Annotated in this window: 58 protein-coding genes and 1 tRNA gene (2 of these 59 running past the window's edge); 25 read left to right on the forward strand and 34 right to left on the reverse strand. The window is 73.8% G+C overall.

Translation table 11 applies throughout. The features are described 5' to 3' along the window. Positions 1 to 1106: the 5' portion of a serine hydrolase domain-containing protein gene (locus tag OG550_RS17180; RefSeq protein ID WP_327678496.1), read on the reverse strand. The gene continues 280 nt to the left of window position 1, outside the view; only the first 1106 of its 1386 coding nucleotides appear in the window; its start codon is at positions 1104 to 1106; its stop codon lies off the left edge, out of view. Between the two features lie 448 nt (positions 1107 to 1554). Here OG550_RS17180 and nhaA point away from each other — a divergent pair, with 448 nt between their 5' ends. The 4 genes from nhaA to OG550_RS17200 all read left to right on the forward strand — a co-directional run bounded on the left by nhaA (position 1555) and on the right by OG550_RS17200 (position 5536). Next, entirely contained in the window at positions 1555 to 3180 is a 1626-nt protein-coding gene (nhaA, locus tag OG550_RS17185; protein ID WP_327678498.1) for a Na+/H+ antiporter NhaA, read from the forward strand. Positions 3181 to 3373: 193 nt separating this feature from the next. Beyond that, positions 3374 to 3850, forward strand: a complete 477-nt coding sequence (locus OG550_RS17190; RefSeq protein WP_327678500.1) for a phage holin family protein — start codon at positions 3374 to 3376, stop codon at positions 3848 to 3850. A gap of 213 nt (positions 3851 to 4063) precedes the next feature. Beyond that, positions 4064 to 5128, forward strand: a complete 1065-nt coding sequence (locus tag OG550_RS17195) for an alpha/beta fold hydrolase (protein WP_327678502.1) — start codon at positions 4064 to 4066, stop codon at positions 5126 to 5128. 195 nt (positions 5129 to 5323) lie between these two features. Further along, positions 5324 to 5536: a hypothetical protein gene (locus OG550_RS17200; RefSeq protein WP_327678504.1), complete on the forward strand. Its 213-nt coding sequence runs from the start codon at positions 5324 to 5326 to the stop codon at positions 5534 to 5536. 132 nt (positions 5537 to 5668) lie between these two features. Here the strand turns inward: OG550_RS17200 and OG550_RS17205 are convergent, their stop codons facing one another. The 3 genes from OG550_RS17205 to nth all read right to left on the reverse strand — a co-directional run bounded on the left by OG550_RS17205 (position 5669) and on the right by nth (position 8680). Next, positions 5669 to 6853, reverse strand: a complete 1185-nt coding sequence (locus OG550_RS17205; RefSeq protein WP_327678506.1) for a MarP family serine protease — start codon at positions 6851 to 6853, stop codon at positions 5669 to 5671. A gap of 196 nt (positions 6854 to 7049) precedes the next feature. Continuing rightward, positions 7050 to 7790 (reverse strand): NUDIX hydrolase, encoded by a 741-nt coding sequence (locus tag OG550_RS17210; protein WP_327678508.1) that lies wholly within the window; start codon positions 7788 to 7790, stop codon positions 7050 to 7052. Next, positions 7787 to 8680, reverse strand: coding sequence for an endonuclease III (gene nth, locus OG550_RS17215; protein WP_327678510.1), 894 nt, complete (start codon positions 8678 to 8680; stop codon positions 7787 to 7789). Before nth ends, OG550_RS17210 begins: the two co-directional genes overlap by 4 nt. A gap of 241 nt (positions 8681 to 8921) precedes the next feature. Here nth and OG550_RS17220 point away from each other — a divergent pair, with 241 nt between their 5' ends. The 3 genes from OG550_RS17220 (at position 8922) to OG550_RS17230 (ending at position 12329) form a co-directional block, all read left to right on the forward strand. Beyond that, on the forward strand, positions 8922 to 10151 hold the full coding sequence (locus OG550_RS17220; protein WP_327678512.1) for a sensor histidine kinase: 1230 nt from the start codon (positions 8922 to 8924) through the stop codon (positions 10149 to 10151). Then, on the forward strand, positions 10148 to 10921 hold the full coding sequence (locus OG550_RS17225) for a response regulator transcription factor (protein WP_327678514.1): 774 nt from the start codon (positions 10148 to 10150) through the stop codon (positions 10919 to 10921). The genes OG550_RS17220 and OG550_RS17225 overlap by 4 nt, the downstream gene beginning before the upstream one ends. 202 nt (positions 10922 to 11123) lie before the next feature. After that, positions 11124 to 12329 carry an alpha/beta hydrolase gene (locus OG550_RS17230; protein WP_327678516.1) on the forward strand — a complete coding sequence of 402 codons (1206 nt, stop codon included), beginning with the start codon at positions 11124 to 11126 and terminating at the stop codon, positions 12327 to 12329. Positions 12330 to 12455: 126 nt separating this feature from the next. Here the strand turns inward: OG550_RS17230 and OG550_RS17235 are convergent, their stop codons facing one another. Continuing rightward, positions 12456 to 13337 (reverse strand): isocitrate lyase/PEP mutase family protein, encoded by an 882-nt coding sequence (locus tag OG550_RS17235; RefSeq protein WP_327678518.1) that lies wholly within the window; start codon positions 13335 to 13337, stop codon positions 12456 to 12458. 126 nt (positions 13338 to 13463) lie between these two features. On the opposite strand from OG550_RS17235, the gene OG550_RS17240 reads away from it, so the two are divergent. Further along, complete coding sequence (locus OG550_RS17240; RefSeq protein WP_327678520.1) at positions 13464 to 14471, forward strand: ArsR/SmtB family transcription factor; 1008 nt, start codon at positions 13464 to 13466, stop codon at positions 14469 to 14471. 383 nt (positions 14472 to 14854) lie between these two features. Further along, the gene (locus tag OG550_RS17245; RefSeq protein WP_030392646.1) at positions 14855 to 15529 is read left to right on the forward strand and encodes a Crp/Fnr family transcriptional regulator; all 675 of its coding nucleotides are present in this window, start codon (positions 14855 to 14857) and stop codon (positions 15527 to 15529) included. 148 nt (positions 15530 to 15677) lie between these two features. Here the strand turns inward: OG550_RS17245 and OG550_RS17250 are convergent, their stop codons facing one another. The 4 genes from OG550_RS17250 to OG550_RS17265 all read right to left on the reverse strand — a co-directional run bounded on the left by OG550_RS17250 (position 15678) and on the right by OG550_RS17265 (position 18520). Next, complete coding sequence (locus tag OG550_RS17250; RefSeq protein WP_327678522.1) at positions 15678 to 16505, reverse strand: MBL fold metallo-hydrolase; 828 nt, start codon at positions 16503 to 16505, stop codon at positions 15678 to 15680. A 340-nt stretch (positions 16506 to 16845) separates the two neighbouring features. Continuing rightward, positions 16846 to 17802 (reverse strand): NUDIX hydrolase, encoded by a 957-nt coding sequence (locus tag OG550_RS17255; RefSeq protein ID WP_327678524.1) that lies wholly within the window; start codon positions 17800 to 17802, stop codon positions 16846 to 16848. A gap of 92 nt (positions 17803 to 17894) precedes the next feature. After that, a complete protein-coding gene (locus OG550_RS17260) occupies positions 17895 to 18365 on the reverse strand; it encodes a RidA family protein (RefSeq protein ID WP_327678526.1) in 471 nt (156 codons plus the stop codon). Beyond that, positions 18362 to 18520, reverse strand: a complete 159-nt coding sequence (locus OG550_RS17265; RefSeq protein WP_327678528.1) for a DUF4177 domain-containing protein — start codon at positions 18518 to 18520, stop codon at positions 18362 to 18364. The genes OG550_RS17260 and OG550_RS17265 overlap by 4 nt, the downstream gene beginning before the upstream one ends. Positions 18521 to 18709: 189 nt before the next feature. On the opposite strand from OG550_RS17265, the gene OG550_RS17270 reads away from it, so the two are divergent. Both OG550_RS17270 and OG550_RS17275 read left to right on the forward strand, forming a co-directional pair. Then, positions 18710 to 19780: an ArsA-related P-loop ATPase gene (locus OG550_RS17270; protein WP_327678530.1), complete on the forward strand. Its 1071-nt coding sequence runs from the start codon at positions 18710 to 18712 to the stop codon at positions 19778 to 19780. Next, complete coding sequence (locus OG550_RS17275) at positions 19777 to 20982, forward strand: ArsA family ATPase (RefSeq protein ID WP_327678532.1); 1206 nt, start codon at positions 19777 to 19779, stop codon at positions 20980 to 20982. Before OG550_RS17270 ends, OG550_RS17275 begins: the two co-directional genes overlap by 4 nt. A 303-nt stretch (positions 20983 to 21285) precedes the next feature. Here the strand turns inward: OG550_RS17275 and OG550_RS17280 are convergent, their stop codons facing one another. Continuing rightward, positions 21286 to 21609, reverse strand: a complete 324-nt coding sequence (locus tag OG550_RS17280; protein ID WP_327678535.1) for a WhiB family transcriptional regulator — start codon at positions 21607 to 21609, stop codon at positions 21286 to 21288. Positions 21610 to 22032: 423 nt separating this feature from the next. On the opposite strand from OG550_RS17280, the gene OG550_RS17285 reads away from it, so the two are divergent. Beyond that, positions 22033 to 24393 carry a transglycosylase domain-containing protein gene (locus tag OG550_RS17285; protein ID WP_327678537.1) on the forward strand — a complete coding sequence of 787 codons (2361 nt, stop codon included), beginning with the start codon at positions 22033 to 22035 and terminating at the stop codon, positions 24391 to 24393. Between the two features lie 150 nt (positions 24394 to 24543). Here the strand turns inward: OG550_RS17285 and OG550_RS17290 are convergent, their stop codons facing one another. Next, on the reverse strand, positions 24544 to 24999 hold the full coding sequence (locus OG550_RS17290; protein WP_327678539.1) for a GatB/YqeY domain-containing protein: 456 nt from the start codon (positions 24997 to 24999) through the stop codon (positions 24544 to 24546). A gap of 140 nt (positions 25000 to 25139) precedes the next feature. Here OG550_RS17290 and OG550_RS17295 point away from each other — a divergent pair, with 140 nt between their 5' ends. The 3 genes from OG550_RS17295 to OG550_RS17305 all read left to right on the forward strand — a co-directional run bounded on the left by OG550_RS17295 (position 25140) and on the right by OG550_RS17305 (position 27057). Then, positions 25140 to 25778: a CGNR zinc finger domain-containing protein gene (locus OG550_RS17295; RefSeq protein ID WP_327678541.1), complete on the forward strand. Its 639-nt coding sequence runs from the start codon at positions 25140 to 25142 to the stop codon at positions 25776 to 25778. A gap of 160 nt (positions 25779 to 25938) precedes the next feature. Next, positions 25939 to 26883, forward strand: coding sequence for a metallophosphoesterase (locus OG550_RS17300; RefSeq protein WP_327678543.1), 945 nt, complete (start codon positions 25939 to 25941; stop codon positions 26881 to 26883). Positions 26884 to 26983: 100 nt separating this feature from the next. Then, a tRNA-Pro gene (locus OG550_RS17305) sits at positions 26984 to 27057 on the forward strand. A gap of 120 nt (positions 27058 to 27177) precedes the next feature. Here the strand turns inward: OG550_RS17305 and OG550_RS17310 are convergent. From OG550_RS17310 to OG550_RS17395, 18 genes are all read right to left on the reverse strand, one after another. After that, complete coding sequence (locus tag OG550_RS17310) at positions 27178 to 28698, reverse strand: tyrosine-type recombinase/integrase (protein ID WP_327678545.1); 1521 nt, start codon at positions 28696 to 28698, stop codon at positions 27178 to 27180. 61 nt (positions 28699 to 28759) lie between these two features. Continuing rightward, entirely contained in the window at positions 28760 to 29098 is a 339-nt protein-coding gene (locus tag OG550_RS17315) for a DNA-binding protein (protein WP_327678547.1), read from the reverse strand. A gap of 172 nt (positions 29099 to 29270) precedes the next feature. Continuing rightward, positions 29271 to 30518, reverse strand: a complete 1248-nt coding sequence (locus OG550_RS17320; protein ID WP_327678549.1) for a DUF3631 domain-containing protein — start codon at positions 30516 to 30518, stop codon at positions 29271 to 29273. A 79-nt stretch (positions 30519 to 30597) separates the two neighbouring features. After that, positions 30598 to 31488: a bifunctional DNA primase/polymerase gene (locus OG550_RS17325; protein WP_327678551.1), complete on the reverse strand. Its 891-nt coding sequence runs from the start codon at positions 31486 to 31488 to the stop codon at positions 30598 to 30600. Positions 31489 to 31669: 181 nt separating this feature from the next. After that, entirely contained in the window at positions 31670 to 32644 is a 975-nt protein-coding gene (locus OG550_RS17330; RefSeq protein WP_327678553.1) for a DNA cytosine methyltransferase, read from the reverse strand. Further along, on the reverse strand, positions 32641 to 33237 hold the full coding sequence (locus OG550_RS17335; protein ID WP_327678555.1) for a hypothetical protein: 597 nt from the start codon (positions 33235 to 33237) through the stop codon (positions 32641 to 32643). The genes OG550_RS17330 and OG550_RS17335 overlap by 4 nt, the downstream gene beginning before the upstream one ends. Before the next feature lie 187 nt (positions 33238 to 33424). Then, positions 33425 to 33700: a hypothetical protein gene (locus OG550_RS17340; RefSeq protein WP_327678557.1), complete on the reverse strand. Its 276-nt coding sequence runs from the start codon at positions 33698 to 33700 to the stop codon at positions 33425 to 33427. A gap of 14 nt (positions 33701 to 33714) precedes the next feature. Next, complete coding sequence (locus OG550_RS17345; protein ID WP_327678559.1) at positions 33715 to 34146, reverse strand: hypothetical protein; 432 nt, start codon at positions 34144 to 34146, stop codon at positions 33715 to 33717. A gap of 34 nt (positions 34147 to 34180) precedes the next feature. Next, positions 34181 to 34372, reverse strand: coding sequence for a hypothetical protein (locus OG550_RS17350; RefSeq protein ID WP_327073852.1), 192 nt, complete (start codon positions 34370 to 34372; stop codon positions 34181 to 34183). 201 nt (positions 34373 to 34573) lie between these two features. Beyond that, a complete protein-coding gene (gene traB, locus OG550_RS17355) occupies positions 34574 to 36613 on the reverse strand; it encodes a plasmid transfer protein TraB (RefSeq protein ID WP_327678561.1) in 2040 nt (679 codons plus the stop codon). A gap of 132 nt (positions 36614 to 36745) precedes the next feature. Further along, entirely contained in the window at positions 36746 to 37393 is a 648-nt protein-coding gene (traA, locus tag OG550_RS17360) for a plasmid transfer protein TraA (protein WP_327678563.1), read from the reverse strand. A 22-nt stretch (positions 37394 to 37415) separates the two neighbouring features. Beyond that, positions 37416 to 37973: a hypothetical protein gene (locus tag OG550_RS17365; RefSeq protein WP_327678565.1), complete on the reverse strand. Its 558-nt coding sequence runs from the start codon at positions 37971 to 37973 to the stop codon at positions 37416 to 37418. Positions 37974 to 37991: 18 nt separating this feature from the next. Next, a complete protein-coding gene (locus tag OG550_RS17370) occupies positions 37992 to 38231 on the reverse strand; it encodes a hypothetical protein (RefSeq protein ID WP_327678567.1) in 240 nt (79 codons plus the stop codon). Between the two features lie 20 nt (positions 38232 to 38251). After that, positions 38252 to 38638: a RapZ C-terminal domain-containing protein gene (locus tag OG550_RS17375; RefSeq protein ID WP_327678569.1), complete on the reverse strand. Its 387-nt coding sequence runs from the start codon at positions 38636 to 38638 to the stop codon at positions 38252 to 38254. Positions 38639 to 38683: 45 nt separating this feature from the next. Continuing rightward, positions 38684 to 39058 (reverse strand): RRQRL motif-containing zinc-binding protein, encoded by a 375-nt coding sequence (locus OG550_RS17380; protein WP_327678571.1) that lies wholly within the window; start codon positions 39056 to 39058, stop codon positions 38684 to 38686. Beyond that, positions 39055 to 40044, reverse strand: coding sequence for a hypothetical protein (locus OG550_RS17385; protein ID WP_327678573.1), 990 nt, complete (start codon positions 40042 to 40044; stop codon positions 39055 to 39057). Before OG550_RS17385 ends, OG550_RS17380 begins: the two co-directional genes overlap by 4 nt. Positions 40045 to 40085: 41 nt before the next feature. Then, a complete protein-coding gene (locus OG550_RS17390) occupies positions 40086 to 40463 on the reverse strand; it encodes a WhiB family transcriptional regulator (protein WP_327678574.1) in 378 nt (125 codons plus the stop codon). Continuing rightward, a complete protein-coding gene (locus tag OG550_RS17395) occupies positions 40463 to 40729 on the reverse strand; it encodes a hypothetical protein (RefSeq protein WP_327678575.1) in 267 nt (88 codons plus the stop codon). Before OG550_RS17395 ends, OG550_RS17390 begins: the two co-directional genes overlap by 1 nt. A gap of 442 nt (positions 40730 to 41171) precedes the next feature. Between OG550_RS17395 and OG550_RS17400 the strand changes: the two genes are divergently transcribed. The 4 genes from OG550_RS17400 to OG550_RS17415 all read left to right on the forward strand — a co-directional run bounded on the left by OG550_RS17400 (position 41172) and on the right by OG550_RS17415 (position 45241). Continuing rightward, complete coding sequence (locus OG550_RS17400) at positions 41172 to 42020, forward strand: GntR family transcriptional regulator (RefSeq protein WP_327678577.1); 849 nt, start codon at positions 41172 to 41174, stop codon at positions 42018 to 42020. Further along, a complete protein-coding gene (locus tag OG550_RS17405; protein WP_327678580.1) occupies positions 42017 to 42736 on the forward strand; it encodes an HAD family hydrolase in 720 nt (239 codons plus the stop codon). The genes OG550_RS17400 and OG550_RS17405 overlap by 4 nt, the downstream gene beginning before the upstream one ends. A 61-nt stretch (positions 42737 to 42797) precedes the next feature. Continuing rightward, positions 42798 to 43826: a hypothetical protein gene (locus OG550_RS17410; protein WP_327678582.1), complete on the forward strand. Its 1029-nt coding sequence runs from the start codon at positions 42798 to 42800 to the stop codon at positions 43824 to 43826. Between the two features lie 848 nt (positions 43827 to 44674). Beyond that, entirely contained in the window at positions 44675 to 45241 is a 567-nt protein-coding gene (locus OG550_RS17415; protein ID WP_327678584.1) for a DUF5994 family protein, read from the forward strand. 50 nt (positions 45242 to 45291) lie between these two features. Here the strand turns inward: OG550_RS17415 and OG550_RS17420 are convergent, their stop codons facing one another. The 3 genes from OG550_RS17420 to OG550_RS17430 form a co-directional block, all read right to left on the reverse strand. Next, complete coding sequence (locus OG550_RS17420) at positions 45292 to 45546, reverse strand: hypothetical protein (RefSeq protein ID WP_327678586.1); 255 nt, start codon at positions 45544 to 45546, stop codon at positions 45292 to 45294. Positions 45547 to 45693: 147 nt separating this feature from the next. Beyond that, positions 45694 to 45843, reverse strand: coding sequence for a hypothetical protein (locus tag OG550_RS17425; RefSeq protein ID WP_327678588.1), 150 nt, complete (start codon positions 45841 to 45843; stop codon positions 45694 to 45696). A gap of 293 nt (positions 45844 to 46136) precedes the next feature. Continuing rightward, complete coding sequence (locus OG550_RS17430; RefSeq protein ID WP_327678589.1) at positions 46137 to 46427, reverse strand: hypothetical protein; 291 nt, start codon at positions 46425 to 46427, stop codon at positions 46137 to 46139. 163 nt (positions 46428 to 46590) lie between these two features. Between OG550_RS17430 and OG550_RS17435 the strand changes: the two genes are divergently transcribed. Further along, positions 46591 to 47589: a LuxR C-terminal-related transcriptional regulator gene (locus tag OG550_RS17435; protein WP_327678591.1), complete on the forward strand. Its 999-nt coding sequence runs from the start codon at positions 46591 to 46593 to the stop codon at positions 47587 to 47589. A 57-nt stretch (positions 47590 to 47646) separates the two neighbouring features. Here OG550_RS17435 and OG550_RS17440 read toward each other — a convergent pair whose 3' ends face one another. Next, the gene (locus OG550_RS17440; RefSeq protein WP_327678593.1) at positions 47647 to 48537 is read right to left on the reverse strand and encodes a LysR family transcriptional regulator; all 891 of its coding nucleotides are present in this window, start codon (positions 48535 to 48537) and stop codon (positions 47647 to 47649) included. Positions 48538 to 48793: 256 nt separating this feature from the next. Between OG550_RS17440 and OG550_RS17445 the strand changes: the two genes are divergently transcribed. Next, positions 48794 to 50176 (forward strand): MFS transporter, encoded by a 1383-nt coding sequence (locus OG550_RS17445; protein WP_327678595.1) that lies wholly within the window; start codon positions 48794 to 48796, stop codon positions 50174 to 50176. Between the two features lie 274 nt (positions 50177 to 50450). On the opposite strand, the gene OG550_RS17450 is transcribed toward OG550_RS17445, so the two are convergent. Beyond that, entirely contained in the window at positions 50451 to 51554 is a 1104-nt protein-coding gene (locus OG550_RS17450; RefSeq protein ID WP_327678597.1) for a ScbA/BarX family gamma-butyrolactone biosynthesis protein, read from the reverse strand. Positions 51555 to 51677: 123 nt separating this feature from the next. Between OG550_RS17450 and OG550_RS17455 the strand changes: the two genes are divergently transcribed. The 4 genes from OG550_RS17455 to OG550_RS17470 form a co-directional block, all read left to right on the forward strand. Beyond that, positions 51678 to 52304 (forward strand): ScbR family autoregulator-binding transcription factor, encoded by a 627-nt coding sequence (locus OG550_RS17455; protein WP_327678599.1) that lies wholly within the window; start codon positions 51678 to 51680, stop codon positions 52302 to 52304. Next, positions 52301 to 53458 (forward strand): NAD-dependent epimerase/dehydratase family protein, encoded by a 1158-nt coding sequence (locus tag OG550_RS17460; RefSeq protein WP_327678601.1) that lies wholly within the window; start codon positions 52301 to 52303, stop codon positions 53456 to 53458. Before OG550_RS17455 ends, OG550_RS17460 begins: the two co-directional genes overlap by 4 nt. Positions 53459 to 53628: 170 nt before the next feature. Next, positions 53629 to 54336: a TetR family transcriptional regulator gene (locus OG550_RS17465; RefSeq protein ID WP_327678603.1), complete on the forward strand. Its 708-nt coding sequence runs from the start codon at positions 53629 to 53631 to the stop codon at positions 54334 to 54336. Positions 54337 to 54812: 476 nt separating this feature from the next. Beyond that, on the forward strand, positions 54813 to 55400 hold the start of the coding sequence (locus OG550_RS17470) for an IS701 family transposase (RefSeq protein ID WP_327678605.1). The gene runs 681 nt beyond the window's last position; the window shows 588 of its 1269 coding nt (coding positions 1-588); the start codon lies at positions 54813 to 54815; the stop codon falls past the right edge of the window.

A 55400-nucleotide genomic window follows, 5' to 3' on the forward strand; every position in this document is an offset into this window, starting at 1 on the left:
TCCGGGACCGGCCGGTCGGAGCGGTCGTACCGGCCCGGCCTCTCCGACCTTCCCGACCTCTCCGGCGGGCGCGCCGCCTCCACCGGGTCCGCCGCGTCCGGGTGCCACCGGAGCGAGCGGTGGTTCCAGCCCAGGCAGATCCGGACTCCGCCGCGCCGACCGCCGGTGCGCGGCTGCCGAACCTCGCCCAGCGCCGTCCGCAGCACCGCCGCGTCGGCCCGCTCGGGGAGCGGGACGGCGTCCAGCGCCAGGTGCGCCTGCAGGTAGCGGAGCATGTCGTCCGCCGTGGAGCGGAGCGCGGCCGCACCCGGCAGGGCGGGCAGCCGGAAGGACGGCACGCGCCGACCGCGCCGGTACCCGGCGTCCTCGTCGCGGCCGGGGCCGCAGGAGGTGTCGACCAGTCCGAGCGGCCCGCAGACCCTGGCGGCGAGCAGGTCGTCGTACCGCTGGCCGGCCGCGTTGGCCAGCAGCAGGCCGAGCAGACCGCAACCGAGGTTGGAGTACCGCACCTGCGCGCCCGGGGTCCCGCGGACCGCCGTCCGGGGCAGCGCCCGGAGCAGATGGGCCGGGCCGAAGGTGGCGTACGGGCGGGTGAACCAGCGCGGGGCCGTCGCCGGGAGCAGCCCGTCCGGCAGCCGGGGCAGTCCGGAGGTGTGGGTGGCCAGGTGGAGCAGGGTGATCGGGCGCTCGTGCGGGTACCCGGGAGCGGCGTCGGCGGGCAGGTAGCGGTCGATCGGGTCGTCGTAGCGGACCTCGCCGCGGGCGACCATCTCGGCCAGCAGCAACCCGGTGAAGGTCTTGGTGACGGATCCGAGTTCGAAGCGGGTGTCGGCGCGGACCGGTCGTTCGACGGAGCGCTCCGCGTGCCCCCGGCAGGCGACCGTCCGCTCGGCGCCGCGGATCACCACCACTGCGGCGCCGCCGCCCGGGGCGGCTGCCCGGAAGAGCGGGCGGAGCAGCCGGTCCAGGTCGGGGCCGGGCTCGGTGTCGGCACCGGACCGGTCACCGGATGGATCATCGGAGCGGTCGGCGGGCGGGAGGCCCGGCAGGCGGTCGGACGAACGGCCGGGCAGTCCGCCGGTCAGGCGGTGAAGGGCGCCGTTCATGACCGGCCGCTCCGGCGGAAGGGCTGCGACGGCGCGGCTCGTGATGACGCCGCTGGTGACGACGCCGCTCGCGACGACGCGGCTCGCGACTTCGGGACTCGTAACAGGGGCGGTCTGGGCATGGTGGTGCCTCCGGGACAGGAGGGAACGGGGAAGGCCACCGGTCGGACGGAACCCGGCCGGCGCCTGCGGTCGACGATAGGGAGCCGTTCACCCGTCTGCATGCCACGGACTCCGTTCGGGTGTCGCATCGCAGTTCGGACGGGTGCAGAACAGGCCGCCAGGGCTTAGGTCCTGAAGTATGACAATCCGGATGTCGCCTTGCCGTTCCCGTTAGAATGTCAACGACGCATCAAGATCGCCGCGTCACAGGGCGCGCCGGGAAGTCTGGTCGGCACTGCACCACAGGTGCATCCGGACACCGTTTTCCCAGCCCAGGAGGTCCCCCGTGGCCAGCCAGCCGCCCGTCCAAGAGCCGACGACCCGACGCCGCCAGCTCCTCGGCAGGCTGTCCCTCCCCGAGCGCACGTACATCACCGACGCCCTGCGGACCGAAACGGTCGGCGGCGTCCTGCTCCTGACCGCCGCCGTGATCGCGCTGATCTGGGCCAACGTCTGGCCGGACGCCTACGAGAGCGTCCTCGACTACACCATCGGCCCCTCCGGCCCGCTCCACCTGGACCTCACGCTCGACGCCTGGGCCAAGGACGGCCTGCTGGCGATCTTCTTCTTCGTGGCCGGCATCGAGCTCAAGCGCGAGTTCGTCGCGGGCGAGCTGCGGAACCCGAGCGCCGCGCTGCTGCCGGTGGTGGCGGCGGTCTGCGGAGTCGCGGTCCCGGCCGTCCTCTTCGCCCTCGCCAACACCGGCTCCGGCGGGCACCCGGGCGGCTGGGCGATCCCGACCGCCACCGACATCGCCTTCGCCCTCGGGGTGCTCGCGGTGGTCGGCAGCAACCTGCCGTCCGCACTGCGCGCCTTCCTGCTCACCCTGGCCGTCGTGGACGACCTGATCGCCATCCTGATCATCGCGATCTTCTACAGCTCCGGCATCAAGTTCTGGGCGCTCGGGCTCTCCTTCGCCGGGCTGGTGCTGTTCTGGTTCCTGCACCGGCGCGGGGTGCACGGCTGGTACCTCTTCGTGCCGCTGGCCTTCCTGATCTGGGCCCTGATGCACGAGAGCGGCGTGCACGCCACCGTGGCGGGCGTCGCGATGGGCCTGATCCTCCGCTGCCACCGGGAGGGTGACGAGAAGCAGTCCCCCGGCGAGCACATCGAACACCTGGTCCGCCCGCTCTCGGCCGGGCTGGCCGTGCCGGTCTTCGCCCTGTTCGCCGCCGGGGTGACGATCACCGGGCCCGCCCTCGGCGAGGTGTTCACCCAGGCCACCCCGCTCGGCATCATCATCGGCCTGCTCGCCGGGAAGACCGTGGGCGTCTTCGGCGGGACCTGGCTGGCCGCACGCTTCACCCGCGCCGAGCTGAACCCGCAGCTCAAGTGGGCCGACATGTTCGCCGTCTCGGTCCTGGCGGGCATCGGCTTCACCGTCTCACTGCTGATCAGCGAACTGGCCTTCCCCGACGACCCGGCGCTCGCCGACCGGGCCAAGGCCGCCGTCCTGGTGGGCTCGCTGCTCTGCGCGCTGATCGCCACCGTGCTGCTGAAGCTGCGCAGCCGCCACTACCAGGAGCTGTGCGAGGAGGAGGACCGCGACCTGGACGGCGACGGCATCCCCGACGTCTACCAGCTCGACGACCCGGCCTGGCAGGCCCGCATGGCCGAGCGGGCCCGCGCCGCCGGACGGGCCGACGAGCTCGGGCAGCCCCCCGCGCCGGGACAGGGCGGTGCGCCGGGACAGGCCGCCGCGCCGGGGCAGGCCGCCGCGCCGGGGCAGGGCGACGCGTCCGGGCGGTCCGGCCGCACCGGAGGGTCAGCCGCCGCCGGCCCGGCCGGGTCCACCGACCCGGCCGGCGGCACCGAGCAGCCCGGCACCACCGGACGGCCCGACGGCGCCGAACCGACCCGCGGGGCGGAGTCCGCCCGCCGCTCCGAGAACGGCCGGGACGGGACCCGCTGAGGCGGCCCGCCCACCGGGACACGTCCCTCCTGCGGGGCCCCCGGAGTGGTGTGTGCTCGGGCGGTAGGGGCATGATTCTGAACTGTCGACAGTCCACCGACGCCGCCGGGCCCGCCCCGGTCCCCCGGAACCGCCCGGGAGCCGCACCGCGCGGCGGCGTCACACGCCGCACGGCCGAAGAGGAGAACAGCTGATGCCCGCAGGAGCCGCAGACCCGTCCAGCAACGGCCGGGCGCCCTACGAGGGCGAGCGTTCGGTGGGGCAGCTGTTCGCGGCGGCCACCGCCGACCTTTCCGCCCTGGTCCACGACGAGATCGCGCTCGCCAAGGCCGAACTGCGCGCGGACGTGAAGCGCGGCGTCTCCGGCGGCGTCTCGCTGGCGGTCGCCGGCGTGGTGGCACTGGCCGCCGTCCCGATGCTGAGCGCCGCGGCCGCGTACGGGATCCACGCGCTGGGCCTCTCGCTCGGCTGGTCGTTCCTGATCGTGGCCGGCGCGTACCTGCTCCTGGCCGTCCTGCTCGGCCTGCTGGCGCTGCGGTCCTTCAAGCGGATCGAGAAGCCGCACCGGACCATCGAGGGCGCCCAGAAGACCGCCGACGTGCTCAAGAACGCCCGGCCGCGCCCCGCCACCAAGGAGGAGATCGACCGAGCCCTGGGCCGCATCCCGTAAGGACGGTGCCGAGCGGCCGCAGACGCACCGGCAGGGCTCGGGCAGGCGGGCACGGGCACAGCGGGCGCGGGCACGGGCAGGCGGGCGGCGCGGGGCGGCGGTACGCGGCGGCGGCGCGCGGTACCGGCACGGGCCGTGCCCGGGCCGCTCCCTGACGCACCGAGTGCGAGTGCCGGGCACGTGTCCGGCGCGGGGATGTGACACGCTCTCGGTATGTCGCCCGACCAGAAGCCCGTGCCCGCGCAGCCGCCCGCCCGCTCCGGCGGAACATCCGGCGACGAGGGCGACGCCCACGGCAGCAGTCTCGGCACCACCGACGGCACCGGCGACGGCGCCCTCGGGAGCGGCACCGACGGCGGCGGCACCGAGGGCGGCGCCGGCTGGGACATCCGGCAGGCCGGTCCGTGGACCCACCGCGACCTCGCCGCCAACGGCGCCCGGTTCCACATCGCCGAGCTGGGCGAGGGCCCGCTGGTCCTGCTGGTGCACGGCTGGCCGGAGTACTGGTGGGCCTGGCGCCACCAGCTGACCGCGCTCGCCGAGGCCGGCTACCGGGCCGTCGCACTCGACCTGCGCGGGATCGGCGGCAGCGACCGCACCCCGCGCGGCTACGACCCCGGCAACCTCGCGCTCGACATCACCGGCGTGATCCGCTCGCTCGGCGAGAACCGGGCCCACCTGGTCGGTCACGCCTCCGGCGGCACGCTCGCCTGGGTGGCGGCGGTGATGCGGCCGTCGGTGATCCAGAGCCTCACCGTGGTCTCGGCGGCCCACCCCCGCGACCTCCGCCGGGCACTGCTCACGGACCGGCGTCAGGTGGCGGCCTTCGAACACGTCCTGGGCTTCCAGCGGCCGTGGATACCGGAACGCCGTCTCGTCGCCGACGACGCGGCGCTGGTCGGCCGCTACCTGGACGACTGGACCGGACGCAACCAGCTGGACCGGACGACGGTGGCCGCGTACCGGAAGGCGATCCAGATCCCCAGCACCGCGCACTGCTCGATCGAGCCGTACCGGTGGCTGCTGCGGTCGATGGCCCGGCCGGACGGCGTCCAGTTCGCGCGGCGGATGAAGAAGCCCATCACCGCGCCCACCCTGCACGTCCAGGGCGCCGCCGACCCGGTGCTGCTGTCCCGCACCGCGCTGGGTGGCGGCGAGTACGTGGCCGCGCCGTACCGCTGGCGGCTGCTGCCCGGGCTCGGGCACTTCCCGCACGAGGAGTCGCCGGAGCAGTTCACGGCGGAGCTGTTGGACTGGATCGGCCGCCACAAGGACTGACCTGCCCCGCCGACCGGAACGGGCCCGCGGACCGGGGCGGCGTTCGGGTCCGTCCGGGTTCGTCCGGGTCCGGACGGACGAACGGGGCCGAAGGTCCCAACTCCCTTTACAGTGTGCTCATATGACAAACGCATAGGCCAAGTTCGACACAACTCCCGTGGTTACCCCCGTCGGCCCAGGGGCATCCATTGCGGTATGACCTGGATGCCCGATCGCGACGGCGCCCCGCGCGGCCGACGCCACAACAGCCCGCAGCGCTCCGCCGCCCACCGCCCCGACTGGGCGGACGACCTCGGCCACGACGTCGTGGACCGCCACCGGCGCGCGGTCCAGCGGCAACTCGGCATCCCCCACATCCTCGGCCGGCGCGCCCGCTGGGTGGGCGCCCGGCTGCGACGCGAGAGCTGAGACCGGGTACCCGCCGGGCGGCTGTCCGGCGGGGCGTCCCGCCGGACGGCAGGCCGACCGAACAGCAGGCCGACGCCCGTCCTGAACAGCCGGAACAGCCGGAACAGCCTGCTGGCCCCTGACGGCGGACCGTCAGAGGGCGCAGCCCTGGGTGTCCACGCGGGCCGTCGCCGTGCTGCCCTTCTCGGCGTCCTCGCGCACCTCGGCGGCGGTCAGCACGTACCCGGTGTCCGCGCTGTCCAGCGACTTGGCGAACACCATCCCGAAGACCTGGCCGTCCGGCGTGAGCAGCGGGCCGCCGCTGTTGCCCTGGCGGACCAGCGAGCGCACCGAGTAGACGTCCCGGACCACCTGACCGCGGTGGTAGATGTCCGGACCGTTCGCCTGGATCCGGCCGCGGATGCGCGCCGGCTGCACGTTGAAGGCGCCGTTCTCCGGGAAGCCCGCCACGATCGCGCTGTCGTTGGTCTTCGCCTCACCGGCGAAGCCGAGCGGCGGAGCGTTGAGCTTGGGCACGTCCAGGATCGCGATGTCGCGCTGCCAGTCGTAGCGGACCACCGTCGCGTCGTACAGCGGGCCGACCCCGCCGATCTGCACGGTCGGCTCGTCGACGCCGCCGACCACGTGGGCGTTGGTCATCACCCGGTGCGGCGCGTAGACGAAGCCGCTGCCCTCCAGCGTCTTGCCGCAGGAGGTGGCGGTGCCGACCACCTTGACCAGGCTCTGCTTCGCCTTCGCCACCGCCGGACTGGCGGCCAGCGCCGGATCGGGGATGTCGACCTGGGTGATGGGCTCGTGCTCGAAGGGGTTGAACACCTGGGGGAAGCCGTTACGGGCGAGCACCTTGGAGAAGTCCGAGAACCAGTTGGGGGCGTCGGACGGCAGGGTGTCCTGCACCCCGCCCAGGATCGCCGAGGTGCGGACCTGCTTGGAGACGGTCGGCAGGGACGTCCCGGCGAGCGCCGAGCCGATCAGCCAGGCCACCAGCAGCATCGAGATCACGTTGACCACGGCGCCGCCGGCCGCGTCGAGCGCCCGCGCCGGACGGCGGTCGATGTGGCCGCGCAGCTTCCAGCCGAAGTGGGTGGTCACCGCCTGACCGATCGCCGCCAGCACGATCACCACCACCACGGCGATCACCGAGGCGGTCGTCCCCGGGCTGAGGTGGTCGAGCAGCAGCGGCAGCAACTGGACCGCGAGCAGGCCGCCGCCGAGGAAGCCGAGGACCGACAGCACGCCGACCACGAAGCCCTGCCGGTAGCCCGACACGGCGAATCCCACCGCGGCGGCGATCAACAGCACATCCAGGACGTTCACCCGGACACCCTCCCATGCCGGGCCGCGCACCCGGGCGGGCGGGAGCCCGCGAGGGTCCGGCCGACCGCTCCCGCCCGGACGGACGGCCGGACGGCTGCCCGGCCGAAGGCCCGGACGGACAGCCGGACGGACGCGTGGACGGACGCCCGGGCGGCCGCGCCCGCGAGGCCGCCCGCAGGAGCAGCCAGACCCTCGCTCACGACGCCCCGGCGTCGCGGCCGAGCACCGCGCGGGAGCGGTCACGGTCGCCCTGCACCAGCTCCAGCGCCTCGTCCGAGAGGTCGACGATCCTGGCGGTGTCCCACGGCCGCTCCATGCCGCTGTGGTGGAGCACCCGGTCGATCACCCCGGCGGTGAACCCCCACACCAGCCGCCCGCCGACCGCGAAGGCCGGACCCAGGTGACCGGACGGGTGGCGGAGCCTGGCCCGGTTCGCCGGGTCGGTCAGCTCGTCGATCGACACCCGGAACACCGCACCGGTCTCCCCCGTGTCCACCGGCCGGACCGGCGACTCCTCGCGCCACCAGCCGAGCACCGGGGTCACCACGAAGCGGCTGACCGGGATGTACAGGGCCGGCAGGGTCGCGAAGACCTGCACCCCCGCCGGGTCCAGGCCGGTCTCCTCCCAGGCCTCCCGCAGCGCCGCCGCGACCGGCCCGGAGCCGGCCGGGTCGCCGTCCTCGGGGTCCAGCGCACCGCCCGGGAAGGACGGCTGGCCCGCGTGCGAACGCAGCGAGCGGGCCCGTTCGATGAGCAGCACGTCCGGCCCGGCGGCACCCTCGCCGAACAGCATCAGGACGGCCGCGGCGCGTCCGCCCCCGGCGGGCGGCAGGAAGCGGCTCAGCTGCTCGGGCAGCACCCGCTCGGCGGCGTCCCGGACCGGCTCCAGCCAGGTCGGCAGGCCCTCCCGCTCGATCCCGGCCGCGCCGGCGGTCACTCGGCCACCGCCAGGTCGGCCACCTTGCCCCGGTGGGCGGCGGCGTCGGCGCGGGCCGCCGCCTCGCCCGGGAAGTCGGCGGGCGGGCGGAGCCGCTGGCCGGGCTCGCCGCCCATCTCGTACTTGAGCAGCTTCCGCGCCTTCTCCGGGTCGGTCTCGCCCTCGCCGTACGAGGGGCAGAGCGGCGCGACCGGGCAGGCCCCGCAGGCCGGCTTGCGGGAGTGGCAGATCCGGCGGCCGTGGAAGACCACCCGGTGCGAGAGCATGGTCCACTCGGACTTCGGGAAGATCTCCGCGACGACCGCCTCGACCTTGACCGGGTCCTCCTCGGCCGTCCACCCGAACCGTCGGGCCAGCCGCCCGAAGTGGGTGTCCACGGTGATCCCGGGGACGCCGAAGGCGTTGCCGAGGACGACGTTGGCGGTCTTGCGGCCGACGCCGGGGAGGGTCACCAGGTCGTCCAGCCGACCCGGGACCTCACCGCCGAACTCGTCCCGCAGCGCGATCGAGAGGCCGATCAGCGACTTCGCCTTGTTCCGGAAGAAGCCGGTCGGCCGGATGATCTCCTCCAGCTCCTCGGGCACGGCGGCGGCCATGTCCTCGGGAGTCGGGTACTTCGCGAACAGGGCCGGCGTCGTCTGGTTCACCCGCAGGTCCGTGGTCTGCGCCGACAGCACGGTGGCCACCAGCAGCTGGAAGGGGTTGTCGAAGTCCAGCTCCGGATGCGCGTACGGATACAGCTCGGCCAGCTCCCGGTTGATCCGCCGCGCCCGCCGCACCATCGCCAGGTGCGACTCCGGCTTCCGCGGCCTGACCGCCTTCACCGCCGACTTCACCGCCGGCTTCGCGACCGCCTCGGCCGCGGCCTTCCGGACCTTGCTCTCTGCCATGCACGAAGGCTACGCCGGACGGTCCGTCGCGTGCGGCGGATCAGCCAGGACGGTGGCGGCACGGCCGGCTCCGACCGCCGGGGCACCGCGGCGGCGGGGGCCGGCACCCGGCGGGAACGGGAGCGCCGGGGCGGGGAACCGCCGGCGGGGGCGCACGGGATAGCGTCACCCGCATGGTCAGCACCGCCCCGTGGGCCCTCCTACCGCCCGGGCCCGACGGCCCGGCCCCCGTGTGCGTCCGGTGAGCCGCCCCGCACCGCGGCAGGTGGTGGCCGACCTGCTCACCCTGCGTCCGCAGCCGATGCCGCCGCTGGCCTGGCCGCAGCGGCTGCGCCGGCTCCCGCACGTCGCGGTGGCCCTCGGCGCGGCGGCGCTGGCCGCGACGGGCGCGGACCCGGTCGCACGCCTGCTGGCCGTCGTGCACGCGGCGACCGTGGTGATCGCGCTGCTCCGGCCGGTGGCCGCCTGGTGGCTGGCGACCGTGCTCACCGTCGTCATATCCGTCGCCCACCCGCCCACGCACGACAACGAGCTGTGGACCTGGCCGGTCCAGGCCGGCGTGCTGCTCCTGCTCGCCCTGCGGAACCGGCCGGCGGTGTCCGCCGCGGCGGCGGCGGGGAGCGCGCTCTGCGGCACGCTGCTGAAGCTGGCCGGCTGCCCGGTGGGATCGTGGACCACGGTCGCGGTCGGCTGCGGTCTGTTCGCTTCGGCCGTCATGATCGGCGCGGTGCGGCGGGGCCGCCGCGAGGACCGGGCCCGGCTGATCGAGCAGACCGCCGCGACCGCGCACGAACGGGCACTGCGCACCGTCCTGGAGGAACGCGCCAGGATCGCCCGCGAGCTGCACGACGTGGTCGCCCACCACATGTCCGTCGTGGCGATCAAGGCGGACGCGGCGCCCTACCGGGTGGCGGACCCGCCTCCCGAGCTGACCGCCGAACTGGCCGCGATCCGCGCGGTGGCGCTGGACGGGCTGAACGAGCTGCGCCGCCTCCTGGGGGTGCTGCGCGCGGACGGGCCGGACGGGCGGTCCGCCGGCGGCACCGCTCCGCAACCCTCCCTCGAACGGCTCGACACGCTGCTCGACACCGTCCGTTCCGCCGGTCTGACGGTCGGTCTGGTCGTGGACGGGCCTCGCCGCCCGCTGCCCCCGGGGGTCGGGCTGTCCGCCTACCGGATCGTCCAGGAGGCGCTGAGCAACACACTGCGGCACGCGCCCGGGGCACACTCCGTCGTCGAACTCTCCTACCGTCCCTCGGCCCTGGGGCTGCGGGTGGTGAACGGCCCGGCGACCCGGGGGGCGCCGCCCTCGCCCGGCGGCGGGCACGGCCTCACCGGCCTGCGCGAGCGGGCGGCGATGCTCGGCGGCGACCTCGCCGCCGGTCCGACCCCCGACGGCGGGTACGAGGTCGCCGCCCTCCTGCCCGTCACCGTCACCACCGCCACCACCCACGAGGACGGCCCGGCATGACGACCAGGGTGTTGATCGCCGACGACCAGGCCATGGTCCGGGAGGCCTTCTCGGTGCTGCTCGGGGCCCAGCCCGGCATCGAGGTGGTCGGCACGGCGCGGGACGGCACCGAGGCCGTCGCCCGCGCGGAGGACCTGCGCCCGGACGTGGTCGTGATGGACGTCCGCATGCCGGTCCTGGACGGCATCGAGGCCACCCGCAGGATCACGGGGCTGCTGGGCGACGCCACCCGGATCCTCGTGCTCACCACCTTCGACCTCGACGAGTACGTGTACGAGGCCCTGCGGGCGGGAGCCACCGGGTTCCTCCTCAAGGACGCGTCCGGGGTGGAACTGGCCGAGGCCGTCCGGGTCGTGGCGCGCGGCGAGGCGATGCTGTCACCGGACCTGACCAGGCGCCTGATCACCGAGTTCTCCCGGCTGGGTGGTGGCCCCGGTGCGGCCGGGGCGACGGCGGGCGGCGCACCGGCCGTGCGGGTCGGGGACCAGACGGGCGGGTACGCGCGCGGGTCGGCCGGCGGGTCCGCGGGCGGGCAGGTCGGCGCACCGGTCGGGCTGCTCACGGGGCGCGAGCGCGAGGTGCTCGTCCAGATCGCGCGCGGCCGTTCCAACGCCGAGATCGCCCGCGAGCTGGTGGTGGCCGAGGAGACCGTCAAGACCCACGTGGGCCGCATCCTGCGGAAGCTGAGCCTGCGTGACCGCACCCAGGCCGCCGTCTTCGCGTACGAGAACGGGCTGGTCACGCCGGGGGGAGACGCGGCGGACCGCTGAGCGGCGTCCCCCGCGAGAGCCACGTCCGGGTTGGCTCCGCCGGGGGACGCGGGGCGCGGCCGGGTTCGGGGAGGCTCGGAGGTGCCGGCGGGCGGCGGCGGGGCCGTCGAGCCCGCGTCGGCGATCCCGCACCGAGCGACGCCGCACCGAGCGGTCCCGCACCGAGCGACCGCGCGTCCCGCACCCGTACAGGAGCACCGGTATGACCCTGCCCGTCCGCACCGCCCTGCCCGCGGTACCCAGGTGGCTCAGGCGGGCCGTCCTGGTCACCGTCGTGCTGTTCGCCTCGCTGCTGACCTTCCCGGCCGCGGTGATCATGCTCGGGGCGTACCTCCCGGCGATCCCGAAGGCGGGGATCATCGGACCGGTGCTCGGCGGCCAGTACCCCTTCCACGTCGCCCTGCTCGGCCTGGCCGGCGCCGCGCTCGGCGTCGTGGCCCACCGCGGCGGCCTGCTGCGCCGGGGCCGCACCGTCACCGCGGCCGCGGCGCTGTCGACCGTCGCCGCACTGGTCATCGGCGGGATCCAGTACGCCGACGCGCGGCGGGCGGGCGCGGACGTCTCGTTCGGCGAGGTCTTCGGAGAGCTCGCCTACCCGGACGCCGCGCCCGACGCCACGGAGCCCTACGCGACCGCCGACGGCGAGGAACTGCGGGCCGACGTCTACCTCCCCGCCCGGCACGACGGCCGGGCGCCCGCCGTCGTGCTCGCCCACGCCGGAGGCTTCCACACCTTCGACAAGGCCGACCTGCGCGGCACCGGACGCTGGCTGGCCGACCGTGGCGTCGCCGTCTTCGCCGTCGACTACCGGCTCGCCCGACCCGACCGCCCCACCTGGGACAAGGCCCCCCAGGACCTCCTCACCGCACTCCGCTGGGTGCAGGACCGTGCCGACGCCTACGGCCTCGACCCCGACCGGATATCGCTGGGCGGCATGTCGGCCGGGGGCACGCTGGCGGTGAACGCCGCCTACCGCCTGCAGAACGGGACGATCGTGTCGGCGAACGGCCCCACGCCCAGGCCCCCCGCCTCGGTGGTGGGCTTCTACCCGGGTGTCGACGTCACCGGGATGTGGCAGCGGGACGTGGCCGGCTCCCGCGCCGCCGCCGAGCTGTACACCGGAGGCACGCCCGGGCGGTACCCGGACCGCTACCGCGAGGTGTCCCCGTCCGCGGAGGTGCGCGCGGGCCTCCCGCCCACGCTCCTGGTGGTCGGCGACCGGGACCGCAGCGCCCGGCCGGAGGATGTCAGGGCACTGGGCGGGGCCTTGCGCGCGGCCGGGGTGCCCACCACCGTGCGCGAGCTGCCGTTCGCCGAGCACGCCTTCGACGACGCGTACGGCAGCCTCACCTCCCAGACCGGCCGGCGGGTCCTCCTCGACTTCCTCACCGGCCGGCCGGTGAGCTGACCTCCACCGCGCGGGGGGTGCCTGCGGAACGTGCCGGACGGGTGCGGCGCACCGGCTCGGCCCCGGCTCGGTACGCACCGACTCGGTACTCACCGGCTCGACGGACCTCGGCGGACGGGTCAGGTGTCAGCGCCGGAACAGCGCGTCGACCTCGCCGAAGCCGAGCAGGCCGGCCGGCTCCGCCAGGGTGCCCCGGTCCAGGAGCTCGGCGGCGGCCCGGTGGGCGGCGGTGTAGGCGAGCTGGGCCAGGCCGGTCCCGACGCTGATCCGGCGCACTCCGGCGGCGGCCAGCTCGGTGACGGTCGGTCCGCCGGGAACGGCCATCGCGTTCACCGGCAGCGGCGAGCGGGCGCAGAGCCCGGCCAGCGCGTCGAGGTCCAGCAGGCCCGGCACGAAGAGGCCGTCGGCACCCGCCGCCGCGTACGCCTCGGCGCGGGCGAGGACGTCGTCGACACCGCCCAGCCCGAACAGGAAGACGTCCGTCCGGGCGTTGAGCACCAGTTCCGGCAGACCCGCACCGGCCGCCGCCGTCCGGGCCGCGCGCAGCCGGTCGGCCTGGTCCCCGACCGCGAACAGCGGGCCGCCGACGGTGACCGAGTCCTCCAGGTTGACGCCCACCGCCCCGGCCCCGATCAGCGCCCGGACGGTCTCGGCGACGTCCTCGGGCCTCGGGCCGTAGCCGCCCTCGGCGTCCACGGTGACCGGCAGGTCGACGGCGGCGGCGATCCGCCGGGCCGCCTCGACCGCCTCCACCCGGTCGAGGCGCTGGCCGTCGCCGCGGCCGAGCGACCACGAGACGCCGCCGCTGGTGGTGGCGATCGCCGCCGCACCGGCCGAGGCGATCACGGCGGCGCTCCCGGCGTCCCAGGCGTTCGGCAGGACGAGCACGCCGTCCGCCACCAGGGCCCGCAGGCGCACGGCCCGCTCGCGCAGGACCGGGACGGGGGACACGGTGGAGGCCGCGGCGGCGGACGGGGCGGTGGAGGAGGGGGAGACGGCGGAGGTCATGCGGTACACCGGCTTTCACGCGGAGGGGATCGTGGTGCGACGACCGAATCCTGCGGCCGCCGACGGGTCGGTCTCCAGTGATTAAGCTGGGACCGAATCCTGGCCCCGATCGGGAGGTCCGCGACGATGCGCACCGAACTCGCGTTCTCGACGGACGACCTGGCACGGACCAGGTTCGCCGTCTCCCCGATGTGGGAGGTGGTGACCAGCCTCCGGGCCCTCGCCCACACCCCGGTCCCCGCCCTGCACCGGCGGTGGGCGGGGCAGGTCCGCCCCCGGCTGGCAGCCGCCGGGCCCGCGTACCGGCGGCTGGCCGCGATGGTCCCGCCCACGGGCCACCTGCCCGACTTCCTCACCCCCGTCCCGGCCACCACCGCCCCGACGCTCGCCGACGAGCTGGCCGCGATCGCCGCCACCACCCCCGAACAGGTCCGGGCCGACCTGGACGTCCTGGCCGCCGAGCACGACGGACGGCTCCCGGCCCCGCTCGAACCGCTCCACCGGGACCCGGCCGGCCGGCTGCCCCGGCTGACCGCCGACGTCGAGGCGTACTGGCAGCTCGCGCTGGCGCCGTACTGGGCCCGGATCCGCGCGCTGCTGGACGCGGACGTACTGCACCGCGCCCGCCAGGCCGTCGGGTACGGCACCGCCCGCGTCCTCGGCGACCTGCACGAGACGGTCCGCTGGGACGGCGGTGCGCTCCGGCTGGAACAGCGGCACTGCGCGGTCCAGCGGCTGGACGCCGGGGCCGGGCTGCTGCTGGTCCCGTCGGTGTTCGCCTGGCCGCGGGTGCTGACCCGGTCGCTGCCGCCCGACCCGCCGCAGCTCGCCTACCCGGCCCGCGGCATCGCCACCCTGTGGGAACCCCGCCCGGGCACCGGCTCCGACGCCCTCGGCGCCGTCCTCGGCCGCTCCCGCGCCCGGCTGCTCGCCGAACTCGACTCACCGGCCTCCACCACCGAGCTGGCCCGGCGCACCGGTCTCTCCGCCGCCGGGGTCTCCCAGCACCTCACGGCCCTGCGCGCGGCCGGTCTGACCAGTGCGCACCGGGCCGGGCACGCCGTGCTCTACGCCCGCACGACCGTCGCCGACGCCCTGCTCGATCCGGCGGCATCGGCGGTGGCGGAGGCCTGACGGAGGCCTGACGGAAGCGGTGACGGTGGTGGAGGCGGTGCCGGCGGGCGGCGCGGGCGACTCACACGGCACGGGAACGGACACGGGCGCCGGTCGCGAAAAACGGGCCGAGGTCGGCGCGCAACGAGCTCCGCGGGGGCTCGGCGCGGGCCTGCTCCGAGCCCCCGAAGCCCCTGTGACAAGGCCTGGAGCGGCCCGGCACGGGGCCGGAGGCGGCGGTTGACCTGGCGGTACGGGCGGTACGAATGGCCCCGCGCAGCACACCTCGGCGCACCCCCTCCTCATATGATCGGAGCGACATGCGCCATGCTTGGTGATGCAGAGCACTGTACGAACTTGTGCCGGAGGGCTTGACGGCCGGCCGGCCGAGAAGGAGGAAGCACGTGGACGACGTTCTGCGGCGCGCCGCACTCTTCGCGGCACTCGACGACGAACAGGCCGGCGAGCTGCGCGCTTCCATGACCGAGGTGACGCTCGCCCGTGGTGAGTCGCTGTTCCACGAGGGCGACCCGGGCGACCGGCTGTACGTCGTCGCCGAGGGCAAGGTCAAGCTGCACCGCGCCTCGCCGGACGGCCGCGAGAACATGCTCGCCGTCCTCGGGCCCAGCGAGATGATCGGCGAGCTGTCGCTCTTCGACCCGGGCCCGCGCACCGCCACCGCCAGCGCGCTCACCGAGGTCAAGCTGCTCGGCCTCGGCCACGGCGACCTGCAGCCCTGGCTGCACGCGCGCCCCGAGGTTTCGATCGCGCTGCTGCGCGCCATCGCCCGCCGCCTGCGCCGGACCAACGACGTGATGTCCGACCTGGTCTTCTCCGACGTGCCCGGGCGCGTCGCGAAGGCCCTGCTGGACCTCTCCCGCCGTTTCGGCGTGCAGTCCGACGAGGGCATCCACGTCGCCCACGACCTCACCCAGGAGGAGCTGGCCCAGCTGGTGGGCGCCTCCCGCGAGACGGTCAACAAGGCGCTCGCCGACTTCGCCGGCCGCGGCTGGCTGAAGCTGGAGGCCCGCGCGGTGGTCCTGATGGACGTCGAGCGGCTCTCCCGCCGTTCGCGGTAGCCGGAAGCCGGTGACCGGCGGCTCGCAGCCGCCGGCCCGACCGACGAGGGCCCGTACGCTCCGGCGTACGGGCCCTCCGGTCGTTCGGGGGCCGGTCGGCCGAGGAACGGCGGCCGACGCCGGTCCGCCGGTCCACGGGTCCACGGGTTCAGTCCGGGATGAGCCCGTGGTCGCGCAGGTACTGGAGCTGGGCCCGGACCGACAGCTCGGCGGCGGGCCAGAGCGCGCGGTCCACGTCGGCGTAGACCCGCGCCACCACCTCGGCCGCCGTCCGGCAGCCGGCCTCGACCGCCGTCTCCACCTGGGCCAGCCGGCCGGCCCGGTGCGCCAGGTAGTAGTCGACGGCGCCGAGCGCGTCGGCGAGGACCGGCCCGTGGCCGGGCAGCACGGTCCGCACCCCGTACTCGGCGGCCATGGTGTGCAGGTGCCGCAGCGAGTCGAGGTAGTCGCCCAGCCGACCGTCCGGGTGGGCGACCATCGTGGTGCCCCGGCCGAGCACGGTGTCGCCGGTGAGGATCGCGCCGTCGGCGGGCAGGTGGAAGGTCAGCGAGTCGGAGGTGTGCCCGGGGGTGGCGACCACCCGCAGGTCGAGGCCGCCGACGTCCAGGCGCTGCCCGTGCGTGAGGCCCTCGGAACCGAGCCGGTGCGCCGGGTCCAGCGCGCGGACCTCGGAACCGGTCAGCTCCGCGAACCGGGCGGCCCCCTCGGAGTGGTCGGCGTGGCCGTGGGTGAGCAGGGTGAGCGCCACGCGCTTGCCCTGCTGCTCGGCGGTGTCGATCACCCGGCGCAGGTGGTCCTCGTGCAGCGGGCCCGGGTCGATCACCACCGCGAGGTCGGACCCGGGCTCGGACAGCAGCCAGGTGTTGGTGCCGTCCAGCGTCATCGGCGACGGGTTCGGCGCCAGGACGCACAGCGCCCGGGAGGTGGCCTCGCCGCCGACGGCGGCGGCGGGGTCACCCGGGAGGAGTCCGCTCACCGGCCGCCCTCTCCGTCGCGATGCAGCGCACGCAGCGGGAGGACCCGCGTGAGTGCGCGCTGGGCCAGCTCGCTGAAGGGCACGAGACCGCTGTCACAGGCGGGGGTACGGGGGTACAGGCTGCGGGCGGGCATCTGGCGTGCCGTCCGGCGAGCCACGTCGTTGTGGGTCATCGGGCGTCGGTCCTTTCGCGTGGGTCCATCGGATTCATCGGATTCATCGGGTTGACCGGGTCGACCGGGTCGGTCGGGTCGGTCGGGTTCGTGGAAGTCGTCGGCTTCGTGGACGTCGTCGGGTCGGCGGGGTCGGCGGGTCGGTCCGGGGGACCGGCCGGGCGGGCTCAGCGGTCGCGGTCCTCGGGGAAGGACCCGTCGATGGTCAGCTCGTCGTACCCCGACCAGCGGACCGTGAGCCGGTCCCCCCGCACCTCGGCCCGGCCGAGCACCGGCGACAGCGAACGTCCGCCTGCCACGGCCAGCGCCTCGGCGGCGCTGCCCACCGGCAGCAGCTCGCGCAGCACGGTGACGGTCGGCGGCAGCATCCCGTACCGGCCCTCCTCGTAGCCCCTGACCGCCTCGGCCGGGGTGAGCCACGCGACCCGGTCGGCCTCGCCGACCTCGCGGGCGGCCAGCTGACCGGGCGGCAGCGCGGCCACGAAGAACCAGGTGTCGTACCGGCGCTCCTCGAAGGCGGGGGTGACCCACCGGGCCCAGCCGGCCAGCAGGTCGCTGCGCAGCAGCAGGCCGTGCTCGCGGAGGAAGTCGGCGAAGGAGAGTTCGTGGGCCTCCAGGGCGGCGCGCTCCGCACTCCAGTCCCGGGGCTCCGCGACGCTGTGCGCGTCCGGTCCGGCCAGCAGGACGCCGGCCTCCTCGAAGGTCTCGCGGACCGCGGCGCACACCACCGCCTGGGCGGTCCGGGCGTCCACCCCGAGCCGCTCGGCCCACTCCTGCGGGCCGGGGCCGGCCCAGCCGAGTTCGGCCTCGGCGTCGCGCCGGTCCACCCCGCCCCCCGGGTAGGCGTACATGCCGGCCGCGAACGCCATCGAGGTGCGGCGGCGCAGCAGGTAGGCCTCGGGCCCCGGGGCCGTCGCGGGCTCCCGGCCATCCGCCGGAGCGGGGTGCGTCGAGTGGCCCGCGGGCTCACCGTCACCGGCTACCGCGGCGACGTCCGCGTCCCGGAGCAGCACCACCGTCGCGGACGGCTTGGGCACGGGCGGGGTCACCGCGCCGGACTCGACCGCCCGGATCCGGGCAGGCCAGCCGGGCGGCATCGGGAGCGTCGTTGCTCGCTGGTCCATGCCCGGATGCTAAGCGCCCGGGGGCGGGGTTGGACAGGGGTGATCCGCTGTCCGACCCCGCCCGCGGGGATGTCCTCCGGTCACACCGCGGGTCAGGCCCCGGCGCGGACCCGGACCTGGAGCTCCACCTCGACCGGGGCGTCCAGCGGCAGCACGGTCACGCCGACGGCGCTGCGGGCGTGCACGCCGGCCTCGCCGAGCACCTTGCCGAGCAGCTCGCTCGCACCGTTGATCACGCCGGGCTGGCCGGTGAAGTCCGGGGCGGAGGCGACGAAGCCCACCACCTTGACGACCTGCTCGACCAGGTCCAGGTCACCGATCACCGACTTGACGGCGGCCAGTCCGTTGAGCGCGCAGATCTGCGCGAGCTCCTTGGCCTCCTCCGGGGTGATCTCGGCACCGACCTTGCCGGTGTTCAGCAGCTTGCCGCCCACCATCGGCAGCTGGCCGGAGGTGAAGACGAACTCGCCCGAGCGCACCGCCGGGACGTAGGCGGCGACCGGGGCGGCCACCGGCGGCAGGGTCAGGCCCAGCTCGGCAAGCTTCTCCTCGACCTTGCTCATGCCTGCTTCTCCCGCTTGAAGTAGGCCACCAGCTGCTCCGGGTTCGGACCCGGTACGACCTGGACGAGCTCCCAGCCGTCCGCGCCGAAGTTGTCCAGGATCTGCTTCGTGGCGTGCACGAGCAGGGGTGCCGTCATGTATTCCCACTTGGTCATGGCCAGACTCTAGACGCTCCGCCCCGGCGGTCGGCGCGGCCCGCGCTCGCGCGTGTGAGGTGGCCCACAAAGCGGGCATGATTCATGCCTGGCCCCCCGGGTAGTCCCGGCATCCGGCGCGGTCCCTGGTTACCCTCGCGGGAGGGCACCCTGAGCGGTGCCGCCCTCGGAGACGGACGGAGACGGAGCGTGGCACCCACCCCCGGCCAGGCGGCCCGGCGCGATCCCGACTGGGAGGGCGTGCGGTTGCACGTGGTCAGCGGCAAGGGCGGCACGGGCAAGACGACCCTGGCCGCCGCGCTGGCGCTGGCCCTCGCGGCGGAGGGCCGCCGGACGCTGCTGATCGAGGTGGAGGGCCGGCAGGGCATCGCCGAGCTCTTCGGAATAGCGGCTCTGCCGTACGAGGAACGCCGGATCGCCTCGGTCTCGCCCGCCCAGCTGGGGCTGCCCGGCGGCGGTGCGGGCGGCGAGGTCCACGCGCTCGCCATCGACACCGAACAGGCGCTGCTCGAATACCTCGACATGTTCTACAAGCTCGGCCGGGCCGGCAAGGCACTGCAGAAGGTGGGCTTCGTCGACTTCGCGACCACCATCGCGCCCGGCGTCCGGGACGTCCTGCTCACCGGCAAGGCCTGCGAGGCGGCCCGGCGCAAGGGCCCGGACGGGCGGCGCCGGTACGACGCGGTGGTGATGGACGCGCCGCCGACCGGACGGATCACCCGGTTCCTGAACGTCAACTCCGAGGTGGCCGGGCTGGCCCGGATAGGGCCCATCCACACCCAGGCGCAGGCCGTGATGCGGGTGCTGAAGTCGCCCGAGACGGCGGTGCACCTGGTCACCCTGCTGGAGGAGATGCCGGTGCAGGAGACGGTCGACGGCTTCGAGGAGCTGCGCGAGGCCGGCCTCCCGGTCGGCGGCGTCCTGGTGAACATGGTCCGGCCGCCGCTGCTGGACGCCGCGGCGGTGGCCGCGGTGGACGGCGACCACCGGGAGGAGGTCGCGCTCGCCCTCGGCGAGGCGGGGCTCGGGGGCCGCTCGCGCAAGCCGGAGACCGTCCGGGCGGCGATCGACCCGCTGCTCGACCCGCTGCTCGACCAGGCCCGGGAGCACGCCGAGCGGGTGGAGCTGGAGCGCGCCCAGCGGGCCGACCTCCAGCAGCTGAAGCTCCCGACGTACGAACTGCCGCTGCTGGGCGAGGGCGTGGACCTCGGCGGGCTCTACCGGCTGGCGGGCGAACTGAAGCGGCAGGGGGCGGCATGAACGGGAACGGACGGAGCGGCGGCAGCGGACAGGGCACCGGGAACGTGCGGAACGCCGGCAGCCGGCTCGCCGTGGACGAGCTGATCGACAACCCGAAGACCCGGATCGTCGTCTGCTGCGGCTCGGGCGGCGTCGGCAAGACCACCACCGCGGCGGCGATCGGCCTGCGGGCGGCCGAGCGGGGCCGCAAGGTCGTCGTGCTCACCATCGACCCGGCCCGGCGGCTCGCGCAGTCGATGGGCCTGACCGAACTGGACAACACCCCCCGGGTCGTCAAGGGCGTCAGCGGCGACGGTGAGCTCCAGGCCATGATGCTCGACATGAAGCGGACCTTCGACGAGGTCGTGCTGGCCCACGCCGAGCCCGAGCGGGCCCGGACGATCATGGAGAACCCCTTCTACCAGTCCCTGTCGGCCGGCTTCGCGGGCACGCAGGAGTACATGGCGATGGAGAAGCTCGGCCAGCTCCGCGCGGCCGAGGAGTGGGACCTCATCGTCGTCGACACCCCGCCGTCCCGCTCCGCACTGGACTTCCTGGACGCGCCGAACCGGCTCGGGTCGTTCCTGGACGGCAAGGTGATCCGCATCCTGACCGCCCCGGCCAAGGTCGGCGGCCGCTCGGCGATGAAGTTCCTCAACGTCGGGATGGGCCTGCTCACCGGCACCCTCGGCAAGATCTTCGGTGCCCAGCTGCTGACCGACGTACAGACCTTCGTCAGCGCGACCGACTCGATGTTCGGCGGCTTCCGGGAGCGCGCGGACCGCACCTACCAGCTGCTGCAGGCCCCGGGCACGGCGTTCCTGGTGGTCGCCGCGCCGGAGCGGGACGCGCTGCGCGAGGCGGCGTACTTCGTGGACCGGCTGGCCGCCGACCGGATGCCGCTGGCCGGGCTGGTGCTGAACCGGGTGCACGGGACGGGCGCCCCGCAGCTGACCGCGGAGCGGGCGCTGGCGGCGGCCGAGGCCCTGGAGGAGAACGGTGCGGAGCACGCGTCGCCGGAGGCCGAGCTGCTCGCGGCCGGGCTGCTGAGGCTGCACGCGGAGCGGATGCAGGTGGTGTCGCGGGAGCGCCGCACCCGCGACCGCTTCGTCTCGGTCTACCCGGACGTGCCGATCGTCGAGGTCGGCGCGCTGCCCGGGGACGTCCACGACCTGGAGGGCCTGCGCGCCATCGGTGAGAGGCTCAGCGGGTCCGCGGGCTGAACCGGGCGGCCGACCGCGCGTGCGGCCGGGCGGCCGGACGGTGTCGCCGACCGCGCGGGACCGGGCGGCCGAACGGGGTGGCTGCGGGCCCGGGCGGAACGACCGGCCCGGGCGGCACCACCGGCCGAGCGGGCTGCGGACCCGGGCGAACCACGGGCCCGACCACTACTGCGACCACTACTGCGACCATGACTGCGGCCGCGACGCATACGAGCGCACGAGCACGAGCACGACAACCGGCCGACCGGAATCCACCGACCGGGCGTTCGAGCCGGGCTTTCGAACCGGGACCTGCCCGGGCGTTCAGCCCGCCTGGGCGTAGTCCGTCAGTATCACGCCGGTCGCCAGCGAGGTCTCGTACTCGGTGCGGGCCGTCTCCAGCAGCCGCCGCCACGACACCACCGTCGGCCGCCGGCGCAGCAGCGCCCGGCGCTCGCGTTCGGTCATCCCTCCCCAGACCCCGAACTCCACCCGGTTGTCCAGTGCGTCCGCAAGGCACTCCGTACGGACGGGACACCCGCTGCACACCGCCTTGGCGCGGTTCTGCGCCGCCCCCTGGACGAACAGTTCGTCCGGATCACTCGTGCGGCAGGCGGCCTGCGCACTCCAGTCGTCTACCCAGCCCATGCCGGCGCCGTCCTCTCCCGAATCGAGGCTCCCCCACGGCGGCAACGGGATGTTCACCGTTGCCAGTTGAGGACGTTACGGAAGAACGACAGGTTGCAACAGCCCCTTCGGGCTCAATCTCGAATGACCCGATTGGACTATGGGTATCGATCAGCTCACTCGTTGGAGTGATCGCAGGTCGCAAGCCTTGCCAGGACCACGGGCGCCACTCTCGCCACGCGAGTCGTCACTGAGTGCTACCGGACACAGGTGCACAGCCAGCGACAGCTGCCTCAAAACCACCCCAGGAATGGGCAATTCGGGCAATTCTCATCACTCACAAGAGTGATCGATGCTGACAGAGCGAAGCTGTCGCAAGCTTGTGACAAGCCTAGGCGAACACCTGCCCCGGTGTGCGGGAATCGGCAACGTAGGGTTCTCCCCATGGCACCGAAGCGCCCCCAGGCACCCCAGCCCCCAGGCAACCCCGGAGCTCCGCGCGGCAAGCGCCGCGGGTCACCGCTGGAGTACGCGGGACACGGAGTCAAGTTCCTGGGGGTCAGCGTGCTCTCCGGAGTCCTGCTGGCCGGGATGGCCCTGCCCGCCGTCGGCGCGCTCGGCCTGACCGCCAAGAACACGGCGGAGGGGTTCTCCAACATCCCCGACGACTTCAAGACGCCCCCGCTCTCCCAGGCGACCCAGATCTTCGACGCCAAGGGCGGGCTGATCGCCAAGGTCTACGAGCGCGACCGCACCGTCCTCGCCGCGGACCAGATGTCCCCCTACATGCGGCAGGCGCAGGTCGACATCGAGGACGCCCGCTTCTACGAGCACGGCGCCGTCGACCTCAAGGGCGTGCTCCGCGCGATCAGCAAGAACGCGGAGAGCGGCACCGCCTCGCAGGGCGCCTCGACGCTGACCCAGCAGTACGTGAAGAACGTCAACGTCGAGAAGGCCGGCGACGACCAGGCGGCCGTCCTGGAGGCGCAGCGCAAGACCCTGGGCCGCAAGATCCAGGAGCTGAAGGTCGCGATCAAGCTGGAGGAGGACCTGACCAAGGACCAGATCCTCACCAACTACCTCAACATCACCTTCTACGGCCACCAGGCCTACGGTGTGGAGGCCGCCTCCCAGCGGTACTTCAGCAAGAACAACAAGGACCTGACCATCGGCGAGGCCGCCACCCTGGCCGGCGTGGTGCAGAACCCCTCGCTGTACGACCCGGTGCGCTTCCCCGAGAACACGGTCAAGCGGCGCAACGTCGTGATCGACAAGATGGTCGAGAACAAGCACGTCACCCCGGAGCAGGCCAAGGAGGCCAAGGCCTCCCCGCTGGGCCTGAAGTACAAGGACCCGCAGAACGGCTGCATCACCGCCCAGGCGGGCATGGGCTTCTTCTGCGACTACGTCCGGCACGTGGTCAAGCAGGACCCGGTCTTCGGCAAGAACGCCGCCGACCGGAAGAAGTTCTGGGACCAGGGCGGTCTGAACATCTACACCACCCTCGACCCGGACAAGCAGGCCGCCGCCCAGAACGCGGTGACCACCAAGGTCAAGGTCACCGACCCGGTCTCGGCCGCCGCCACCATGATGGAGCCCGGCACCGGCAAGATCCTCGGGATGGCGCAGACCCGCCCGTACGGCCTGGACCCGAACAAGAACCAGACCGTCGTCAACCTCAACGTCGACGCGGCGATGGGCGGCGGCAACGGCTTCCAGACCGGCTCGACGTTCAAGCCGGTCCTGGCCGCGGCCGCACTGGAGTCGGGGATGTCCCCGACCCAGGAGTTCCCCTCCGAGAACAAGATCGAGTACCCCTCGATGTCGACCTGCTCGGGCACCTGGAAGAACACCGCGAAGGGCAAGGAGCGCAGCGTCGGCAACGAGTCGCCCAGCGAGGTCGGCCCGTACGAGCTGAAGCAGGCCATGGCCCTGTCGGTCAACACCTACTTCGTGCAGATGGAGCAGAAGGTCGGCCTCTGCGCGATGAAGCAGATGGCCAACAAGCTCGGCATCAGCCAGACCGCGAAGGGCGACCCGTTCGTCGAGGTCCCGTCGATGGTCCTCGGCACCCTGGAGCTCTCCCCGCTGACCATGGCGAACGTCTACGCGACCTTCGCCGCGCGCGGCAAGTACTGCACCCCGATCGCGATCAACAAGATCACCACGGTGGACGGCAAGGACGTCAAGGTCCCGCAGTCGACCTGCAGCCAGGCCTACTCGCAGGAGACCGCGGACGCGCTCAACGCCGTCCTGCTCAACGTGACCGAGAAGGGCACCGGCGCCTCCCTCAACCTCGAAGGCGGACGCCAGATCGCCGGCAAGACCGGTACCACCGACGAGAAGAAGGCCGCCTGGTTCAGCGGCTACACCCCGCAGCTCGCCACCGCCGTCTGGCTCGGCGGCCCGGCCGGCGGCGTGAAGATGAAGAACATCAAGATCGGCGACACCTACTACGGCTCCGACGGCGTCTTCGGCGCGACCGGCCCCGGCCCGATCTGGCAGCTGGCGATGAACCAGGCGATGCGCGGCGCTCCCCTGGAGACCCTGCCGACCATCAACATCCCGGACCCGGCCCCCAAGATCGACCCGAACGCCACCCCGCCGGCCAGCCCCCCGGCCACCGGCAACCCCAACCCGGGCGGCAACCCGCCGCCGGTCCCGCCGGCCAACCCCGACGGCGGCGGCACCAACGCCGGCGGCCTGATCGGCGGCGGGATCACCCTCCCGCCGGGCGTCATCGGCGGGAACGGGATCGGCGGCGGCAACGGGAACGGCAACGGGAACGGCGGCGGACACCGCTGACCGACCGGCCCGCGCAACGCGGAGGGGCGCCCCCGAGCCAGTGGCTCGGGGGCGCCCCTTTTCCGTCCGTCGTGCGAAGGCCTGGCGTGCGGAGGCCGGGCGTGCGGAGGTCGTCGCGTTCCGTCCGTCGCACGGGGCCCGCCAGGGCTGTCAGCCCGCGAGCGCGGCCTTCACCGCGGCGGCGACCCGCCCGCCCTCGGCCAGCCCGTCGACCTTCGGCTTCACCAGCTTCATCACGGCGCCCATGCCCTGCGGCCCGGCCGCTCCGCTCTCGGCGACGGCGGCGGCCACGATGGCCGCCAGGTCCTCGTCGGAGAGCTGCTTGGGCAGGTAGCCGGCCAGCAGCTCGCCCTCGGCCCGCTCCCGGGCGGCCTGCTCGGTCCGGCCCGCGGTGTCGAACGCCTCGGCGGCCTCCCGGCGCTTCTTCGCCTCCCGGCCGATCACCTTCAGTACCTCGGCGTCCGAGAGCTCGCGCTTCTCCTTGCCGGCCACCTCCTCGCTGGTGACCGCGGAGAGCGTGAGCCGGATGGTGGACGAGCGCAGCTCGTCCCGATCCCTGATGGCAGCCGTGAGGTCCTCCTGCAGCTGCGCCTTGAGCGTCGTCATGGCCCCGAGTCTTTCACCTGCGGCGTTCCGCTGCTCCGCATTAAGCGGACGGCCGGGGCGGCGGGAGGGCGGGGAAGCGGGGGCGGGGGGCGGGCCGGTTCCGCTTCCCCCGACATCAGGTAACCGTTTAGGGTGGTTACATGACCGACGAGCGACCCCCTGGACTGGTCCTGCGCCCCGCCACAGGCTCGCCGTACCGCTTCGACCCCGGCGCGCTCTGCCTGGAACTGCTCGCCACCGGCGGCCCGGGCCCGTACGCGCGCCACGAGGTGCTGCACCGCCCCGCGGACCTCGGCGGATGGCTCCGGCAGTCCCGGCTGGGGCTCCCGGCCGACGCCGTCCGGACCAGCGACGAGCAGCTGACCGGGATCCGCACCCTGCGGGACGCCCTCTGGCGCCTCAGCGCCACCCGCGCCCGCGGCGGCGCCCCCGGGCTGCTCGACGGCCCCGGTGCGGCCGGTCCCGCCGCCGACCACGCCGTACTCAACCGGGCCGCCGCCCTGCCCCCGCTCGCCCCGCAGATCGCCCCGGACGGGACCGCGGCCCCACCACTGCCCGGCGACGGCGACCAGCTCGCCTCGACCGTCGCGCGCGACGCGATCGCGCTGCTCACGGGCCCGTACGCGGACCGGATCCGCGAGTGCGGCGGCCACGACTGCTACCTGATCTTCGTCGACACGTCACGGCCCGGACGACGCCGCTGGTGCTCGATGGAGCGGTGCGGCAACCGGCACAAGGTCCGCGCCCTACGGGCCCGCCGCGAACAGGGCGAGGAGTGACCCCGTGAACGCCGGGCGGCGCGAGCACCGCAGGCCGTTCCGGACGCCGTCCCCGCGGAGCCCGCACCCGCCGGCCGCTGGGCCACCCGGCCGCACCGGCGTGTCCCCCCACGCCCACCGGCCGTTCACCCGCTGATCCACCGTCTGAGAGCATGGACCGATGCGACCGCTGTACTCCGTCCCCCTCGGAATCGCCGCCACCGGCGCCGCCTGCCTCGCCTACTCCGTTGGGTACGAGGTCCGTTCCTTCCGCCTCCGCCGGGTCGAGATTCCGGTCCTCCCCCGAGGCGCCCGCCCCATCCGGGTACTGCAGGTCTCCGACATCCACATGGTGAGCGGACAGGGCAAGAAGCAGCGCTGGCTCCAGAGCCTCGCCGGGCTCCGCCCCGACCTGGTGGTCAACACCGGCGACAACCTCTCCGACCCGCTCGGCGTCCCCGCCACGCTGGACGCGCTCGGACCGCTGATGGACTTCCCCGGCGTCTACGTCTTCGGGTCCAACGACTACTACGGGCCCGCCCGGAAGAACCCGGCCCGCTACCTCCAGGCCCTGCGCAGCGGCGTCCACGGCATGAACAACCCCGACGGCTCCGCCGGGCGCGGCGTCTCCGGCGCCGTCCACAACCCGTGGGAGAAGCTGCGCGACGGCTTCGACGCGGCCGGCTGGCTCGACCTCACCAACGCCCGGGGGCGGCTCACCGTCGGCGGACTCGACCTGGAGTTCACCGGCCTGGACGACCCGCACATCCGCCGCGACCGCTACAGCGAGGTCACCGGCGGCCCCTCCCCCGACGCCGACCTCTCGATCGCCGTCGTGCACGCCCCCTACCTGCGCGTCCTCGACGCCTTCGCCGCCGACCGCTACCCGCTGATCCTGGCCGGCCACACCCACGGCGGCCAGCTCTGCATCCCCTTCTACGGCGCCCTGGTCACCAACTGCGACCTCGACGCCAAGCGGGTCAAGGGCCTCTCCACCCACCAGGCCGGCGGCAGCCGCTCCTACCTCCACGTCTCGGCCGGCTGCGGCACCAACCGCTACACCCCCGTCCGCTTCGCCTGCCCCCCCGAGGCCACCCTCCTCACCCTCACCCCCGCCCCCCGCTGACCCGCCCCGGACGCCCGCCGAGAACCGGATTTCGTCTCTCGGCGAGCGTCCGGTAGAGTTCTACTCGTCGCGAAGGAGACGGAGCGACAAACAGCAGGACCGGGGTGTGGCGCAGCTTGGTAGCGCGCTTCGTTCGGGACGAAGAGGCCGTGGGTTCAAATCCCGCCACCCCGACCCAGTAAGACCAGCTCAGGGCCGGTCTCCCGCAAGGGAGACCGGCCCTGACTGGCTTTCCGGAGCCTCTCGGGAGAATCCTGGGAGAAAACCGCTCCGGACGATCTCCCGACGGGCCTCCTACTGACCGGCCCTCAGCAAGCTGTCGAGCACCTTCACGGGCGATCCCGGCGACATCCGCCGGCGGGCTTCGAGTGACGCCTCCCATTCGGCCGTGAGGCTGTCCATGAGCTGGCTCCGCATCTCGGCTGTGATGTGCGAGTAGCGGGCCTGGACCGATCCGTCCTCGTGCCCCATCCGCTCGTCCTTGAGCTTCGGCGGTGTGCCGAACCCGTCCATCATCGTCTTGTGCGTGTGCCGAAGGCCGTGCGGCGTGAGACCGCGCTGGATCGGCAGCCAGCACGCCTCCGCCCGGCCGGACGCTCCCCGCCCACGCGCGGGGATGCCGGGCCACGGCTCGGCGAGCAGCGGTACCGGGCGGGCCTCCTCCGGTGCCTTCTTCGGGTACCAGCCGGTGGTCGCCGGGTGGAACAGCCACGTGGCGAAGCCGTTCCGACGCCAGTGCGCGGCGTTCTCGCCGGACGGCCAGTACCGGATGTAGCCGAGGTCGGCGATCGCCTTCTCCACCCGGGACCGGGTGTCGAGGGCGACCGCGTGGGGGCGGTTCAGGACGTTGGAGACCGTGCCGGTGGAGACGCCGGCGGCTCGGGCCACGTCCACCAGCTTCGCGCCGGGCCTGCGGGCGGCTCCGTTGGCAGCGCCGTGCCCGCTGAAGAGGTACCGCCGAGCGTGGCACTCGCACGGCTTCGTGCCAGCACGGACCACCTGCCCGGCGAGCAGGCCCGCGAGGAACGGCGGGGCGTCGATCGTCCGGTAGGAGTCGTCCTTGGGCGGGCAGCGGTGCATCTCGCCGGAGTCCAGCTCGTACAGCTGCCATTCGACGCGCACGGACGCCGGGCGGATGAACTCGGCTTCGAGTCCGACGATCTCTCCCCAGCGCATGCCTGTGTAGCCCTTAAGTACGACGCCGACGAACTCGTCGTCCCGGCCCGACAGCAGCGCAGTTCGCTCGGCGATGAGTAGGGTGCCGAGCCCGGTGGTGATCACCTTCTCGCGGCTGCGGTTGCGCGAGCGCCCTGCCCGCTTGCCCCGGCCTCGGCGCCGGCTCGCGGGGTTGGAGTCGCGCAGTCCAGCGTCGACGGCGTCGGCGAGGATCAGGTGCAGCGTGCCGCGCCATGTCTTGATGCTGCTCGGCGCGTAGTCGCGCTCACGCTCCCTACGCTCCCATGCGTCGACCGCGCCCTTGGTGATCTCGTCGAGGAAGACGTCCTCGAACTCCGGGAGCAGGTGTTCCTCGATGTGGCGGCGGTAGTTCTGCATGGTCGATGCGGCGAGGTCCTGGTCCTCGTACCAAGCACTGGCGTACTCGCCGAACGTCATCCGTTCGGGGCCCGGAGCGGCGGGCGGTTGAGCAGCTTCCTTGGCGGACTCGTCCTCTGCGATCCCGGCGGCCTTCTCGGCCGCGCGCTTGGTCTTGTAGCGGACCGCCTTCCCGTTGGCGTCAAGGACGGTCCCGTACTTGCCGGGTGCGATCTTGTAGCGGGCGCGCCAGTACTCGCCCCGGTTCTCCCCGTATCCCAATGTGCGCTCTCAATGTCAGGGGCCCGCCCGGTGGAGCCACCGGGCGGGCCTTTGGGTGTGATTAGGCAGCGTCCTGCTGGTGCAGCGCTGCCCTGCGCGGCGGGCGCGCGCGAAGTCGGACAGCAGGCCGGGCCTGCTGCGGGACGCGATCCGGCATCTTCGCCACGGCGATGACGGTGCCCTTGACCTGCGGCGCGGCCCCCGGGTTCGGCCGCACCTCGTACATGCGGACGATCTCGGCGAACTGGTCGGCCGTGAAGCGGTAGGCGCGCCCGGGCTTGGTGAAGGGGATTCGGCCCCGACGGGCCTGCTCCTTCACCCACCACTCAGACATGCCGATGGCCGCCGCGATGTCCGCTGGGTAGTACAGCGACGGCAGTTGACCCCTGCCCTTGGGCATAGATACCCCTCCAGATCATCGGGGTCGGGGCTTCCGCCCCTCCTTCTCAGGGATCCGCTACTGCCGCTACTGCCGCTACCTCCCTGGTCAGAGGCATGTTTTTGGTAGCGGATTCGGTAGCGGTAGCGGATTGGTGCCGCTCCCGCCGGTGCTGGCGGGAGCGGCGGTCGGCTTACGGTGCGGCGGCGGCCGGGGTGGCGGGTAGCGGATCGGTATCCGCTACCTCGGGCGTATCCGCTACCGGAAACAGGGCCCTGACCTGCGCGGTAGCGGCAGTAGCGGCAGTAGCGGATCCCTGGGAGGAGAGGGGACGGCAGTACCGCAGCCACGCGTCGGCGAGGTCCGAGGCGTAGTAGCCCTTTGCCGAACTCTTGGAGCCGGTCTTGATGTTGCGGGGCTTGATGGGGTCGTTGTCGGCGGTGACGTAGTCGCCGAGCATGCGGGCGAGGGCGCGGGCGGTGATGGGCTTGCCGTCGAGATCGGCCCACGGGGCGTCGTCCAGTTCGGCGAGCCTGCTCAGCAGTTCGGCGCTGAGCATGCGCTCGGCACCGTCGAAGATGTCCCGCAGGTCCGACAGGAGGCGGATGCCGACGGAGCCCTTGTCGTTGGCCTTGGCGGCGGTGACGAGCTGGACGCAGGCGGCGCGGGCGCGCTCGGGCCAGTGGCCGCCGGCGGCGTCGGCGACGGCGAGCAGGGGTTCCCACACGTCGGCGGGCCGGTCGCTGATGCCGTCGGGCATCTTCGGCACGGTGTCCTGGAGGGTGGTGCGGACGGAGTCCGCCCAGGTGGCGAGCCGCTTGCGCAGGGCGTGTCCCTCGGGTGCGGTGGTCCGCTCGCGGAAGGATTCCACTTCCTCGTTGGGGGCCCGGCGGCGCATCCGGATGATGATCGAGCGGCTCATGATGGTGTCGGGCAGGTCTCCGAGGCCGCCCATGGCGAGGGCGGCGTAGACGGGGAACGCCTGGACGGTCTGGGTGCTGCCGTCGCCGACGCATCGGTGGACGACGCCGGAGCGGCGGTGGCCGGAGTTGATGAGGCCGCGCAGGTCCTCGTTGCCGCCGGCCTTCGGCCCGAAGGTGGTGTCGACCTCGTCGAACAGCACGGTGGGCCGGGCGTCGGGGTCGGACACGGACCGGAACAGGGCGGCCGGGGAGACGTCGGTGGTGAACATCGACCGGGGGGTGAGTGTGTCGATGATCTCCAGCGCGCGGGTCTTCCCGGATCCGGGCTCCGGGGAGAGGAACGCGATGCGCGGGGTGGACTCGAAGGTGTCGAGCAGGTGGGTGTGGGCGTCCCACAGGACGACGGCCGTGTAGGCGGCCTCGGACGGGAAGACGTTGAAGCGGCGGTGGAACGCTTCGACGGCGTCGAGCACGGCGGCGCCGTCCTCGGTGGTGACGGGCGGGGTGGGATCGGTCATGCTGGCCTCTCCGGTTCGATAGGGCTGGAGTGGAGCGGGCCGCCGGTCTTTGCCGAGAGGGCGGCCCGCTTCGAGCAGGTCAGGCGGCGTGGGCACCGGCGGCGGCGAAGCCACGGTCGACCGCGCGGGTCACGTAGTCGTGCGGGACACCGACGCCGACGGCGGCGCCGATGATGTGCTGGGCGATGGTGTCGAGACCGCAGGGGCCGGGGCACCGGGTGTGCTGGGCGGCGAGGAAGCGGGCGACGCCGAAGGCTTGGGATCCGGCGCCGCTCTCCGGGCAGTCCGCGATCTTGGCGAGGCCGCGTTGCAGGCCGGTGTGGATGTAGCGCTCGGTGTGGCGGCACCCGGAGGCCACGGTGCGGCTCCAGGGTGGCGTGGTTGAAGAGGCCAACCGCGCGCCGTTCGCCGGCGGCCGGTTGGCCTCTTCCCTGACCACGAGGGCGCGGACGGCATCGGGCAGCGGGGCCATGACGCCGGTGCCGTAGCCGAGCCAACGGGCGTACTGCATCAGCGACTTGACGTCGATGTTGGGGCGGACCTTGTTGGCGGAGGCCATGGTGCCCCGGTAGACCCAGTGTTCGCCCCGGGTGGTGGTCACGGTGAGCGTGGGGGGCAGGTTGGTGCGGGCCCAGGCGACGGCGTCGGCGTGGTCGAGGTCGACCACGGTCAGCCCGGCGCCGCCCGGGTGGTAGGCCACCGCTTCGGCCTCCCGCCAGGCACGGGCCCACCCGGGGCCGGTCAGCACGGCGGGGTCGGTGGTGGCGGCGGCCCACGCGTGGCAGGGCGCCGGGCAGACACACGGCCCCGGGTCTTTCATGTTCGGCCGGCCGCCGCACACGACGCCGGGCCGACCGACGTTCTTCCTACAGGCCCGGCAGTTCCCGAGCGGGCTCTTGCCGACCCGCAGGGGCAGCGCCGGAAGGCCGATTCGGGCGAGTTCGAGGGCGAGTTGCAGGAGGGGGTTCATGCCGCTCTCCAGGGTTCGGCGGGGGCTGGGCGGTGTGCTGCTCGGCGCAGACCTTGTGTGCGGGTCGGCGCTGCTCGTCGCGCAGCGGGGTGTGGCGACCGCACCACCGGCACGGGAGGGTGCGGGTGCGGTCGTAGTGGGATGCGTCGCGCCAGTCCAGGAAGGTGGACACGGCGCGTGCCTAGGCGCCGAGGGCGGCTGCGAGCAGGGCGGCGCCGAGCATCGGCGGGACGGCGTTCCCGATCTGCTGGCCGATGTCCCGCCCGGACCACGGGTGGTCGGCGGGGAAGGACTGGAGTGCGCCCGCCTCGCTCCAGCTGAAGCGGTCCTCGGTGCCGTCGTCGGCGAGCACCCGGACGCGGGAGACCTTCCCGGTGACGGTGGCGGACGGTTCGTCACTGGAGCGGCGCCCGCGTGCCCTGGGGTCGCCGCCGGTGCCGTAGTTGGAGACCACCGTGAACGGCCCCCGGCCGGGAATCGCCTCGCCCATGGGCGTCCACGGCAGCAGGCCGACGTCGCCGGCGGCGCGCGGCGCGCCCTTGGTGTAGGGCCGGTGGGTGGGCGTGGGCAGGGTGGCCGGGCCGGTGCGCCGGGCGATGAGGACCGCGCGGCGTCGGGTCTGCGGGACGCCGTGCTGCTCGGCCTTCACCGTTCCCGCGACCGCGTCGTAGCCCTCGGTGCGCAGGATGCCCGCGTACGCCTGCCACACGGGCAGGACGGCGGGCACCTGCTCCAGTACGACCACCTTGTAGGGGTGGCCGGCGTCGAGGGCATCGAGCGTCCAGCGCAGGGGCTCCAGCACGAGCCGGATCAGGTCCGTGTCCCTGTGGTGGGTGCGGCGGGCGACGGGCCGGCGCTCGGCGAGGCGGTGGGCGAGGGCCACGATGTCCGACAGGGCACGGCGCCCGGTGCCGGGTCCGGCGGCGCTGTAGGGCTGGCACGGCGGGCCGCCGAGCAGGATCTCGGCGTCGGGGAAGTCGGTGGGGCCGTGGTCGCGGACGTCCGCCTCGATGGTGTCGAGTCCGGCGGCGCGGCGGGTCGCGCACGCGTCCGGGGACTTCTCGATCCCGGTCACGTGCACGCCCAGCTCGCGGGCGGGCAGGTCGAGTCCGCCGACGCCGGCGAACAGGTCCACCGCCCGGACCGGGGCGCTCACCGGTCCCCGCCGAGCAGGTCGTTCACGAGCGGGGCCAACGCGTCGTTGGTGTGGGCGGCGAGGGCGGCGACGACCTGCTTGGCCTCGTGGGTGAGGGTGCGGCCGGGCCGGGCCGTGGTGGGCCGCAGCAGGATGCCGTCCGGGATCGGGACGAACAGGGTGGCGGTGAGCAGGACGGCCGGGCGGTCGGTGGACTCGGGGCCGATGAGCACGGGCCACGGCTCGTCGGGCCGGTCCCACGGGTTGCGCTCCCAGTCGAGCGCCCGCAGTCGGCTGTCGGGCCGACGGGCGAGGTGGCCGTGCCGCAGACCGACGGCGGCGCCGAGCACGGCCCGGCCGTCGTGGTCGCGGCGCACGGTGAGCGGCTGGACGTCGGGGCGCACGGCGACGTACCCGGGGGCCATGACCGGGGTGGTGGCCACCGACCACGCGACGGCGGCGAAGTCCACCGGGCCGAGCGGCTGCCCGTCCTCGTGGAAGTCGGCGGCGTAGTCCGCGAGGTAGGCGCCGTAGCGGGAGTGGCCGTCGCTGGCCTGCTCCCGGTCGCGGATGTCGTCCACGACGGCGAGCGTGAAGCGGTCGAACTGGGGCATGCTGAGTCCCGTCTCGTTGAGGGATGCACGGGCCCCGCACCGGCCGACTCTCTGCCAAGATCAGGCGGCCGGTGCGGGGCTTCGTGCTGCGGTGGGAGCGGGTCTGTCCGGTCCCCCGCACGACCCGCACCCCGGGGCCGCTGGCTGCGGCGGGGTGCGGGTGGCACGGCCGGTCGGGCAGGCCGGTCTAGAACGGCGGCTCGTCGGAGTAGACGGGCGGGCCCCAGTCGTAGGCGCGGCGGGCGAACCAGCGGGGAAGCGGAAGCAGGCGCCGGACGCGGTTCGGGTTCCAGCAGGTGCAGTCCCACCATTCAGTGCCGGCGTACTCGCCGGTCTCCGGGTGGCCGTAGTCCTCGGGCCAGCCGCCGTAGCCGTCGCAGACCAGGCACTTCGGGTCCGGGGTGTCGGTCAGTTCGATGGTCGGGCGGGGCTGGCTGTTGAAGCGCAGTCGCAGGCGGGGCATGGCGTTTCTCCTGGTCAGCGGTTGCGGTTGGAGACGTTCACGTGCACGTTCACGGCGCCCTGGCCACCCCGGCCGCCTCCGCTGCTGCTGTTCTTGAGCAGGTAGACGACGCCGAGGGCGGCGACGAGCAGGCCGAGGCCGGTGGTGGCGGCGGCGAGGGTCTGGAGCAGGAAGCCGACGCCGAGTCCGGCGCCGCCGATGCCGATGCCGCCGGCGAGCAGGCGGGCGGGCCACGGGTCGCGCACGGGGGCGGCGGGCGCGTACTGCGCCAGCGGTGCGGGGGTGTGGAGTACGGGGTGCTGGGCGGGCGCGGTCAGCGGGGTGGTGGGGTGGTAGAGCGCGGGCGGGGCGGTGAGCGGCGCGGGGTGGGCGTAGTAGGGGGTGCCGTCCTGGGTGTAGAGCACCGGGGCGGCGAACTGCGGCTGCGGGGTGGTGGGGTGGTCCACGGTGCTTCTCCTGTCGGCGGGTCCGGCGAGGTGGTCAGTGGATGGTGGAGACGTAGTGCGCGAGGGCGGTCAGGGCGTCGTTCACGGGGGCGGCGAGGCCGGTGCCGGCGGCGGTGAAGCCGGACATCCACACGAGGACGGCGCTTCCGGCGCTGACGCGCTGGGCGCGGACGAGCACGATGGTGATGACGCCGAACAGCAGGGCGGCGGAGATCGAGACGATCACGGCGAGGGGGTCCTTCCGGGTGCCCCGGGTGCGGTTCCCGGGGTGTGGTCGATCGGGTTCGGGTGGGGTGTCAGAAGCGTCAGGAGGGGGTGTCAGAGGCGTCTGACACCCCCTCGCGCGCACGCGTTACCTGGGGAAATGGGGCCTGTCGGCGTCAGGGGTGTCTGACGCGTCTGACGCGTCAGGGCCGGGCCGGCGTGTTCAGGCGGCGGCGTGCTGGAGCGGGACGATCCGGTAGCGACCGGCGTCGCCGGTCTCGGCGAGGCGGCCGTTCGCGACCATGTCGGAGACCTGTCCGGACACCCAGCTTCGGGAGCGGTTGAAGCGGTCGCAGTGCTCCATGAAGTCGGCCGGGCCGACCTCGGTGAGGCCGGCGGCCTCGAACTCGTCGAGCAGGTCGACCATGATGCGCTGGGCCTCGCTCTTGCCGACCTTGGTGCGCGGCGGGATCTCCGGCGGGGCGATCTGCACCACCCGCTCCACCGGGGGCAGTTCGGCCTCGGGGTCGATCCACCCGTCCGCGTCGTCGTCGCCGTCGGCGGTGAGGTCGTAGTCGTAGTCCACGGGGCCGGTCTCCTGCTCGTAGACGGTGTCGTCGTCGTCCGGGGCGGCGGGCAGCGGGTAGCGGGTGCGCTGGGTGAAGGCCGGGCCGACAGCGTCGGCGGCCGCCTTCGCGGTGACCGGGTCGCAGCCGGAGCGGATACCGGCGAAGGTGACGACCGCCCAGCTCATGGCCTCGACCGGGGTGAGGTAGGCGCGGCCGGGGGTGGCCCAGAACGTCTCGGGGATGCCGTTGGCGACCAGGTACGAGTAGCCGGGCTTCTTGTCCCGCCACGCCTGCGGCGCCGCCCCCGCGTCCAGTGCTTCGTCAGGCAGGGCGAAGGCGGCGTCGCGGTCGTCACGCAGGCCGAACACCCAGCTGGAGCCGAGGGAGGCGCGGGTGTCGGTGCTCATCTGCGAGCCGGAGGCACGCTGGAGCGAGACGACCAGCGAGACGCCGGCGGACCGGGCCTCCTGGGCGATGCCGGTGAAGACGTCGTCGTCGGTCTCGCGGATGGTCTTGGCGGCCTCCTCGAACCAGGCGAGCAGGTACGGCATGCCCGGCGAGCCGTCGGCCTGCGTCTCGGCGCAGGCCGGTTCCCACTGCTTGTAGCCGTACCTGGCCAGCCAGGACGTACGGGCCGGGATGACCGCGCGCAGGGCGGTGATCATGGCCTTGGTGTCGTCCACGGTCAGCGCGGCCCAGTCCAGGGCGGGCAGCAGCGGGCCGAGAGTCTGCTCGGCCTTCGCCGGGTCGGACGCCCACACGATCACGTCCCGGCGGGTGCTGACCTCGGTCAGTGCGGTCAGGCCGCCCTCGGACTTGCCCGCGCCGGTCATCCCCATGCCGAGCAGGTGCATGGCGTTGCGGCCGGCCTCGGGGTCGCCGGGGAAGAACATCGCCATGTCGGCGCCGTCCTCGTAGATCCCGACGTGGACCGGGTCGGCGATCGACCCGCCCGGGTGCGAGGGACCCGGGTAGGGGACGCCGGCCTTCAACAGGTCGTGCGGGACGACGGTGAGCGTCGCCCGGGACGAGTCCTCGGAGTCCGGGACGACCCTCACCGCGTTCTTGGCGACCTTGAGAGCGCCGGCGAGGCGGGGCAGGGCCTTGGACACGTCGTCGGGGGTCAGCTCCCCGCCGGGCAGCTGAAGGTCGAACTCGGCCTTGTTGGGCTGGACCTTCGCGCCGGTGACCATGGTCTTGGCGAGGCCGACCTTTTCCAGCAGGCCGCCGTCCGCGCTGGCCGGGGTGCCGTCGGCGTTGACCCGCAGCAGCTGCCGCACGTTCCAACTGCCGGCGAGGGCGGCGCCCCCTATGAAGTACAGGCCCGGCAGGGGGCCGGCGAGCGGCCCGGCGAGGGAAGCCGCGGTGAACCACGACGTCCCGGCCGCGACCGTGATCGCGGAGTGCAGACGGCGCTGCGGGCTGGTGTTCTTGCCCGCCCACCAGGTCGCCGAGGTGAGGCCGAGGGAGGCGAGGGTGAGGCCGACGGCGCCGGCCGCCGACCCGGTCCACGCGATGGTGGCGGGGACGGAGAGGATGCCGGTGCCGGCGGTGACGAGCCACGGCGGCAGGTAGGGCTTGACCCGGTGGAGCAGGTACTCGCCGACGCCGCCGGAGTGCTGGTTGGGGTCGAGCTGGAGATAGCCGATCTGGCCGCCGTCGAGCTGGACGGCGGGCTGCTGCTGGCGTGGCACGGTGCCTCCCTAAGGCCGAGGTGTGAGGGGGAGGGCCCGGTGCCGGGGCGGGGACGCGCGCACAGCTCACCCGGCCGGGGAGGCGGGCGAGGGGGACGCGCCCCTCGCCCCGGACAGCCGGGTCGGGAGGGGTCAGCCGCCGAAGTCGAACTTGCGGCGCGGGGCCTGGCGGGGGCGGGCGACGCGGGAGATCTCCGGGTCGAATTCCTTCTGGAACGCGGCATAGGTGCGGGCGATCTCGGCGGCGCAGTCCTTCGCGTCGTCGGCGGCCTTCTTGAAGTGCTTCGAGACCCGGCGGGCGCGGGCGTGCGCGCCGAACGGGATGCCGTCCGAGTCGGGCACCTCCTTGAGCACCGCGTTCAGGATCTCGTGGGCCATCGACAGCTCGAAGGAGATCTGCATCAGCGCCGAGCGCCCGCGCTCGCAGAACGCGCGCACGTCCGCGTTGGTGAAGAACTCCGGGTCGCCGAGCGGCGAGTAGCCGCCCCGCCCGGCCCCGGCGCCCGCGCCACCGCCGGGCCCCTGCTGCCGCCCGGCCTGCGGAGCCGCACCGATGCCGCCGCCCGTCCCGCCGGGCGCGGCCTGCCCGCCCCAACCGCTGGTGCGGGTGCGGCTGTAGGTGAAGTGGTAGGAGTTGCCGCCAGCAGCCCCGCCGCCGGCACCGCCCGGACCGGGGTTACCGGCGGGCGGAGCGGGACGCGTCGGGCTGCCCGCCGGGCCGGCGGGGCCGGAGCGGCGCGGGGGCGGGAACGGACTGCCGATGTTGGGAGGAGTGCTCATCTGTGCTTCTCCTTAAGGAAGTTCAGTCAACGACGGTGGTGTCGGCGGGCGCGATCGGGACGGTAGCGAGGGCCCTGCGACGCCGGGACCAGAGCGCCTGGGCGGTCGCGGTTCCGGCCAGCCACGCGGCGGCGAGCGGGCCGTTCAGCGGGCCGAACCAGACAGCCAGCGCCGACCAGGCGAGACCGGCCGACAAGGCGGTGACGGAGCGGGTGCGGGCGCGGTTCTTTCGGCGGACAGCAGCGCGCGGGTGGCGGCGCGCCATGAACAGCCGCCCGGCGGGCAGCAGCACGGCCGGGACGCCGAAGGCGAACGCGGCGGCCGGGAGGGCGGACAGCGCACCGACCGCCCCGAGGACGCCGAACCCGGCCCAGACGGGCGCCCACGCGACCCGGCGGCGCCACAGCGCCCTGCCGGTCGCACCGGCCACCCGGCCGGCCAGGGAAGGCCGGTGAGGAACGACCAGGACGACCGGGGCGGTACCCCGGCCGAGGTCGACCACATGCGCGGTGGGCCGGTGGCCGCGCCGCAGTCCACGCTGCTGCGGGATCACGATCTTCGTGGTGCGGGGACGAGCCATGACGGATCTCCTGGACGGTCAGAGCCGGTAGGGCTCCAGCGAGAAGAACAGGACGGTGCCGTTGCCCAGCTCGGGCCGCTGCTGCGTCAGCCAGTCACGGATGTCGACGTAGACGCGCTGGCGGATGCTGCCGGGGGCGGCGGTGATCGTGCCGCTCTGGGTCGTGACGGCGAACCCGGCGGGCACCGGGTACTGGAGCGTGATCAGCCACGCGTGGGTGGGCTCGGCGGCCGGGACGGTGCTGCTGGTGTCGGACACGGTTCCTCCGGCTTGTCGGGTCAGCGGTCGACGACGGGCTTGCCGAGGTCGCGGTGGGTGAGGTGCACGGTGGTGCCGGTCTTGCCGAGGCGGCGAGCGAGCGCCATGGCGACGGTGGCGGCGCGGTGCCGGCCGCCCGCGCAGCCGACAGCGACGGTCAGCGGCGCCTCGCTCGGCCCGGCGTCGTAGGCGTCGGCCAGCAGGGCGGCGGCGGCGATCGTCTCCCGGATGCCCGGGGTGCCCATGACGGCCTGCCGGACCGGGAGGTCGGCGGCGGTCAGTTCGCGCAGGGCGGGGTCGACGTGCGGGTCGCGGAAGTGCTTGCGCAGGTCGAGGGTGAGGTGGGCCTCGGGCGGGGTGCCGTGCAGGTACCCGAAGCTGATCACGTTGATCTCGGTCACGGACATGGCGGCGCTCCCCTTGCGGAGTCGGCGGTGCAGGTCAGGGAGGGCTCAGGCGGCGAGCGCGGAGGCGCCGGCGCAGGGCAGGCAGGTGCCGAGGTGTGCAGGGAGCACGTAGCCGGCGTCCATGCCGCAGGCGGGGCAGGTGCGGCGCGCCCGGTTGGCCTTTTCGAGGGCGGCGGCCCGCGCGGGCGTCATCGGTCGCACCGGCCGGGCCAGCGTGATCCGGTAGAGGCAGGCTAGGCGGGTGCCGCCGTAGCGGGAGCGCCACAGGATCTGTGCGGCGACGTCCTGACCACCGGGGCGAAGGCCCTTCGCCCGCAGTTGGCGGCGGGTGAAGAGGCCACGCGGCGCCATGCGCCACGGGTAGGTGGGCATGCCGCCGTGCCGGTCGCCGGACGGGTCCCAGTGCCTCGGGCGGCTCATGCGGCGACCGCCCCGGCGCTACCGTCCTGCTCGCCGAGCCGCTTGTAGACGGCGCTGACATAGGCCGGGGAGCGGGTGGCACGGCGAGCGGCCTCACGCTGCGGGACGCGATCGCGCCAGCACTCCTCGATCACGCGAGCGGCCTCCGCCCCGTCCAGCCGCTCCGGCTCCGGCGGGTCGGTGTCCACCCCGTCGTCGTCGGCGTTCACCTCCTGCTCGGGGGTGAACGGCTCGGGCTCCGGGGTGTTCACCGGGTCCGGCCCGCTGGTGTTCACCGGGCCGTCGACCACGTCGTCGGCGGTCGGCGGAACCGGCTCGGCGGGGGCGGTCGGCGCGGGGTGAACGGGCGGGAGTGCCGGGTGAACGACCTCGGTGTTCACCGCGTTCACCGGAGCCGCCGGGAGGGCCTCCCGGGCGCCGGGAACGGGGCCGAGGGGCAGTGCCTCGGCGGGCGGCGGGGGCGGGGTGAACGGCGCGGCCGGGAAGGTGAACAGCGGCACGTTCACCACCTGCCTGGCTGCCTGCGGGACATGTGCCGGGCGGGTGCGGAGCGGTGGTTGGGGCCGCTTCGCGAGGCGGGCGAGGGCCCGCCGGTAGGCCGGTCCGGCCTCCGCGACGAGCAGCAGCAGAAGCGGCGGGATCAGGTGGATCACAACGCCCACCAGGTCTTTCGCCAGCGCGGCCGCCCCGATGTTGAGCCACACGGTGGCGAGCCCGGTCACCCACCGGAAGACCGCCGGCCACCGTCCGGCGCTCACGCCGAAGCGGGACAGGGTGCTGTCCGCCTGAAGGCTCAGGATGAAGCACCCGTCCCCGGCGACCGCCATGACCGGACCGGTCCCGTAGCCGGGTGAATGGGCGTCGATGAACGGTGCGGCGGTGGACATGCTCACCGCGACCACCGCCCCCGTCAGCACCCACGTACCAGCACTGATCACCCGCGACGTGCGGCGGATCTGGGCCTCGGTGGGCACCTCGCCGAGCACCGGGTGAACACCCCCATCGGAGTGGTTAACACCGTGCCCGTTCACCCGGCGACCCCGGTGTTCACCCGGGCCCGGGAGCGAGCCGCCCTCCGCAGGAGGACGCCGCGCTCGCGCTCATTCAGGCCGCCGAAGATCCCGGCCGCCTCCTTGCGCTCCAGCGCGTCGGCCAGGCACAGCGACTTCACCGGGCACCCCGCGCAGATCATCTTGGCGCGGCGCTCGGCCCACTCGGCGGCCTCCGGCCCGATCTCCTCGGGGTCCGGGTAGAACAGGTCGGTGTCGGCGCCGGCGCACGCGGCGCCGCGCAGGTCACCGTCGGCAGCCGGGCGGATCTCGGAGAGGACGGTGGCCGCCGGGCGGGCCGTCAGGTGCGTGGTCCGGGTCGCGGCCCCGCTGAGGAGGCTGTGGAGCTGGGTCATCACGCGGCCGCCTTCCACGTCTGGGCCCGGCGGCGCTCGGCGGTGCGCATCAGCGCGGAGGCGAAGCGGGCGGCCGGCGGGTCCAGGTCCCGCAGGACCGCCCTCGCGACGTCCAGCCGGATCAGCCGGTCCTCGGCGGAGCCGTCGGCGCTGCCGTCGAACAGCTCGGTGTCGACACCGAAGCCGAAGTCGGCGCCGGTCCCGAAGGCCAGTTCCGCGAACTCCTCGGGAGTCGCGGCCTCCTTGCCTGCAACAATCAGTTTCATGGGTTCACCTCGTCCAATCGGGGGTGAGCCCGCAGGGCCGCCGCGCGAACCTTGGCCGGGAGCGCGGCGGCCCGACTCATGCGGGCAAGCTACTCGTCACATCACGAGCAGCCATGACCCCCGACCCGACCGTCGAGCGGACGGATCGGGGACCAAAGACACTCGAAACGTGCGGACATCACCCAGTCCGCGTGGGGACGGGGACCAGCCCCGTCGTGAAGCACTCTGTTGAGTTCGCAAAGATCAAGCACTGCCTTAGGGGGGCTGTCACCCCACCCCTCCGGGCGCATTTATGCAGGTCAGAGCAGCCCTAAGAAGGCCCCCCCTCTGTGTCGATTCCGCTTCTCTCGGTTGCGACACTCTCAACATAGAGAACCTGCCTAGGCAGGTCAAGAGGGTTGGGTTTCTCGCGTCTGTTGGGCACCTGCCTTAGCATTGGCGCATGGCCCTAGACCCGGATGACTCGCGCCCCCCATATCAGCAGGTCAGCAGCTCTCTACGAGCCTCGATCCTCACCAAGAAGCCGGGGTACGAGACCGGCGACAAACTTCCCTCCGGCCCTGAGCTCGCGAAGCACTTCGGCGTGGCGCGCGGCACGGTAGACAAGGCGCTGGATCTACTTCGGACCGAGGGCCTGATCGTTACCCGCCAGGGAAGCGGCTCGTTCGTCCGGGAGCGCACCTCTCGGCCGGTCGGACTCCGGCCTCACCTCGAAGCTGCCTTCGAGCAGCAGCAGGTCACTCTGGACTTCGCAGGGTTCTCCAGCGAGACGCTGCACAACGCCATGCAGGAGCCGCTGGACAAAATCCGCTCCGGGCGGCTCACCCCCGAGTCCATCACCGTGCGCCTGCTGCTACCGGACACCACGGAGCCGATGGCCGTCCCCGTGCTGGTCGACGGGCTCAAGGACGAGGCAGCGCTCCGCGAGCGGGCCCGGAACATCGCGCTGACCAACGCCGGCGGTATCGCCCACTCGGTCGAGGTACTGGCAGAGCTGGGGCTCGTCCAGTCGGCGAGCGTCCAGGTCAAGGTGCACCGGGCGTCCAGCCTGTTCAAGCTGTACATTCTGAACCGGTCGGAAGCCTTCTTCGGCTTCTATCCGCTCCGACAGCGAACCATCCCAGTCGACGGCGCGGACCACACGTTCTACGACGTGACCGGCAAGGACACCACGCTGTTCCATCACGCCGCTGGTCCGGATGACGCGTCACTCGGGTCGCAGTATGTCCAACAGGCTCAGATGTGGTTCGACAGCGTGTGGTCCACCATTGCCTACGAGCGTCTGCCATGAGCACCAAGCCGCAGTCCCTTGCTGACGTGCTCCGGCCGGTTAGGCACGTGTTGCTCGACTTTGACGGCCCGGTGTGCTCGGTCTTCGCTGGCCTCCCCGCTTCGGACGTCGCCCGTCGACTCCGCGAGGGCATGCTTGCTGCCAGCGGGCATGCCCCGACCGGGGCCGAGGATGAGAGCGATCCGCTTGCCTTGCTCCGGCTGGTCTCCGATTCCCGGCCCGACCTCACAGAGAGCACGGACGCCGCACTGGCCGTCCTGGAGACCGAAGCCGTCCAGGTTGGTCAGCCGACTCCTGGTGGAGAATCGGTGCTGCGCGCCTGTGCTGGCTCCGACCGGCTGGTTTCGGTTGTCAGTAACAACGCGGGCGCAGCCATCAAGACGTACCTCTCCAAGCACGGGCTCAGTGGCTACGTGGCGGGCATCTTCGGGCGCACCCCAGGCGACCCCTCCTCCATGAAGCCAAACCCGCGCCTCCTCGTAGAAGCCATGGAAGCTGCGGGCACCGGACCGGAGCACTGCGTATTCATCGGCGATGCGGCTCGTGACGTCGAGGCTGGGGAAGCAGCTGGCGTCCCCACGATCGGCTATGCCAACAAGCCTGGCAAAGACTCTAAGCTCGCCACCGCCGGGGCCACCGTGATCGTGGACTCAATGCAGCTCGTCGCGGATGCCTTGCTCCTCGGGCGCGCGGGGCGCCGTGGCAGGTGTGGTTAATTCCCCTCGCGCCGCGCGCCGGGCCGCTACGCTCCTCACCGAGGCGCGAAGCATAGGGGGAATGTTGGTCGTTGATATGCACCTCTTGGCGAAGATTCAGCAGGCCGTTTTTCTGAACATGGTCTCCGTGGCACTGGTGGTCTTGTTCTATAAAGCCTTACTGTGGATCGCTACCCACGTGCCGCCAATTCGTCGAAGGTGGGAAGCATGGAATGCTCGCACCGCAGAACTTGCTCTTCAGGGAATGTCCAATTCTCTGCAGGTGTTCGGCCTGGCCGACCTTCCCACCGACTCGCTACGTGCCGCCGGTAAGACTACGGCTGGCGAAATTCGCCTGAGGTACAGGATCCTGAGTTTCATTATCGGTGTCGGCCTGGGTGATTTGACCATGGCCGTGATCAAGACTATCGAGTCGGGAAAGTTGGCGCCGAGCCTTCAGCCTCGCTCCATGCTTACCGTCGCCATGGTCATGCCCCTCCTAATCTGGGCCGCGAATCATAACCCTACCGTTTCGCGCTACCGGTTCCTACTATCGATAATGAGTGCGGTGCGGCTGTGCGAGGCAGTTCACTCATCAGTCGGGGACGAGCGCCCAGCAGCCGTCCGTGGACTGGATGATGCTTGCACAAATGTCAGGCGCTCTGTACTCCGCGTACATCGCATAAATGGCAGCATGGGGCGATTCTCCCATAGGCGCCATTCCATCAAAGCTAATTCCAGCCTGGTGGCGGCAAGGCTCCAGCAGGCCGAGGATCAGATGGACACTCGCGGGGTTGAGGCCATGAAGGATCTAGCTCGCCTATTGGTTACGATTGCAAACAACTATGTGGAGCCAAAAATCGGCCAACTTCTGCCCGAAGCCGATCTCGCCGGGGTGGTAGCACCCGAGAGTCGCGCAGCTGGCCTGCGGTTGGCGGCGGTCGTGTCGATCACCGCGATTATTTCCTGCTCCTGGATTCTGCTCGGATATCCCGCCGAGGGAGTTCCAATCGCAGCGGGTGCTGCAGCCTTGCTCTCAAGCATTGCGGCATATGGGCCGCGGGCAGCGATGGCGCGCGTGGCTGAACTGCGGAACATCCTGGGGTTCTAGAGCGTCGCACTCAGCCTGTTCGTGGACCAGCCGTGGTCACGAACAGGCCAGTTTGCCGCGCCCGTAGCCTCAGGCCAGGTCACGAGGGTGTGTCCACCTCGACCTGGGTGAGATCTTGAAAGCTGTTCCCTTGACGGAGAGCATCTAGCGGATCTTCGACGGTGACCGAGCCCCCAACGTACGAGGAGGCGGCCCCGCACCAGGTGACATCGGGCTTGGGGAGAAACTTGGGAGAAGATCTTGAGATTCACCCCATGCAAGAGCGACCTCCACCAACGGAACCCCACACTCTGACCTGCACGTTCGCACATCTGTGCAGGTTGACCCCCGTTCCGGCCCTCATTCGGGACGAAGAGGCCGTGGGTTCAAATCCCGCCACCCCGACCCAATGCAGAGGCCCTGCTGGAGAGATCCGGCAGGGCCTCTGTCGTGCGTGCCGGCGCGGGTGGGCGGCAACTGCCTTGGCCGCCGACGGGCTTGGCCCGCAGGTTGCCCAGTTGCCCCGCCGAGTGGCCGGCCTGACCATGGGTCGCCCGCTCTCGGCCGGACAGCCGGCTCCGGAGGCCGGGGCGCTCCCGGTCGGGCGAAGGCGTCCGGGTGGCTGACGGTTCGTCGGCGGCTTCCGGCGGCGGGCCGGGCGTGGTCGAGGCGCGGTGCCCCGCGGGGCGATCGGGCACCCGGCGGCGAGCCCGGCCCCTGGCGGCCGTGCCGGGTTCGGGGCGGACCGAGAGTAGCCTGGACATCACCGAAGGCACTTCGCATGCCGGCACCGGACACTGGCGTCGTCTCCGGCGAACGGCAACACCGGACCCGGCCCACGGGCCGGGCCTGGGGACAGGTCCCTGATCATGACCGTGACCTTCGATCGTGCGACGACGCCCGCCGCCCCGGATTCCACCGCGCGGCTCTCCCTTGCGCCCGTCGGCGCGCGGACGGGCCGCCTGGACGGAGCCTGGTGGCCCCGCTCGCGTGATCTCCTCCTCGAACTCCCCTCCCTGGCCGCCGAGATCGACGGTCGGTGGGGCCGGATCACCCGGATCACCGTGAACCCCGCACAGTGGCCCGTCATCCCGCGACGCGTGCCCGTCACCGGGCACACCATCCATGCGGGGTGGTTCGCCGCCGAACAGGACGAGCACACGGTCGCGGTGTTCTCGTACGCCCCGCGCCGGCTGAACCTGCTGATCATCCCGCCGGCGACGGATGCCGCCGATGCCGCCCGGCTGATGTCCGAGGCGGCCGACCCGGCCGACACCCGGACCGCGGGTGAACTGCTCGCCGCGCGGTCGGACCGCGATGGTGAAGGGTCCGCCTTCCTGCCCTCGGCCGTCGCGCCCGCCGAGGGCACCGACGAGGCCGGCCTGCGTGCGGACCTCGCCCGGAGCCGGGCCGCCTCCTGGCCGGTGCCGGCCTGACCGCGCCACGACCGGGCCCCGCCGGGGCGGATCGCCCGTGGCCGGGTACGTCACTCGCGTGACCACTCGGTCTCGGCCTGGGGCTCGCCGGTCGGCTCGGGCCCGTCCCAGAGGCGGATCCGGACCGCCCGGGGACCGGGAGCGGGCTGGGAGAGCGTGCGGACGAACACGTCCCGCAGGTGGTTGGCCGCCCGTCGGGGCGGTCCGTCGTACTCCAGGGGGTCCGGCGTGGAGCCGCCGCCGTCGTGACGGGACCAGCGGCCGTCGTCGTCCTGGATCTCCAGGACCCATCGGTAGTACGGCATCCCGGCCTCCTGTGACGACGCTCCAGCCCCAGGACAGACGGTAAGGGTCGGCGCGGCCCACGGCGACCGGGACGGTGCGAGGGCTGCGGTCGCGCTGACGCGGGCGGGAGGGCGGTGCCCGGGGTGCGGGGCGGCCGGGCCGGAGGGTCAGCCCCAGATCATGTTGTCGGCGACGACCCGGGTGGTGGGCTCGGGGGCGGAGTGCGCCGCCAGTACGGGGGTGGCGGCGGCGAGGGTGGCGGCGCCGAGGGTGAGGGCGGCGACCGCGGCGGCCTTGGCGATGGAGGTGCGCAGCATGGCGGAGTCCTGTCCGGTCCGGAGGGGAGGGCGGCTGGGCCGGTCTCGCGTCCCGCGGTGACGCTTCGTCCGGTGTCTGCGCCGGGTGGTCCCCCCGGCGGCCATGGCCGGCTTCGTCGCAGATCAGGGGGGGGGTTGGAAGGGGTTCCGGCTGGACGGAAACGTCCCTGGCCCGTTCCGGCCTGGCGGGCCGGAACGGGCCAAGGACGAGAGCAGGGAATGAGAGCAGGGGCGGGAGCAGGGGGGAGCAGGGGCGGAGGGAGGAGCGGGCTGGGCGGTCGGCGGGTGGCCTCCTAGAAGGGCCCCACGAGCGGGACGCCGACGGACAGCACCTGCCAGTCGGCGAGGTCCGGGGAGCCGGTGAGGGCCCGGCGGCAGAAGCGTTCGGCTCCCGCCTCCGCGGCCTCCAGGCTGTCGGTGAGGAGGTAGACGCCCACCACCGGGTGGGGTGCCCGGTGCGGGTGGACGGAGATGTGTTCGACGTGGTCGCCGGGGCTCACCGCGGCCCACAGCGAGGCGAGGGCGTCGGCCGGGAGGCCCCCGCCGCCGTCGGGCCGGTGCAGGGCGATGTGGACCAGATACATGCTCCTAGCGTGCCGAACCGGCCAAATCGCGTATAGAGAGCCAACTTGGACTCTTCGGGCCGTGGCCGGAACCGTCCACGGATGCAACCTGTTCAGGGATGAAGAGCACGTGCGACGATTACGAAGCATTCGTGCTCGGGTTCGTCATCGGGGGAGGCGAAGAGTGCTCACGACGCTTGGCCTGGACAGCACGTCGGAGGCGGTCTACCGGGCCATGCTGTCCGATCCCGGAGCCGGGGTCGCCGCGCTGGCCGAGCGCCTGGCGCTGCCCGAGCCTGCGGTCCGGTCCGCCCTGGACACCCTGAGCGAGCTCGCGCTGCTGCAGCCGTCGGCGCAGCACACCGGGCAGCTCCGGGCGGTCTCGCCGGACATCGGGATGGAACTCCTGATCGCCCATCAGCAGGCGCAGCTGGCCGCCCAGCAGCTGCGGATCGAGGCGTCCCGGGCCGTCGCCGCCCAGCTGATCGCCGAGTACGCGGACCTGCGGCCGCAGACCGCCCACCCGGGGGTCGAGCACCTGCTGGGCATCGACCGGATCCGCGACCGGCTGGCGGTCCTCACCCGGAACGTGCGGGAGGAGGTCATGACCTTCGCCCCGGACGGCGGCCAGAAGCCGGAGCACATCGCGGCCGCGAAGCCGCTCGACCAGGACCTGCTGGACCGCGGTGTCCGGATGCGGACGGTGTACCTGGACAGCGTTCGCAACAGTCCGCACACCCTGGAGTACCTCAACTGGATCGCGGAGCAGGGCGGCCAGGTGCGCACGGTACCGGCGCTGCCCACCCGGCTGATCGTGGTGGACCGCGGCACCGCGGTCATCCCGGTCAGCGGTGACGACACCGCGGCCGGCGCCGTCGTGCTGACCGGTCAGGGCACGCTCCTGGCGCTGTGCGCGCTGTTCGAGAACGTCTGGGCCGGTGCGCAGCCGCTCGGCGCGGCCGCCGGGCGGGACCACCGCGGGCTCAGCCCGCAGGAGGCCACGGCGATCGGGCTGCTCGCGGAGGGCCACACCGACGACGCGATCGGCAAGCGGCTCGGGGTCTCCCCGCGCACCGCCCGCCGGCTGGCGACCGACCTGATGGAACGCCTCGGCGCGCGGAGCCGGTTCGAGGCCGGGGTGCGCGCCGTCCAGGAGGGGTGGCTGCCGAGCCGTCGGCCCTGACTGACCCCCGCGCGCCGAACCCGCTACTCGGCGGGGAGGCTTCCCCGCCCGGGCCCGTCAGGCCGGGTGCGCCGCCGCGTAGAGGACCTCGCGGATGCCGGGGACGGCCTCCCGGTCCGCCCGCCAGACCAGCCGCAGGTGCAGTGGGCGCGGTGGCGACGCCAGCCGCAGCCTGACCAGCGACCCGGCGGCGAGCTGCTCCCGCACCGCGAACTCGGGCAGCAGCGCCATGCCGAGGCCGCGTTCCGCGCACGCACGGGTCACCGCCACCCCGCCGGTCCGCACCCGGTCGACGCCCGGGCCGAAGAGCTGGTCGCCGGCGAGCCGGAAGGAGCAGGCCGGGGCGTTCACCAGCAGGCGCCGGCCGTCCAGGTCGGCGCGGCGCAGAGCGGACGCGGCGCCCAGCGGGTGGTCGGGCGCGGCGACCAGGGCGAGGGGGACGTCCTCCAGGTCGAGGTGGTCCAGCCGGACCGGCGGCAGGTCGAAGCCGAGTTCGCCGAGCGGGCCGGCGGTGTCCAGGATCATCGCCGCCTCCAGCGTCCCGGCGGCGACCGCGCCCAGCAGGCCGTCCCGGGCCGCGTCGGTGTGCAGCGAGACGTCCAGGTCGGGGCGGCGCTCGGCGAGCCGGGCCAGCACCCGGGGGGCGTGGGTGGCGGCGACGGTCTCCAGGGCGCCGAGCCGCAGCTCGGGGCGGGCGGCGACCACCTCGCGGCGGGCCTGCTCGGCCTGGTCCAGCAGTCGGCGGGCCCATGGCAGCAGGCGGCGCCCGGCCGGGGTGGGCGCCATGCCCCGCGGCGTGCGCTCGAACAGTGCGGTGCCGAGGGAGCGTTCCAGGGTGCGGAGCTGTTCGGAGACGGAGGAGGGTGCGAGGCCGAGGGCCACGGCGGCGTCGGTGACGGTGTGGTGGACCACGACCGCTTCGAAGGTGCGCAGCTGCCTGAGTTCCACCCGGTCCCCCTCGACTCCCGGTAGCCGCCCGACGGGGTGCGGCGGTCCAGCGTACGGCGGGAGCGTTCGGGTTTCCCGAACGGGGCCCGCGGTTGCGGCGGTGGAGCGGGAGCCGGGTGGGGGCGGAGGGTTGACGACGCCTCACCGTCGAACCCGCCGGAGCCGCTCCGTGTCCACACCCGTGCCCGCCACTCCGCCCGTGCCTGCTGCCGCGCCCGCGCCCGCTGGCGTACCCGCACCCGCTGGCGTACCCGCGGTGCGGACCGGTTCCCGGTCCGCCGACGGCACGCCGGCCGCCGCGGCCCGGCCGCCGGGCCGGGGGCGGGCGCTGCTCGGCATCGCCCTCGGCTACTTCGCGGTCCTGCTCGACACCACCGTGCTCGCGGTGGCCGAGCCCGACCTCGCCGACTCGCTGGGGAGTTCCACGGCCGGGCTGCAGTGGGTGGTCACCGGGTACAGCGTGGCGTTCGGCGCGCTGCTGCTGTCGGGCGGCGCGGTCGCCGACCGGTACGGCGCCCACCGCGCGTTCCGGTTCGGGATCGCGGCGTTCGGCGCCGCCTCGGCGCTGAGCGCGCTGGCGCCGGGCCTGACGGCACTGGTGGTGCTGCGCGCGGTCCTGGGGGTCGCGGCGGCGGCTTCGGTGCCGGCCGGCATGGCGATGATCACCCGGCTCTACCCGGACGTCGCCGAACGGGCCCGGGCGATCGCGGTCTGGGCGGCGGTCAGCGGCTGCGCGATGGCCTTCGGGCCGGTCGTCGGCGGGGTCCTGGTCGGCCTCGGCGGCTGGCGGGCGGTGTTCTGGGCCAATGTGCCGCTGACCGTACTGGTGCTGGCGCTCACCGCCGGACGGGTGGTGCGCTGCCCCCGCGGCGAGCGGCGGATCGACTGGTGGGGGCAGCTGGCGGCCTGCGCGGTGCTGGCGCTCGCCACCGACGTCCTGATCGAGGCCGGTTCGGGCGCCTGGGGGCGGGCCGGGTGGTCGGCCGGGGCGGCCCTGGCGGCCGGGGTGCTCTTCGTCCGGCGTGAACGGCGGAGCCCCGCACCGGTGCTGCAGTCGGCGGTGGTCCGGGCGCCCGGCATGCGGGCGGTGCTGGCGGCCGGGGCGGCGGTGAACTTCGCCATGCTGGGGCTGCTGTTCACGCTGCCCCTGCTGCTCCGGCACGACCTGCGGCTGTCGCCGGTGGCGGCCGGGGCCGCGTTCCTGCCGATGACCCTGCCGCCGGGGTTCAACCCGCTGCTGACGGGGCGGATCGTGGCCAGGGTCGGGCCGTGGCGGCCGGTCGTCGGCGGGCTGGCGCTGCTCACGGCGGGGTGCCTGGTCACCGGGGCCGCGGTGGTGGCCGGGACGCCGTACCCGCTGCTGGCGGTGGGGCTGCTCTGCGCCGGGTTCGGGGTGTCGTTCGCGCTGCCGGCGCTGGTGACGGCCGTGGTGTCCGCGGCGCCGGAGGGCGGTGCGGGTGCCGCGGGCGGGCTGCTGAACGCCGTCCGGCAGGTGGGGGCGACGCTCGGCGTGGCCGTGATGGGGGCGTTCGTCGGGGTGGAGGGGGACGCCGGGGGCGCGGCGGCGGGGGCGGCGCTGCTGCTGCCGGCGGCGGGCTGCGCGCTGGCCGGGCTGCTGCTCGCCCGGCGGGCGCGGTAGCGGCGGGAGCTCCGCGCGGCGGGAGCGGGGGCTCCGCACAGCGGTAGCGGCGGGAGCGCGGGGCGGACCCGCTGCCTTCGAGGGCCCGTCGGCGGGGAGCCGGCGGGCCCTCGAAGGCGTGGGGGGCGGGGTGCTCCGGCGCGGGGCAGCGGGGGAGGCCGGGGCGCCGGGGACAGCGGGGCGCCGGGGGACACCGGGAGTGCGGGTGGTGCGGCGGGGTTCCGTCCCGGCGGGGGCCGACGGCGGGGGGACGCCGGCCTGCCGGCAGAGGACGTCAGCCGGTCGGCAGCGGGGCGACGGTGACGATGACCGAGCACGACGGCGCACCGTTCCCCTGCTGCAGGATCACGCCGGCGCGGTCCCGGCGGGCCGGGTCGCGCGGCAGCTGGGTGACCTCCACCGTGCAGGGCTCGTCCAGCTCGACGTAGCGGGTGAAGTCGCACTCCATCGCGACGGCGACCACCGGCGCCGGGTGGCTGAGCGCCTGGGCGGCCTGCCGGGCGGCGTCCAGCAGCAGGGAGCCGGGCGCGTGGTCGACCGGGTGGTCGAAGTGGACCGGGTGGTTGGTGTCCACCCGCAGCTGCCAGCGCCGGGCCCGGTCGGTCGCGGACAGCGCGACCTCGCGCGGGAGGGCGCGGCCGGCCCGGGCGACCGGGATCGGCGGGGCCAGCGGCACGGCGCGCGCCATCATCTCCCGGGCGTCGCCCCGGCCCGCCCGCAGGCGCCGGTAGATCGCCGGGGCCTGGACGGTGAAGCGGGTCTGCGCGGTGGCGATCGGCTCGCCGTCCCGGGTGACCACGTAGGCCAGCGTGAGGGCGACCACCCGGTTGCCGCGGCGGACGAGGTCCTGGCAGACGGCGTCCACCTGGACCTCGTCGTGGCCCCGGCCGGCGGAGCGGTCGCCGCCCCGCTGCGCCGGCACCGCGTCGCGGGCCCCGGCGCGCAGGCCTGCGGGGATCAGCGCGTAGCTGAAGTGGTCCCAGATCAGGTGGTGCCCCATCGGGACCTCGAAGGCGACGTGCGAGAGCAGCGGGAAGGTCTGCCGGACCGTCTCCACCAGCAGCATCGGGTCGTGGTAGCCGTTGCGGGCGCCGTAGGTGCGGTGGTCGCGCGGCCACCGGGCGGAGATCCGGTAGGAGTCCTCGGCGATCCGCTCCCAGCCGGTCAACAGCACCTCGTCGGCCGCGCGCTTGTGGACGTGCTCCTTGGGGACCGCGGTCGGACCGGCCCCGGGTCCGACGGGCTCCGCGGCGGTCGCGGAGGCGGTCGCGGTGATCAACGCGGTCGCGGTGGCGGTCGCGGTCGCGGCGGTGGCGCTCGCGGCGGTGGTCGCGGCGACGGTGCTGGTCATGGTGGTGCTGTGGTCTGTGCGAAACATGGATGCACTCCCCCAGAGTGGCCACAGGCAGGTGAAAGTCGGTGCTCCGGTGTGTACGCCGGGCCCCATGGCGAATAACATAGAGGTCGTTCTTTTTGTTTGTCGAGGAGTTTGGAGCTACTCGTGGCAAGAGCCAAGCAGGACCGAGCCGTACGCACCCGGGACACGATCCTGCGCGCCGCCGCCCAGATCTTCGACGAGTACGGCTTCAGCGGGTCCAGCGTCAGCAAGATCATCAACCAGGCCGGCACCACCCAGGGCGCGATGTACTTCCATTTCAAGTCCAAGGAGGACCTCGCCAAGGCGGTCATCGACGAGCAGGCCTCCGACCTCGACCTGCCCGGCCAGCCGAGCGGCCTGCGCCAGCTCATCGGGCTCAACCTCTACCTCGCCGACGAGCTCCAGGAGAACGTGCTGCTGCGCGCGGGCGTGACGCTCGCCGTCGAGCAGGGCCAGCTCGGGCTGCGCGACTTCAGCCCGTACGAGATGTGGGCCGAACAGTTCCGCGCCGAACTGGAGGCCGCCCGGCTGACCGGCGAACTGCTCGACGACGTCGAGATCGAGGAGCTCGCCCAGGTGCTGGTCGCGGCGTACACCGGGTCGCAGATCATGTCGCACCTGCGCACCGGCCGCGCCGACCTGCCGCAGCGGATCATCCAGCTCTGGTGGTACCTGCTGCCGGGCATGGCCCCCGCATCGGTGGTCGCGGAGCTGCGGGCGTACCTCACGGAGCACGGGCAGCGGGCATGAGCCACGCCACGGGGAGCGGCACCGCGGGACCCGGCGCGACCGGCACCGGCGCGGCAGGCACCGGCACCGGCACCGGCACCGGGCCGACCGTCCTGGTGACCGGGGCCGGCGGGTTCATCGGCTCCGCCGTGCTGGCGGCACTGCGCGCGACACCGGGCGTCGGCGCGGTGCGGGCCCTCACCCGGTCCGCCGCCCCGGCCGGGACGGCCCCGGTGACGGGGGACCTCGCCGACCCCTCGTCCCTGCGCGGCGCGGCCGACGGCGCCGACGTGCTGATCCACCTCGCCTCACTGGTCGGCGGCCCGGAGGAGGCCTGCGCCGCCGTCAACGTGCACGGCACCCGGGCGCTGCTGGCGGAGGCCGGCCGGGCCGGCGTCGGCCGGATCGTCCACCTCTCGACCTCGGCGGTGTACGGGGCCGGGCCGCACCGGGACCTCGACGTGGACGGGGTGGTGCCGGCACCCGTCTCGGCGGCCAGCCGGACCAGGCTCACCGGCGAGCGGGCCGCGCTGGACGCCGGGGCCGTGGTGCTGCGCGCGCCCCTGGTCCTGGGCGCCGGCGACCGCTGGGTGGTGCCCTGCCTGGCCGAGCTGCTGCGACGGGTCCCGGCCCACTGGGACGGCGCGGGGGCACTGCTCTCGCTGGTCGCGGTGGACGACCTGGCCCGGCTGATCGCCGCGCTGGCGCTCGCCCCGGAACCGCTCCCGGACCGGGCGCCCGGGGTGCACCACGCCGGACACCCACGGCCGGTCGGCATCGGCGCACTGCTGGCGGCCCTCGCCGACCACGGGGTGCTCCCGCCGGTGCCCTCCGCCGACTGGCCGTGGGACCGCTGCACCGCCGAACTCCGGCGGACGCCCGGGGCGTACGGCGAGCGGCAGTTCGACCTGATGGCACGCCACCACTGGTACCGCAGCGAGGAGATCTGGCGGCTGACCGCCACCGACCCGGGGCCGGGGCCGCTGGAGCGGCTCGCCGCCGCCGCACCCTGGTACCGCGCGCACCTCGCGGCGAACCCGCCGGCCGGGCCGACGCCCCTACCCCCGCTCCCGCTCCCGCACCCGCACCCGCACCCGGGGGGATTTGCGGAGGAGATGCCAAAGCTGCGGGGGGATGCGGCGGAATCCGTGCGTATGCGGCTATCCGGGGCGTAGCGTCGAAGTGTCACGGACCGTCACACACCGGTCATCCGACCGTCCCCGACCGCTCCGAAGGAGCCACGCCCACCCATGTGGTTCGTCAACCCTCACCCTCAGGCCGCACCCGCGGCACCGTCAGCACCGAACGCACGCCCCGCCCCCGTCACCCGGGCGGGCGGTGGGCGATGAAGCAGGAACGGGCCCAGCAGACCCACCGGGCCCTGCTCCGGGCCGCCGCCGCCGAGTTCGACGAACACGGCTACGCGGGCACCTCGCTGGCCCGGGTCAGCCAGGCCGCCGGCGTCACCATGGGAGCGCTGACCTTCCACTTCCCGTCCAAGGCGGCCCTGGCGGACGCGGTCCGGGCCGACGCGGCCGCGCTCACCAGGGCGGCGGTGGAGGCCGGTACGGGACAGGAGCCGCCCGGCACCGAGGGCGTGGCCGAGCTGACGGACACCCTGACCAGGCTGCTCCAGGAGGAGCCGAGCGTCCGCGCCGCGGCCCGGCTGACCTGGGAGCAGCCGGAGTCGGCCGGCAACTGGCACACGGGCTGGAGCCCCGACCTGCGCGACCGCCTGGCCCGGGAGCGGGCCCGCGCCGGACAACGGGCCTGCAGCGGACACCGGCCCCGCACCGGGCAGCAGGCCGCCGCGGAATCCGGGAGCCTCGACACCCTCAACGAGCTCGACAACCTTGACGCCCTCGACCCCCTCGACGCACTCGACCTGGAGACACTGGCGCACTGCCTGGTGGTGGGCGCGGAGGCACTGCGGCGCGGAGTCGTCACCGTGGGCGGCGGCGCCCAGGCCTCCGAGGAGGAGACCCGCCGGCGGCTGCTGCGGCTCTGGCGGCGCGCGGTGGCGGGGCCCCCGGCACCGGGCGGAACCACCTGATCCCGCCGACGCCCGGCGCACCCCGTCCGCGCCGGGCTCACCCCCACCCCTCCCGACACCCCCACCCCTCCCGACACCCCCACCCCTCCCGACGCCCCCGCCCCTCCTGACTCCTCGTCGGCGGCGGGCCCGGCGGTCGCCGCCTGACGCGTTTTCGACGGGCGCACCGGAGGCCGCCCGGCGCCGGGGGCCCACCCCACCGCCCGCGCCGCCGACCACCTCACCGCCCACCCCATCGCCCGTACTGGCAGCCTGACGCCGGTGCGGGCGGTTTCGTACGCCCGCGGCCGAGCCGAGGACGGGGCGCGGACGGGCCTCCCGACGGACCACCGGACGCCTCGCCGGAGGCCTCCGTCGAAGGGCGCGGACTTGCCAAAACCGGCCCACGGCCCGCCCGGGGCTCAAAAACAAAGCGATCGTTCGCTATTCTTTTGGGGACGGCACCTCACGGCACCTCACGATCACGGGGAGCTCACATGGACGCGCAACCCCTCTCACCTGCCGGCGAAGCCGCGGTCTCCCGGTTCGCCGAGCAGGTCTTCGCCCACCTCGCCCGGATAGACCAGCGCCGCTGGGCCCGGGCCTACCTGCACGGACTGCTGGCCGCGCCCGGCCGCAAGACGCTGTCGAACATGGCCGCGAGCCTGTCGACCGGATCCACGGCGGCCACCGCCTCGCTCTCGCTCCAGCAGTTCATCAACGGCAGTCCCTGGGACTGGCGCCCGGCCCGCCGGGTGCTCGCCGGCCTCGCCGCCGGCGACCGGCCGGTCCGCGCCTGGACCGCCACCCTGGCGGTCATCCCCAAGCGCGGCGACCAGGCGGTGGGCGTCCACCGCCGGTTCGTCCCGGAGGCCGGGCGCACCATCAAGTGCCAGGCCGCACCCGGGCTGTTCGTGGCCACCGACCGGGACGCCGTCCCGGTGGACTGGTCCCTGCTGCTCGACCCGGAGTGGACGGCCGACCCGGAGCGGCGCACCCGCGCCCGGATCCCGGAGAACGCCGCCCCGCGCCCGGTCGGCGAAGTGCTGGTCGAGATGGTCGACCGGCTCGCCGCCCACCGGCCG

This window comes from Kitasatospora sp. NBC_00458, assembly GCF_036013975.1.
In the GTDB taxonomy this organism is placed as follows: Bacteria; Actinomycetota; Actinomycetes; order Streptomycetales; family Streptomycetaceae; genus Kitasatospora.

Coding starts and splice junctions, on each gene's coding strand:
- OG550_RS17190 (WP_327678500.1), top strand. CDS start 3,374: ATGCCCGCAGGAGCCGCAGACCCGTCCAGCAACGGCCGGGCGCCCTAC.
- OG550_RS17195 (WP_327678502.1), top strand. CDS start 4,064: ATGTCGCCCGACCAGAAGCCCGTGCCCGCGCAGCCGCCCGCCCGCTCC.
- OG550_RS17200 (WP_327678504.1), top strand. CDS start 5,324: ATGACCTGGATGCCCGATCGCGACGGCGCCCCGCGCGGCCGACGCCAC.
- nth (WP_327678510.1), bottom strand. CDS start 8,680: ATGGCAGAGAGCAAGGTCCGGAAGGCCGCGGCCGAGGCGGTCGCGAAG.
- OG550_RS17225 (WP_327678514.1), top strand. CDS start 10,148: ATGACGACCAGGGTGTTGATCGCCGACGACCAGGCCATGGTCCGGGAG.
- OG550_RS17230 (WP_327678516.1), top strand. CDS start 11,124: ATGACCCTGCCCGTCCGCACCGCCCTGCCCGCGGTACCCAGGTGGCTC.
- OG550_RS17235 (WP_327678518.1), bottom strand. CDS start 13,337: ATGACCTCCGCCGTCTCCCCCTCCTCCACCGCCCCGTCCGCCGCCGCG.
- OG550_RS17240 (WP_327678520.1), top strand. CDS start 13,464: ATGCGCACCGAACTCGCGTTCTCGACGGACGACCTGGCACGGACCAGG.
- OG550_RS17255 (WP_327678524.1), bottom strand. CDS start 17,802: ATGGACCAGCGAGCAACGACGCTCCCGATGCCGCCCGGCTGGCCTGCC.
- OG550_RS17260 (WP_327678526.1), bottom strand. CDS start 18,365: ATGAGCAAGGTCGAGGAGAAGCTTGCCGAGCTGGGCCTGACCCTGCCG.
- OG550_RS17265 (WP_327678528.1), bottom strand. CDS start 18,520: ATGACCAAGTGGGAATACATGACGGCACCCCTGCTCGTGCACGCCACG.
- OG550_RS17275 (WP_327678532.1), top strand. CDS start 19,777: ATGAACGGGAACGGACGGAGCGGCGGCAGCGGACAGGGCACCGGGAAC.
- OG550_RS17280 (WP_327678535.1), bottom strand. CDS start 21,609: ATGGGCTGGGTAGACGACTGGAGTGCGCAGGCCGCCTGCCGCACGAGT.
- OG550_RS17285 (WP_327678537.1), top strand. CDS start 22,033: ATGGCACCGAAGCGCCCCCAGGCACCCCAGCCCCCAGGCAACCCCGGA.
- OG550_RS17290 (WP_327678539.1), bottom strand. CDS start 24,999: ATGACGACGCTCAAGGCGCAGCTGCAGGAGGACCTCACGGCTGCCATC.
- OG550_RS17295 (WP_327678541.1), top strand. CDS start 25,140: ATGACCGACGAGCGACCCCCTGGACTGGTCCTGCGCCCCGCCACAGGC.
- OG550_RS17300 (WP_327678543.1), top strand. CDS start 25,939: ATGCGACCGCTGTACTCCGTCCCCCTCGGAATCGCCGCCACCGGCGCC.
- OG550_RS17315 (WP_327678547.1), bottom strand. CDS start 29,098: ATGCCCAAGGGCAGGGGTCAACTGCCGTCGCTGTACTACCCAGCGGAC.
- OG550_RS17320 (WP_327678549.1), bottom strand. CDS start 30,518: ATGACCGATCCCACCCCGCCCGTCACCACCGAGGACGGCGCCGCCGTG.
- OG550_RS17325 (WP_327678551.1), bottom strand. CDS start 31,488: ATGAACCCCCTCCTGCAACTCGCCCTCGAACTCGCCCGAATCGGCCTT.
- OG550_RS17335 (WP_327678555.1), bottom strand. CDS start 33,237: ATGCCCCAGTTCGACCGCTTCACGCTCGCCGTCGTGGACGACATCCGC.
- OG550_RS17340 (WP_327678557.1), bottom strand. CDS start 33,700: ATGCCCCGCCTGCGACTGCGCTTCAACAGCCAGCCCCGCCCGACCATC.
- traA (WP_327678563.1), bottom strand. CDS start 37,393: ATGAGCACTCCTCCCAACATCGGCAGTCCGTTCCCGCCCCCGCGCCGC.
- OG550_RS17365 (WP_327678565.1), bottom strand. CDS start 37,973: ATGGCTCGTCCCCGCACCACGAAGATCGTGATCCCGCAGCAGCGTGGA.
- OG550_RS17375 (WP_327678569.1), bottom strand. CDS start 38,638: ATGTCCGTGACCGAGATCAACGTGATCAGCTTCGGGTACCTGCACGGC.
- OG550_RS17380 (WP_327678571.1), bottom strand. CDS start 39,058: ATGAGCCGCCCGAGGCACTGGGACCCGTCCGGCGACCGGCACGGCGGC.
- OG550_RS17390 (WP_327678574.1), bottom strand. CDS start 40,463: ATGACCCAGCTCCACAGCCTCCTCAGCGGGGCCGCGACCCGGACCACG.
- OG550_RS17395 (WP_327678575.1), bottom strand. CDS start 40,729: ATGAAACTGATTGTTGCAGGCAAGGAGGCCGCGACTCCCGAGGAGTTC.
- OG550_RS17400 (WP_327678577.1), top strand. CDS start 41,172: ATGGCCCTAGACCCGGATGACTCGCGCCCCCCATATCAGCAGGTCAGC.
- OG550_RS17405 (WP_327678580.1), top strand. CDS start 42,017: ATGAGCACCAAGCCGCAGTCCCTTGCTGACGTGCTCCGGCCGGTTAGG.
- OG550_RS17410 (WP_327678582.1), top strand. CDS start 42,798: ATGTTGGTCGTTGATATGCACCTCTTGGCGAAGATTCAGCAGGCCGTT.
- OG550_RS17415 (WP_327678584.1), top strand. CDS start 44,675: ATGACCGTGACCTTCGATCGTGCGACGACGCCCGCCGCCCCGGATTCC.
- OG550_RS17420 (WP_327678586.1), bottom strand. CDS start 45,546: ATGCCGTACTACCGATGGGTCCTGGAGATCCAGGACGACGACGGCCGC.
- OG550_RS17425 (WP_327678588.1), bottom strand. CDS start 45,843: ATGCTGCGCACCTCCATCGCCAAGGCCGCCGCGGTCGCCGCCCTCACC.
- OG550_RS17430 (WP_327678589.1), bottom strand. CDS start 46,427: ATGTATCTGGTCCACATCGCCCTGCACCGGCCCGACGGCGGCGGGGGC.
- OG550_RS17450 (WP_327678597.1), bottom strand. CDS start 51,554: ATGTTTCGCACAGACCACAGCACCACCATGACCAGCACCGTCGCCGCG.
- OG550_RS17460 (WP_327678601.1), top strand. CDS start 52,301: ATGAGCCACGCCACGGGGAGCGGCACCGCGGGACCCGGCGCGACCGGC.
- OG550_RS17465 (WP_327678603.1), top strand. CDS start 53,629: ATGAAGCAGGAACGGGCCCAGCAGACCCACCGGGCCCTGCTCCGGGCC.